This window comes from Micromonospora sp. NPDC051006 (assembly GCF_044456245.1).
GTDB lineage: Bacteria > Actinomycetota > Actinomycetes > Mycobacteriales > Micromonosporaceae > Micromonospora.
On the sequence record NZ_JBITFP010000009.1, the window covers coordinates 1 to 56094 of the forward strand.

Below are 56094 nucleotides of genomic sequence, written 5' to 3' on the forward strand. Positions count from 1 at the left end.
ACCCCGACCGGCTGCGCTCCGAAGCCGCCCTTGCCCACCTCTGCGGCGCCGCCCCGATCCCCGCAAGCTCCGGACGCACCGACCGCCACCGCCTCCACCGCGGCGGCGACCGAGCCGCCAACAACGCCCTCTACACCATCGCGCTAACCCGCATGCGCTACGACCCCCGCACCCGCGACTACGTGCAACGACGCACCAAACAAGGCCTCGCCAAGACAGACATCATGCGCTGCCTCATTGGGGGAGTATCGGTCCGCGATCTACCAAGGGGTCGTGGCTCCTCGGTGAGTGTCGGGGGACGGCTTCGTTGCCGCGCCGCTTGACGGCCAGTTTGAGTTCGGCCGCCCCTGACACACCGAGGCCTCCGGACCGGCGTCTAGGGACATGCCCCAGCGAGGGCCGAACAATGAGAATCCGGCACGGCGGGGCCTCGTCATCGGAGCCAACCGCGGGAGGACGAAGGACGCACCGATGTTCATCGGCTGGGACTGGGCCAGCACTACCCACGACATCACCGTGCTCGACCGAAAAGGCGCAATCGTTGATCGGTGGGCGCTGCCGCACACCGAGCAGGCCCTGGCCGCAGCACTCGGCCGGCTCGCTCGCCTCGGCAATCCCGCCGAACTGCCGGTGATCATCGAGCGCCCTGACGGGCTCGTCGTCGATCGGCTGCTCGCAGCAGGACATCCGGTCTTCCCCGTGCATCCCACCGCGTTCCACGCTGCACGTCCCCGCTGGGGCGCTTCCGGCGCCAAGTCCGACCCCGGCGACAGCTACAAACTCGCCGACTACTTACGCACCGACGGCCATCGCCTGCGCCGGCTGCAACCGACCGACCAGGGCCTGAGCGAACTGCAAAGCCTGACTCGGCTACGCGAAGACCACGTCCGCGCCCGCACCGCGGCCACGAACCAGCTCGCTGCACTGCTGGACGCACACTGGCCTGGACCCCGCAAACTCTTCCAATCCCTGGCCTCTCCCATCGCGTTGGCATTCCTCACCGACTACCCCACGCCTGAGGCCGCCCGGCGCCTGGGCGGAACCCGGATGAGCGCCTTCTTGCGCCGCAACTCCTACCGCGGCGGCAAGAAGGCCGACGAACTGCTGCAGCGGCTGCGCAACGCACCAACAACCCCAGCAGCACTGCCCGCAACCACCCTCGCCGCAATGATCCACGCCCAGGTCCAGCTGCTGCGCGCTCTGCAGGCCACCATCGCCCACTTGGAGAAGCTGATCAAGGAACTCATCGCAGTGCACCCACGAGCCCAGCTCCTCGCCGCTCTGCCCGGCGTTGGTCAGATCAACCTGGCACAACTACTCGCCGAGGTCGGACCGATCCTCATGCGCGTCGAGACCGCCGAACAGGCCGCCGCCGAATGCGGCACCACCCCCGTCACCAAAGCATCCGGCAAGGTCCGCGGGGTCTACTTTCGCTGGGCAGCCAACACCCGCGCCCGCACCGCCATCACAGCCTTCGCGCACAACGCCCGCCTGCAATCACCCTGGGCCGCCAAGCTCTACGCCGACGCTCGAGCACGCGGCAAACGCAACCCACACGCCATCCGCATCGTCGCCCGCGCCTGGCTGCGCGTCATCTGGGCCTGCTGGCACACCAACACGCCTTACAACCCCGCGCAGCACCGCGCCGCCCAGCCCTTCGCCACAACGACTTGACTCAGGGAACTCAAGCGATACATCGTCCGCGAGGTCCACACCGCGCTCATGGCCGACTTCACCGCCCTCAGCACCGCTTGACGTCCATAGGAGCATCCGGCAGCCTTCCCTGCCTGACCCGGCAGCTTCCCTGCCTGACCCGGCCGCTCTCCCTGCCTGACCCGGCCGCGCCGTGGATGATCAACTCCGTTTACGCCGACCTGGCGGTATCCCGGCGCGCCGCACACCGCGATGTCGCCGACATGGCGGTGCCACGCCCGTCAGCCGGCGGCGCGGCGTCACCCTCTCCGCAGCCTTTGCTCTGCTGAAGCAGAGGAAACACCCGGCGTCCGCCATCCGGACACCGGGTGTTGCCGTGGCTGAAGCAGAGCAAAGCGTGTGACGGCCGCCCCCTCCGGGGCGGTGCCGGGTGGCTTGCGTCTTCCAGTGGCAGGCGCCGGACGGGCCGTGCGTCCCAGAGGAGATGCCGGGCGGACCCTGCCAGCCGGGGGACGGCGCCACCCGGCGGAGGTGCCGGGCGGATCCGTGCCGCCCGGCGGGAACGCCGGGCGGCTGTGATGCCGGAACGGTCAGGGGGTCGCGGAGGCTCCGGCGGCGATCTCGGGGAGGTCGGCGGGGCCGGGGTCGGCGGCGGGCACCGGAGACGGGTTGTTGGCGGCGGCGCGGACCGCTGCCGCCACCGCCGGGGCGACCCGGGAGTCGAAGACGCTGGGCACGATCACCGTGGGGTTGATCTTCTCCTCGCCGACCACGTCGGCGATGGCCCGGGCGGCGGCGATCGCCATCTCCTCGGTGAACTCCTCGGCGTGCGCGTCCAGCATGCCGCGGAACACACCCGGGAAGGCCAGCACGTTGTTGATCTGGTTGGGCTGGTCCGACCGGCCGGTGGCGACGACCGCGGCGTACTTGCGCGCCTCGCGCGGGTCGACCTCCGGGTCCGGGTTGGCCAGCGCGAACACGATCGCGTCCTTGGCCATCCTGGCGATGTCGTCACCGGTGAGCAGGTTCGGCGCGCTCACCCCGATGAAGACGTCCGCGCCGTCGATCGCCCCGGGCAGGTCGCCGGAGTAGTTCTCCCTGTTGGTGTTGTCGGCGAGCCACTGCCAGGCCGGGTTCAGGTCGGTGAGCCCGCGGTGCAGGGCGCCCTGCCGGTCGTACGCGATGATGTCGCCGACGCCCTGGCGCAGCAGCAGCTTCATGATCGCGGTGCCGGCCGCGCCCGCGCCCGAGACGACCACCCGGACGTCCGCGAGCTGCTTGCCCACCACCCGCAGCGCGTTGGTCAGCGCGGCCAGCACGCAGATCGCGGTGCCGTGCTGGTCGTCGTGGAAGACCGGGATGTCCAGGGCCTCGCGCAGCCGGGCCTCGATCTCGAAGCACCGCGGCGCGGCGATGTCCTCCAGGTTGATCCCGCCGTACGCCGGTGCGATCGCCTTGACGATGGCGACGATCTCGTCGGTGTCCTGGGTGTCGAGCACCACCGGCCAGGCGTCCACCCCGCCGAAGCGCTTGAACAGCGCGGCCTTGCCCTCCATTACCGGCAGCGACGCGGCCGGCCCGAGGTTGCCCAGGCCCAGCACGGCCGAGCCGTCGCTGACCACGGCCACGGTGTTGCGCTTGATGGTCAGCCGCCGGGCGTCCGCGGGGTTCTCCGCGATCGCCATGCAGACCCGGGCCACGCCGGGGGTGTACGCCCGGGACAGCTCGTCTCGGGTGCGCAGCGCGACCTTCGGGGTGACCTCGATCTTGCCGCCCAGGTGCAGCAGGAAGGTCCGGTCGGAGACCTTGCGCACGTCCACGCCGTCGAGCGCGGTCAGCGCCTCGACGACCTGGTCGGCGTGCCCGGCGTCGGCGGTGTCGCAGGTGAGGTCGACGAGCACGTGCGTCGGGTCGGAGTCGACCACGTCCAGCGCGGTCACGATCGCGCCGGCCTCCCCGACGGAGGTGGTCAACCGCCCGATCGACGAGGCGTCCGCCGGTACGGCGATCCGGATCGTGATGGAGAATCCGGCACTCGGCAAGCGGGTGATGGCCACAGTGTTCCCTCCGTCAGCGCTGAGCGGCTCGACTCGCATTTCTACCCGCATGCCCAGCTCGGCCGGCATCCGACCCCGCTACCGGTGGGTACGGCCACGGGCATATAGCAGGTGCGTCGGGCGTTGCTACATGTCAGGATTGCTCAGTACCCGGCAGAACGGACAGGAGAACAGCTTGCGAGACCAGGACACCGTCGTCGCTCCCTTCGAGGACGAGGAGCTCGACGCCACCACCGGCGAGTTCGAGCTGTCGGAGCGGCAGGCGCTGCGTCGGGTCCCCGGCCTCTCCACCGAGCTCACCGACGTCACCGAGGTGGAATACCGCCAGCTCCGGCTGGAGCGGGTGGTGCTCGTCGGCGTCTGGACCGACGGCAGCCAGCGCGACGCCGAGAACTCGCTCGTCGAGCTGGCCGCGCTGGCCGAGACCGCCGGCTCCCAGGTGCTCGAGGGGCTCATCCAGCGGCGCAACCGACCCGACCCGGCCACCTACATCGGTCGCGGCAAGGTCGACGACCTGGGCTCGGTGGTGCTCGCCACCGGTGCCGACACGGTCATCTGTGACGGTGAGCTCTCCCCGTCCCAGCTGCGCAACCTGGAGCAGCGCACCAAGGTCAAGGTCGTCGACCGGACCGCGCTGATTCTCGACATCTTCGCCCAGCACGCCAAGAGCAAGGAAGGTAAGGCGCAGGTCGAGCTGGCCCAGCTCGAATACCTGCTGCCCCGGCTGCGCGGTTGGGGTGAGACGCTGTCCCGCCAGACCGGTGGTAGCGCCCGCGGCGGCGGCGCTGGCGGTGGCGTGGGTCTGCGTGGTCCCGGTGAGACCAAGCTGGAGACCGACCGGCGCCGGATCCGCACCCGCATCTCCCGGCTGCGCCGCGAGATCAAGGGCATGCGGACGGTACGCCAGACGAAGCGCTCCCGTCGCTCCCGTAACGCGATCCCCGCGGTGGCCATCGCCGGCTACACCAACGCCGGCAAGTCCAGCCTGCTCAACCGGCTGACCGGCGCGGGCGTGCTGGTCGAGAACGCGCTCTTCGCCACCCTCGACCCGACCACCCGCCGGGCCACCGCGGCCGACGGGCGGCTCTACACCCTCTCCGACACGGTCGGGTTCGTCCGGCATCTGCCGCACCAGATCGTCGAGGCGTTCCGCTCGACGCTGGAGGAGGTCGCCGAGGCCGACCTGGTGGTGCACGTGGTCGACGGCACCCACCCGGATCCGGAGGAGCAGGTCCGGGCGGTGCACGAGGTGCTCGCCGAGGTGGGCGCCGACCGGCTGCCCGAGCTGCTGGTGGTCAACAAGACCGACGCGGCCGACGAGGAGACCCTGCTGCGGTTGAAGCGGCTCTGGCCGGACGCGATCTTCGCCTCGGCCCGTTCCGGGCGCGGCATGGACGACCTGCGGGCCGCCGTCGAGGCGCGGTTGCCGCAGCCGGCGGTGGAGGTCCGGGCGGTACTGCCCTACGACCGCGGCGACCTGGTGGCCCGGGTGCACCGGCACGGCGAGGTGCTCAGCACCTCGCACCTGCCCGAGGGCACCCGGCTGCACGTGCGGGTCAACGAGGCGCTCGCCGCCGAGCTGGCTCCGTACGAGGAGGGCCGCGCGGTCCCGGCCGGGGCGTGAGCCGTACCGGCGTCACCCGCTGGAAACCTGGGACATGCGACACTGGCGCAATGCGCCGCGCTGTTTCCTCGGTCACGGTCGCCCTCGGAATGCTCGGGGCGACCGTGGCGTTCACCGGAGCCGCACTGGCGGCACCCGCCCCGGCCGCCCCCGCCCCCGAGCCCGTACCGGGCAAGAAGCGGTGCACGATCGCCGACGAGCGACTGCGTGAGCTCTCCGGTCTGGTGGCGACGAAGAGCGGCTACATCGTCATCAACGACGGCACCGAGATCGAGGCCCGCAAGCGGGTCTTCTACCTCGACACCAAGTGCAAGATCTCGAAGGACCCGGTCAGCTACTCCGGCGGGGGCCCGTTCGACACCGAGGACCTGGCGCTCTCTCCGGACGCCAAGACGCTCTGGATCGCCGACACCGGTGACAACGTCACGTCGAAGACCCGCCGCGAGCGGGTGGCGGTCTGGACCATGCCGGTCGCCGGCACCAAGCGGCCGGTGCTGCACCGCCTCTCCTACCCGGAGGGCAAGCCGCACGACGCCGAGGCGCTGCTGATCGGCGATGACAACAAGCCGCTGGTCATCACGAAGGTGACCTCCGGCAAGGCCGAGATCTACCGTCCGTCGGCCGCGCTCAAGAACGGCGACACCGACCCGGTGCCGATGGCGAAGGTCGGCGAGATCACGCTGCCCAAGACGCAGACGGAGAACCCGCTCAACACCTTCGGCCGGGTGGCGATCACCGGGGCCACCCGGTCGCCCGACGGCAGCAAGGTCGTGCTGCGGACCTACGCCGACGCCTTCGAGTACGACGTCGCCGGCGGTGACATCGTCGGGGCACTCACCACCGGCAAGCCCCGGGTGACACCGCTGACCGACCCGTTCGGCGAGGCGATCAGCTACTCGACCGACGGGAAGACCTTCCTCACCGTCTCCGACGGCGGGCAGTTCACCGAGGAAGACCCGGTCGACATCCTCAGCTACACCCCCTCCACCACCGGCGCGGTGCCGGTCTCCGACGAGGCGGCCGCCAAGTCGGCTGCCGGCCCGTCCTGGTTCAGCAGCCTCAGCCTGACCGATCTCACCTATCTGATCGCCGCCGTCGGCGCGGTCGGCGCGCTGCTGGTCGGCGCCGGCATCGTCGGCATCCTGCGGGCCCGGCGCAAGCCAGCCCCCGACGAGGGACCCGCTGGTTCGGAGCGCGACGACGACCTGCCCGGTGGCCGGGCGGACGACGACCGGGGCGTCCGTGGCGGGGTCTACGGCGGCGCCCCCGCGGGCGGCGGGGTCTACGGCGGCGGGCCGGGCCGCGGCCCTGCGGAGCCGGCCGGCGGTGGCGTCTACGGCGGTGGTCGACCTGGCGGCTCGGGTGGCGGTGGTCGACCGGCCGGCGGCTCAGGCGGCGTCTACGGCGGTGCCCGTCCGGCCGGCGGTGGTGGCGGTGGCGGCGTCTACGGCGGTGGGGGTTCCGGCGGGGGCCGCCCGCCCGCTGGCGGGCGTCCCGGCAACGGTGTGTACGGCGGCCAGCCGGCCCGAGGCGGCGGCTACGGCGGCGGTCGCGCGGAGCCGCCCCGGCGTGGTGGGCCCGATCCCGACTACCGGGGTCAGCGCGGTGGACGCCGGCGCGACGACGGGGATCCCTACGACCAGTACCCCGGTGGCGGGGGTCGCGCCTACCGCGGCGACCGTTACTGAGCCTCGCCCGCCCACTGGACGGCATGGCCCGGGTGACCGCCTGCTCGGCGGTCACCCGGGGCGGCGTCAGATCCGGCGCAGTACCGCGACGACCCGGCCCATGATGGTGGCGTCGTCGCCGGGGATCGGGTCGAAGGCCGGGTTCTGCGGCATCAGCCAAACGTGCCCGTCGCGACGGCGGTAGGTCTTGACGGTCGCCTCACCGTCGAGCATGGCGGCCACGATGTCGCCGGCCTCCGCGGTCGGCTGCTGGCGGACGACCACCCAGTCGCCGTCGCAGATCGCCGCGTCGAGCATCGAGTCGCCCTTGACCTGGAGCATGAAGACCTCGCCCTCGCCGACCAGCTCCCGGGGCAGCGGGAAGATGTCCTCCACCGCCTGCTCGGCGAGGATCGGCCCACCGGCGGCGATCCGGCCCAGCATCGGCACGTAGGCCGGGGCCGGACGCTGGGCGCGGGTCAGCTCGTCGTCGACGACGTCGCTGGGGGCGCGGACGTCGACCGCCCGGGGACGGTTGGGGTCACGCCGCAGGAAGCCCTTCTTCTCCAGCTCCTTGAGCTGGTAGGCGACGCTGGACGGCGAGACCAGGCCGACCGCCTCGCCGATCTCCCGGACGCTCGGCGGGTAGCCGTGGCGCTCCACCCAGGTGCGAATGAACTCCAGGATCCGCCGCTGCCGGGCGGTCAGGTCGACCGACGCGGGGTCGGGGAAGGCGCTGACCACCGGAGTGACCGGGCGCACGGCGGGCTGGCCCGTCCGGCTGCGCGCGGCGCTCCTGCGCCGAGTGGCCGGTGGACCCGCCTCGGCGATCTGCTGCGGGTTCTTCGGCCGGCTGGCCCGGTCCTCGGTCACGTCCGTCCTCCCTGGTCGGCGCTGGGTGCCTTGGCGGCTCGTGGTGCGTGCGGCGGTGCGGTTGTGCATGATGGTGCGCTGCGGGATGGTGCGGTGGCCGGTGCGGTGAGATCCGCCGCGACCGGTTGTTCTTGACCGTATAGGTGAGATCGGTCATTTTCAAACATCTGTACGACGTCTCACCGGCGTGTCGCGGCGAAAACCATTCCCCTCGTACGCCTGTTCTGGTAGATGGTACGTCGGTTGGTACGTGTGTTCGAAGCTTCGCCGCTCCGATCGGCCGCTCCGCCGGACGGTCGGGTGGGCTCGACCGGCCGGACGGTAACTCCGAGTGGGTCCGCCCGTTGGGCTTCCCGGCGGGTCGGTCACCGAGGCGCGGCCGGGTTGGGCGGGGCGGATCGGCCGAGGTGCCGGGTGACGCGCCGGACACGCCGGCCAACTTGACCCGGGTCCGTCGGCGACATACGGTCGACCCCTAGATGTAGTAGTCACATGGGCGTAAGTTGCCTATAGGTTGGGTCCGACTACCGACCGCACTCCCGTACAGTCGCACGGCGGGCGGCCATCCGAACGATGGCGCCGCCGTGGCCGATGGTGTCCGGGAGTGCCTGGTGCGGCAGCGGTCGATCAAGGAGGTCAGCGATGCGGTGTCCGTACTGCCGGCACGCCGACTCCCGGGTGGTCGACTCGCGGGAGGCCGACGACGGCCAGCTCATCCGGCGGCGACGGTCCTGCCCGGAGTGCGGCAAGCGGTTCACCACGGTGGAGGAGGCCGTCCTTGCGGTGGTCAAGCGCAGCGGGGTGACCGAGCCGTTCAGCCGGACGAAGATCATCGGCGGGGTGCGCAAGGCGTGCCAGGGCCGGCCGGTGGACGACGACTCGCTCGCGCTGCTCGCACAGCGCGTCGAGGAGACCGTGCGGGCCAAGGGCGCCGCCGAGATCCCCAGCCACGAGGTGGGGCTGGCGATCCTGGGCCCGCTGCGTGACCTGGACGAGATTGCCTACCTGCGGTTCGCCAGTGTCTACCGGTCCTTCGACTCGCTCGCCGACTTCGAGCGCGAGATCGAGACGCTGCGGGCCGCGGCCCGCGCTCGGGGAAGCAACGGGGCCGACGCGGTCGAGGCCGCCGGCCGTACCAGCTGAATTTTTGCGAGTTACTGACAGTCGGATCGCGCGGCCGTCGGCCGTGTGGACGAGGGGGCGGATGAGATGCCGGGGGATGGTGTGACAGCGAGCAGGTCACGGAGCAAGGCTGGCGCGGGCCTCAAGATCGAGCGGGTCTGGACGACGGAGGGGGTCCACCCGTACGACGAGGTCAGCTGGGAGCGCCGGGACGTCGTCATGACGAACTGGCGGGACGGCTCGATCAACTTCGAGCAGCGCGGGGTGGAGTTCCCCGAGTCGTGGAGCGTCAACGCGGCGAACATCGTGACCACCAAGTACTTCCGGGGTGCGGTGGGGACCCCGGAGCGGGAGTGGTCGCTCAAGCAGCTGATCGACCGGGTGGTCACCACCTACCGGACCGCCGGTGAGGAGTACGGCTACTTCGCCAACCCGGCGGACGCCGAGGTCTTCGCCCACGAGCTGACCTGGATGCTGCTCAACCAGGTGTTCAGCTTCAACTCGCCGGTCTGGTTCAACGTGGGCACGCCGTCGCCGCAGCAGGTCAGCGCGTGCTTCATCCTCGCGGTCGACGACTCGATGGACTCGATCCTCGACTGGTACAAGGAGGAGGGGCTGATCTTCAAGGGCGGCTCCGGCTCCGGGGTCAACCTGTCCCGGATCCGTTCCTCCAAGGAGCTGCTCTCCTCCGGCGGCACCGCCTCCGGCCCGGTGAGCTTCATGCGTGGCGCCGACGCCTCGGCCGGCACCATCAAGTCCGGTGGCGCCACCCGGCGGGCGGCCAAGATGGTCATCCTCGACGTGGACCACCCGGACATCGAGGAGTTCGTGGTCACCAAGGCGCGCGAAGAGGACAAGATCCGCGCCCTGCGTGACGCCGGGTTCGACATGGACCTCGGCGGCTCCGACATCGTCAGCGTGCAGTACCAGAACGCCAACAACTCGGTGCGGGTCTCCGACGAGTTCATGACGGCGGTGGAGAACGGCGGCGGCTTCGACCTGCGCGGCCGGCTGGACGGCTCGGTGATCAACACCATCGACGCCAAGAAGCTGTTCCGCACCATCTCCCAGGCCGCCTGGGAGTGCGCCGACCCCGGCCTGCAGTACGACGACACGATCAACGACTGGCACACCTGCCCGGAGACCGGGCGGATCACCGCGTCGAACCCGTGCTCGGAGTACCTGCACCTGGACAACTCCTCGTGCAACCTGGCCTCGCTGAACCTGATGAAGTTCCTCCGCGCCGACGGCAGCTTCGAGGTGGAGAAGTTCGTCAAGTCGGTCGAGTTCGTCATCACCGCGATGGACATCTCGATCTGCTTCGCCGACTTCCCGACCGAGAAGATCGGTGAGACCAGCCGGGCCTACCGGCAGCTCGGCATCGGCTACGCCAACCTCGGCGCCCTGCTGATGGCCTCCGGCATGCCGTACGACTCGGAGCAGGGCCGCTCGGTCGCCGCGGCGATCACCTCGCTGATGACCGGCACCGCCTACCGCCGCTCCGCCGAGCTGGCCGGCGTCGTCGGCCCGTACGACGGCTACGCCCGCAACGCGGAGCCGCACAAGCGGGTCATGCGCAAGCACGCCGCCGCCAACGACGAGATCAAGCCGGCCGGCACGGTGGCCACCGCCATCGTCCGCGAGGCGACCAAGCAGTGGACCCAGGGCAACAAGATCGGCGACAAGAACGGCTGGCGCAACTCGCAGGCCAGCGTCCTCGCGCCGACCGGCACCATCGGCTTCATGATGGACTGCGACACGACCGGCGTGGAGCCGGACCTGGCGCTGGTCAAGTTCAAGAAGCTGGTCGGTGGCGGCTCGATGCAGATCGTCAACCAGACCGTTCCGCGCGCGCTGCGCAGCCTCGGCTACCCCGAGGAGCAGGTCGAGGCGATCGTCGAGCACATCGCCGACCACGGCCACGTGGTGGACGCCCCCGGCCTCAAGCCGGAGCACTACCCGGTCTTCGACTGCGCGATGGGTGAGCGCTCCATCGCCCCGATGGGCCACGTGCGGATGATGGCGGCGATCCAGCCGTTCGTCTCCGGCGCCATCTCCAAGACGGTCAACATGCCCGAGGCGGCCACCGTCGAGGACGTCGAGAAGATCTACTTCGAGGGCTGGAAGCTCGGCCTCAAGGCGCTGGCGATCTACCGGGACAACTGCAAGGTCGGCCAGCCGCTCTCGGTGGCCAAGTCCAACAAGGCCACCGAGCCGGCCGCCGCCCCGGCCGCCCCGGCCGCGGTGGAGAAGGTCGTCGAGTACCGGCCGGTGCGCAAGCGGCTGCCGAAGAAGCGCCCGTCGGAGACGGTCTCCTTCTCCGTCGGCGGCGCCGAGGGCTACCTCACCGCGTCGTCCTACCCGGACGACGGCCTCGGCGAGGTCTTCCTCAAGATGTCCAAGCAGGGCTCCACCCTCGCCGGGGTGATGGACGCCTTCTCGGTGGCCATCTCGATCGGCCTCCAGTACGGCGTTCCGCTGGAGACGTACGTCAGCAAGTTCACCAACATGCGCTTCGAGCCGGCCGGTATGACCGATGACCCGGACGTGCGGATGGCCGCCTCGGTGATGGACTACATCTTCCGTCGGCTGGCGCTGGACTTCCTGCCCTACGAGCGCCGTGCGGAGCTGGGCATCTTCACCGCCAGCGAGCGGGCCGCCCAGCTGCGGGCCGAGGCCGAGGCGGAGAGCGCCGCGGTGACCGGTGCCGAGCTCACCGCGATGGCCTCGTCCGCTCCGGTCGAGACCAAGCCGGAGGAGCCGAAGACCGGCCCGGTCGCCCAGCCGGCCAAGGAGACCGTCGACATCGTCGCCGCCAAGCCGGCGCCGTCGGTCGGTTCCAGCACCGAACTGCTGGAGGCCGTGATCGGCAAGGCCGCCGACGCGCCGCTCTGCTTCACCTGCGGTACGAAGATGCGCCCGGCCGGCAGCTGCTACGTCTGTGAGGGCTGCGGCTCCACCAGCGGCTGCAGCTGACGTACGCACCGCATCACCCGCGAGCGCGGCAGGGACCACCTGCCGCGCTCGCGGCGTTTCCGGCCACTGGCCGCCAACCAGCGTCCCAGCCGGAGCGTGCTGCGACGCGGTCGAACGACAGCGACCGCCCGGCTTACTGGTTGGCGCGCTCGGCGGCGCGTACGGCGTTGCGGAACAGCATCGCGACGGTGGTCGGCCCGACCCCGCCGACCCGGGGGGTGATGGCGCCGGCGACCTCGGCGCAGGCCTCGTCCACGTCGGGCAGGAGGCGTCGCCCGTCGTAGCGGACGCCCGCGCCGATGACGACGGAACCGGGCTTGACGTGCTCGGGTCGGACGATGCCGGGTACGCCGGCGGCGGCGACGAGGATGTCGGCGCGGCGGGTGTAGCGCGGCCAGTCGGGGACGCCGGTGTGTACGACGGTGACCGCCGCGTTCGCGGTCGGGCGCTTCTGCGACAGCAGCATCGCCAGCGGCCGCCCGAGGGTGGCGCCGCGGCCGAGGATGACGACCTCACGGCCGGCGACGGGGATGTCGTGGTACGCCAGCAGCGCTTCGATGCCGGCGGGGGTGCACGGCAGCGGGCCGGGCACGCCGACGGCGAGCCGGCCCATGTTGAGCGGGTGCATGCCGTCGACGTCCTTGTCCGGGTCGATGGTCTGCAACGCCGCGTCGTAGTCCAGGTGCGCCGGCACGGGGTACTGCACGAGCAGCCCGTGCACGGCCGGGTCCGCGTTGAAGCGGGCGATGGCCCGGTGCAGGTCGGCCTGGGTGGCGGTGGCGGGCAGGTGCTCGTGCGGGGAGGCGAACCCGAGGGCGGCGGCCTGGCGCTGCTTGATGCCGATGTAGCGCGCGCTGGCGTCGTCGTCACCGACGAGGATGGTGGCCAGACTCGGGATGATTCCGCGGCCGGCCAGGCGGGCGGCAGCGGCGGAGGTCTCGGCCAGGACGGCCTCGGCGACGGGAGCGCCGGGCAGCAGCCGGGCCGGACCCAACGTGGTGATCTCGGTGGATGCGCTGGTCATCTGGGTAGGTGCTCCTCGGCGCGGGCGCCCAGGCGGTCGACGCCCGCGAGAGGCTCCCCGATGGTTCCACCATCCCTGTGCCGCCAGTCGCCGGTAGCTCGATGATGCCGTATCACCAGGGCGGACGGGCACGCCGGGGTCAGGGCTGGGCGAAGAGCGGGCCGTAGTTCGACCGGAACATCTTCTCGCCGAGGCGGCGCAGCACCGCGTCGCGCAGCACCGGCGGCAGCCCGGTGGCCTTGTCCCGACGATGGGTCTGGCTGAGCACCCAGTCGGTACGCGCACGGCGGCGCTCCTCGTACCCGCGCAGCGCCCCGGCGAGGCTCTCGGCGGCGGCCAGCGACTCGGCCAGCACCAGCGCGTCCTCCAGGGCCATGGCCGCGCCCTGGGCCATGTTCGGCGAGGTGGCGTGCGCGGCGTCACCGACCAGCAGCACCGAGCCCCGCGACCAGGAGCCGAGTACGACCTCCTGGTTCGGCCCGGCGTGCAGGGTGCTCGGGTCGGCGTCGAGAGCGTCGAGCATGGTGGCGACCGGTTCGGTGAAGCTCGCGCGTAGCTCGTCGCGCCAGCCCGGCCGGTCGGCGACCGGACCGTCGTTGTAGTAGCAGTACGTCTGCTCGGCGCTGATCGGGATCGTCAGGAACTGCTTGCCGCGCCCCAGCTGCACCGACCAGACCGGCTCGGCGTCGATCCGCGGGGCGAGCCACCGGTAGGCGTACTGGCCGAGGGGGCGTGCCGCCGCCCGGCCGTCGAAGGCGAGCCGGCGGATGGTCGAGTTGACCCCGTCCGCGCCGATCACCAGGTCGTAGCGTTCGGTGCTGCTGTCGTCGAACTCGACCGCGACCCGGTCGCCCTCCTGGACGAGCGCGACCGGCTGGCGGCCCCACCGGATCGGGACGTCCCCGACGCCCGCGAGCAGCGCCTCGTGCAGCCGCGCCCGGGGCAGCGAGACGCAGGGCCCGACGCCCTGCCAGAGGGCGGCGACGTCGATGTCGAAGAGGCGGCGACCACGCTGGTTGGCGCTGCGCTGCCGGGTGATCTCCACGGCGACGTCCGTGACCGCCTCTCGCAGGCCCAGCTCGCCCAGCATCCGGGTCGCGTTGCCGGTCAGGTAGATGCCGGTGCCGGAGTCGGCGGGCCCGGTGGAGCGCTCGACGACGTCCACCGTCGCGCCCCACTTCTCCAGGGCGGCGACAGTGGCCAGCCCGGCGACGCCACCGCCGACGATCAGTACCCGGATCCCCTCGCCCCGCACGATCAGCTCCTCCTCCGGTGCCCTGCCGCCGGCTGAGCTGCTGCTCGACGTCCCGGCCGGCGGTGAACTCTACGAGGTGCCGGAGGCAGCCGACGTGATCGGGGAGACGGGCCCGGCAATGACGGATGAACTGCGCAGGGCCCGGTGGGAGCTGCGTCACGGACCTGGGACAGCGGCCGGGGTGGGTTGCGAGGATCGGGGGATGACGACCGCCGATGCGTACGTCGAGTTCGGCACCCGGGAGACGCGGGGCGTATCGCCGTCGTACGAGCGTCTGTCGCTCGCGGTGTCCCGCGACCGCGAGCTGCTGGACCTGCTCGACGAGTTGCCGCCGGCCAAGCGGCAGCCGAACCTGCTCTTCGGCGTCGTACGGCTGCTCGGCGGCCCGCTCGACGACCCGGCCGCCTTCCATGACCACGTGGTGGCGAACTGGCCGGCGATCGCGGCGCAGATGCGGGTGCGGGCGACCCAGACGAACGAGGCCGGGCGGTGCGCCGTGCTGCTGCCCGTGCTCGCCGCCTTGCCGCAGCCGCTCGCGCTGTTGGAGGTCGGCGCGTCCGCCGGGCTCTGCCTCTACCCCGACCGGTACGCCTACCGCTACGGCGAGCGCCAGGTCGGCGCGGGCGAGCCGGTGCTCGACTGCGCCGCGGTCGGGGTGCCGGTGCCGGCCGCGCGGCCCGAGGTGGTGTGGCGGGCCGGTCTGGACCTGAACCCGCTCGACGTGACCGACCCGGCCGACATCGCCTGGCTGGACGCCCTGATCTGGCCGGAGCAGACCCACCGCCGGGCCCGGCTACGCGCCGCGGCCGCCGTCGCCGCGGCCGATCCACCACGGCTGGTCCGTGGTGACCTGGTGGACGACCTGCCGGCGCTGGCCGCTCAGGCGCCGGCCGACGCGACGCTGGTGGTGTTCCACACCTCGGTGCTCTACCAGGTGCACCGGCCGCGGCGCGAGGCGTTCGTCGAGCTGGTACGCGCACTGCCCGGCCACTGGCTCGCGAACGAGGCGCCGGAGGTGTTGCCCCACGCCTCGCTGCCGGCGTCGCCCGGCGAGGCGACGCACAACGTGCTCGCGCTGGACGGGACGCCGCTCGCCTGGACCCGGGGGCACGGGCAGGCGATGGTCTGGATGGGGTGACGTCGACGGGCGGCGCGGGTCGCCTGACCGGATCAGGTCGCGGCCTGCTCAGCCCACCGCGCGCTCGTGGCGGAGCAGCACCACGCCGTTGCCGAAGACCCGGCTCTCGGCCAGCCGCAGCTGCGTCCGCTCGTCCCGGATGGGAAAGAGCGGGCGGCCCCGGCCGAGCAGCACCGGGTGCACGTAGGTCCGGTATTCGTCGATCAGGTCGTGCCGGGCGAAGGTGGCCAGCAGCTCGGCGCCGCTGAGCGCCAGGTCACCGCCGGGCTGGGCCTTGAGCCGGTGCACCTCGTCGGGGTCGACCTCCCGGACGATGGTGGCGTTCCACTCGGCCCGATCGAGCGTGCGCGAGTAGACGATCTTCGGCATGTCGCGCCAGATGGCGGCGAACTCCTTCACCGGGGCCGGGCTGGCCGGCTCCTGATCGGCCGTCGGCCAGAACGCGGCCATCAACTCGTAGGTGGTCCGTCCGTTGAGGAAGGCGCCCATCGTGCGGAGTTCGGCGTTGAAGTGCTCGTGCAGCTCGTCGTCGACCTGGTGCCAGCTGATGTCACCGCCCGGCCCCTCGAAGTAGCCATCCAGCGAGACGCTCATCTGGACGATGATCTTCCTCATCCCGGCCCCTTCCGCGGCGTCGATGTCCCGGTCGAGCTTGCCCGGACCCTACGACGAAACCGCTGCCGACGCGCCCGGTTCGGCCATGTCCCGCATGGTGCGCAGCGGGGAGAAGACCACGAAGAGACAGGCGCTCCAGGTGCCGAGCACGCAGATCCAGAGTGCCGTCCGCAGGCCCAGCGCCGTGCCGAGCGCCCCACCGACCAGCGCGCCCAGTGGGATCACCCCGAAGCAGATCCACAGGAAGGCCGCGTTGACCCGGCCCAGGATCGCCGGCGGGGTGATCCGTTGCCGGTAGGTCGTCGACGCCACGTTGAACAGCACCGCGTTCGCGGAGAAAGCGGCCAACCCGACGCCGTAGAGCAGCACTCCCCATCCTGGGCGGGCCAGCGGCATCAGCAGGTAGAACGGGCCGGGCACGGCCATCGCCACCCAGATCACCCGGGCCGACCCGATCCAGGCGGACAGCCGCGCGGCCAGCGCGCCGACGATCAGGCCGCCGACCGCGCTGACCGAGAAGACCAGGCCGACCTGCACCGGTGAGGCGTGCAGTTCGCGCAGCATGAAGGTGACCTCGATCGAGGCGGACGCCATCACGAAGAAGTTCGAGGTGGTGGTGCACGCCAGGATCTTCACCAGGATCGGTTGGCGGCGGATGAAGCCGAGCCCGTCGGTCATCTCCACCCGCAGCGGCACCCGCTCCCGGGGTGCCGGTGGGTTCTCCGGGGCCGCCTCCCGGATCAGCAGCAGGGTCACCGCGCTGAGCAGGAAGGCCAGCCCGTTGCTGAAGAACGTACGGGTCGCGCCGACCAGCCCGATGAGCACCCCGCTGACCGTCGGGCCGACCAACTCGGCGCCGTCCTGGCTCATGATGAGCTTGGCGTTGCCGTCGACCAGTTGCGCCGCCGGCACCAGCCGGGGCAGCAGGCTCTTGTACGCCACGGTGAAGAAGACCGTCAGCACCCCGGAGAGCCCTACCACCGCGTACAGGAAGCCCAGGGTGAGCTGACCGACCAGCGCGGCCACCGGCAGCGCCAGCATCAGCGCGGCCCGGCCCACGTCACAGAGGATCATCAGCCGGCGCTGGTCCACCCGGTCCGCGACGATCCCGGCCGGCAGGGAGAACACCAGGTACGGCAGCCAGGCCAGGAAGGTGAGCAGCGAGACCTGGAAGACGCTGGCGTGCAGGGTGTCGGCGGCCAGCAGCGGGACCGCGACGCCGGCGATCCGGGTGCCCAGCTCGCTGACCGTCTGGCCGCTCCACAGCAGCAGGAAATTCCGGCTCCGCAGCAGCGACGTTGCTCGGGTGGTCGCGGAGGCCGGCGGATCGGCGACGTGCTGGCTCACGTGCTTGCCTGTCTGTGCGAACGGACACGGTGCCGCACCGGTGGCGATCCGGTCGGCTCGCCCAGGAGGGCCTCGCGGACCCTACCGGCGGGCTCCAGGGGCGGGCGCGGCATTTAAGCCGGCGGGAGCGCTCCGGCGTCCAGCCAGGCCGTGGTCGCGCTCGGGTCGGCGCCGCTCGCCCCGGCCACCAGGAAACCGAGCCGGCGCAGGTGCGCGGCGGCGTCCAGGTCGGTGCCACCGAGGGCCTGATAGTGGCTGACCAGCAGTCGTCCGCCCGGGGCGACCAGGTGGGTGAGCGCGTGCCGCACCAAATCCGCCCGGCGGGCCACCGGCACCAGGTCGAGCAGCACGTGCACGAAGGTGAACCGGCTGCCGTCGGCCGGCCGCCAGTCGATCGCGTTGCCCGCCGTGATCCGGTCCGCCCAGTGCGGCAGCCGGGCCCGGGCCGCCGCGACCAGTCCGGGGGCCAGGTCGACGCCGTACGGCTCGACCCGGTGGCCGCGCTCGGCCGCCCACTCCCGCACCGACTCCATCAGCAGCCCGTTGGCGCAGCCCAGATCGAGGAAGCTGCCGTCCCGGTCGATCCCGTCGACCACCATCTCCCGGCCGGCCCGCCACGCCGCCGCGTCCCCGCCGAACCCCGAGCCCTGCTGCGGCGTCGACCCGCGCAAGTACGCCGGCTCCAGCAGCCGCCGGCTGTCGGCGTACCAGCCGGCGTCGTCCTGGCGGGCGTAGGAGCGCTGCCCGTCCCGTACCGCGGTGGCCTCGGCCGCGCGCCCCGCGGCGGCCAGCCGCTCGGCGATCACCTCGGCCGGTCCGGTGATCAGCGCCACCCGGGCGTGCGGCCGACCGCCGGCATAGCGGTCGCCGTCGGCCCAGAGGTACCAGTGGTCGCCGTCTGCGGCGAACGGGTGCATCCGCTGCCGCCGGAACCCGGCGGTCTCCAACGGGATCCGCAGGCCCGCGTCGAGCAGCCAGTGCTCGCCGGGCCGCACCGACCCGCCGGGCAGCCGGGGCCGGCCGTCCGCATCCGGTACGGCGGCGCAGCTCCCGTCCGGCAGGAACGCCACCACCGTCAACCGGCCGACCGCGTCCCGCGCGGGGTCGGTCTCGCACAGGCGGTACGGCATCAGGTGAGCCTCCGCCGGACAGACCGCCGACGCCACCGGTTATCGGCCCGCCGCCACCGGCCGCCGCCGGCCGTAGCGTGCGGCACGGGTACGGTCCGGAGGCCGCCCGGCCGGTCGGGCGGCGGAACGGAGGTCGCGGCGGTGTCCATCGCGCTCATCACCCTCGGCGGCACCATCGCGATGGGCGGGGTGGACCGGGCGCGACCCGGAGTGGTCACCCGGCTCACCGGCGCGGACCTCACCGCCGCCGTGCCGGGCCTCGACGAGCTGGGCGTACCCCTGGAGGTCCGCGACGTCCGCGCGGTGCCCAGCGCCAATCTCACCTACCGTCAGTTGCTCGACGTGGTCGACGACGCGTCGCGGGCGGTGGCCGGCGGGGCGATCGGGGTGGTGGTCACCCAGGGCACCGACACGCTGGAGGAGTCCGCGTTCCTGACCGACGTCGTGTGGCCGCACGCCGCGCCGCTGGTGTTCACCGGCGCGATGCGCAATCCCACGTTGGCGGGCGCCGACGGGCCGGCGAACCTGCTCGCCGCCGCCCGGGTCGCCGCCGCGCCGGCGGCCCGCGACCTGGGCGTGCTGGTCGTGGTCAACGACGAGGTACACGCCGCCCGCTGGGTCCGCAAGACGCACAGCACCAGCACCGCGACCTTCGCCTCGCCGAACGCCGGACCGATCGGGCAGGTGATCGAGGGGGAGGTGCGGGTGCTGACCCGGCCGCCGCGTCGCGATGCACTGCCACCGGTCGACCCGGACCGGCTCGACGCCACCCGGGTCGCCCTCTACCCGGTCACCCTGGACGACGACGGCCGGCTCCTGGCCGGTGTCGCCGACACCCACCACGGGCTGGTGGTCGCCGGCTTCGGGGTGGGGCACGTGCCGGCGGCGTTGGCCCCGGTGCTGGGTGACCTCGCCGGCCGGATGCCGGTGCTGCTCACCTCCCGGTCCGGGGCGGGCTCGGTGCTGCGCCAGACGTACGGGGCGGTCGGCTCGGAGACCGACCTGCAGCGGCGCGGGCTGCTCAACGGCGGACTGCTCGACCCGTACAAGGCGCGGGTGCTGCTGCGGCTGCTGCTTGCCGCCGGCCTGGAGGATGCGGCACTGGTCGGCGCGCTGGCCCGGTTCCGCTGACCGCCGGCCGGTGTTCCTAGACTGCCCCGGTGACCGGTGAGCGACGTCCGCTGGCGCCCCGGGCGCTGACCGAGCCGCACCCGTCCCGGCTGCCGCCCGAGCACCCGGACCGGGAGCGGGTGCTCGCCGCGCACGCCGCCGCCCTGACCGCCGGGGAGGCCGGCTACCTCGACCCGGCGAGCGGACTCTTCGTGCTCACCGCCGGTTTCCTGGCCCGCCGGGGCACCTGCTGCGGCCGCGGCTGCCGGCACTGCCCGTACGTCGACGACTGACCCGGCGCGGTCTTTCGGCACCACGTCTTCCGTCCGGCGGGGGTTGCCCGTACGGTGTCCGACGGACAACGGCGGGCACCCCCCGCCGGACGATCGCGGAGGTTCCATTGCGCGCCCGGATCTGGCTCGTCGCCTCGGCCGTACTGCTGACCGCCGGGTGCGCGTCGGAGCGCGAACCGGTGGCGGTGCCACCGCCGGCGCCGGTCGCGGTCGACGTGGCCGCCGCCTCCTCCGGCGGCGCCTGCCGGCTGCTGGACTTCGCGGTGATCGAGAAGCATGTCAAGGCCCGGTTCGACGTGGCGGCGGCGAGCGAGCGCGGTGACACGCACAGCTGCGTGGTGCGGGCCGACAAGGCCACCCTGCCGGAGCTGACCCTGACCGTCACCGAGACCTCGATGGACAAGGCGACCTTCGCCGCCGACCTGGTGCCGGACTCGGCCGCCAAGGTCACCGGGCTGGGTCAGCAGGCGTTCCGGCGGACCACCGCCGCGACCGGCGGGCACGGCGCGGTCGCGGAGGTCGGCTGGCTCTCCGGCGACGGTCGGCTGGCCACGTTGAGCTGGGTCAGCCCGCGCGGCACCGCGAAGGCGGCCGTGGACAAGATCGCCGGGGAGCTGGTGGCGCTGGCCAAGAAGCTCGACACCCGGGCGCTGTGACGCAGATCGCCCGGCGGCTCCCCGTCAGCGGGACGAGAGGCCGCCGGGCCACGGCTGACGGTCAGCCGGCGGCGACGAAGACCCGGGACGCGACCTCGCGGGGCAGCCGGATGCGGTCGCCCGACCGGTCGATCGACACCCCGTCGCGCTCCTGGGCCACGGTCACCGTGGCGCCCGGGTCGACGCCCGCGGCGTGCAGCTGGCGCAGCACGTCGGCGTTGGTCTGCACGCTCTCGCAGATCCGCCGGACCACCACCGGCCCGGAGAGACCGGGGAAGGCCAGATTGCGCTCGCCCTCGACCACCGAGATCTCCTCCGGCTCCGGCGAGCCGAGCTCCTCCAGCCCCGGGATCGGGTTGCCGTACGGCGAGCGGGTCGGCCGGTTGAGCAGGTCGTAGACCCGCTTCTCGACGGCGTCGCTCATCACGTGCTCCCAGCGGCAGGCCTCGTCGTGGGCCTCCTCGTAGGGCATGCCGATCACGTTCACCAGCAGCAGCTCGGCGAGCCGGTGCTTGCGCATCACCGAGACCGCGGTGTTGCGGCCCTGCGAGGTGAGCATCAGGTGCCGGTCGCCCTCGACCGTGAGCAGGCCGTCGCGTTCCATCCGGGCGACCGTCTGGCTCACCGTGGGACCGCTCTGCCTCAGGCGCTCGGCGATCCGGGCGCGCAGCGGCGGCACACCCTCCTCCTCGAGCTCGAGAATGGTGCGCAGGTACATCTCCGTCGTGTCGACCAGATCGTGTCTGTTCACTTCCGTCCCCTTTCGGCGGCGGAGTCAACTGCGCGATCAGTCGAAACAACCAGGTCGTGTCTCACAGCAGTGGTCCTCCGGTGATCGATGTTACCGCGTTGTACGAGTAACGACCGCCGCCGAACCGCGGGCTTGCCGTGCGGATGGTGTTGACTGGACGCCATGTCCGGTACCGACGATCTGCTGGTCGAGCCCGACCGGCTTGCCGCCGAGCTCGACTCCGCCGATCCGCCCACCCTGCTCGATGTCCGCTGGCGCCTGGTCGGCCCGCCCGGCCGGGACGACTACGCCGTCGGTCACCTGCCCGGCGCGATCTTCGTCGACCTGGACACCGCGCTCTGCGGGCCGCCCGGCGCCGCCGGCCGGCATCCGCTGCCCGACCCGGCGGCGCTGCAGGCGACGCTGCGGGCCGCCGGCGTGCGGGCCGGTCACCCCGTCGTGGTGTACGACGGCGGCGACGGCATGGCCGCGGCCCGCGCCTGGTGGACGCTGCGCTGGGTCGGGCACCGACAGGTCCGCCTGCTGCACGGCGGCTACCCGGCCTGGGTCGCCGCCGGCCTGCCCGGCACGGTCGAGGTGCCGCAGCCGGAGCCGGGCGACGTGACGGTCCGGCCCGGCGCGCTGCCGGTGCTCGACGCGGCGGCGGCCGCGCGGCTCGCGGCCGGCGACGGGCTGCTGCTGGACGTGCGGGCCGCGCCGCGCTACCGGGGCGAGGCCGAGCCGATCGACCCGGTGGCCGGGCACGTCCCGGGCGCGGCGAACCTGCCCGCGCCGGAGTACGTCGGCCCGGGCGGACGTTTCCCGGCCGCCGAGGCGCTGCGCGCGCGGTTCGCCGCGGCGGGGGTGGCGGACGAACGACCGGTGGCGGCCTACTGCGGCTCCGGGGTGACCGCCGCGCAGGCGGTGCTCGCCCTGCACCTCGCCGGCCGGCCGGACGCCGCGCTCTACGTCGGATCGTGGAGCAACTGGGTGGCCGACCCGACCCGCCCGGTCGCCACCGGGCCGACACCCGGGGCCTGAGCAGCGCGTGCGGTGGGTCACCGCCGGTCCACGTGCGACGATGGGCTCATGTCCGACGACACGGTGGTGGTGTGGGACGAGTCCCTGCTCGCCTACGACATGGGTGACCATCCGCTCGACCCGGTCCGGGTGGAGCTGACCGTCGCGCTCGCCCGCGAGCTAGGCGTCCTGGACCGGCCGGGGGTGCGCCTGGTCAAGCCGGAGCCGGCCGACGAGGCGCTGCTCACCCGGGTGCACGACCCGCGCTATCTGGCGGCTGTGCGGGCCGCGCCGAGCGACCCGCTCTTCGCGGGCTTCGGCCTGGGCACCTCCGACAATCCGGTCTTCGACGGGATGCACGAGGCCAGCGCGCTGATCACTGGGGCGAGTGTGGCCGCCGCCGAGGCGGTCTGGCGGGGCGAGGCCCGCCGGGCGGTCAACGTGGCCGGTGGGCTGCACCACGCGATGCCGGCCCGGGCCGCCGGCTTCTGCGTCTACAACGATCCGGCGGTGGCTATCGCCCGCCTGCTCGACCTCGGCGCCGAGCGGGTCGCGTACGTGGACGTGGACGTGCACCACGGCGACGGCGTGCAGCAGGTCTTCTGGAACGACCCGCGGGTGTTGACGGTCAGCCTGCACGAGACCCCGCTCGCTCTCTTTCCCGGCACCGGCTTCCCGGACGAGACCGGCGGCCCGGGCGCGGAGGGCACGGCGGTCAACATGCCCCTGCCCCCGGGCGTCGACGACGCGGGCTGGCAGCGCGCGTTCCACGCGATCGTTCCGTCGGTGCTGCGCGCGTTCCGGCCGCAGCTGCTGGTCACCCAGTGCGGCGCGGACGGGCACCGGCTCGACCCCCTCGCCGACCTGCGCCTCTCCGTCGACGGGCAGCGGGCGACCTATCTGGCCCTGCGGGCGCTCGCCGACGAGCTCTGCGAGGGCCGTTGGGTCGCCACCGGCGGCGGCGGTTACGCGCTGGTCGAGGTGGTGCCCCGAGCCTGGACCCATCTGCTGGCGGTGGCCAGCGGCGAGCCGATCGACCCGGCCGCGCTCACCCCACCGGCCTGGCGGGAGCTGGCCGCCAGCCGTCGGCCGGGTCGGGAGGTGCCGCTGCGGATGACCGACGACGTCGATCCGGCACACCGGCCGTGGCAGCCGACCGGCGAGCCGAACGCGGTGGACCGGGCGATCGCGGCGACGCGCAAGACGGTCTTCCCGCTGCTCGGGCTCGACCCGTACGACCCGCGCGACTGAGCCGGCCGGAGGAGGGCGGCCGGTGACGACCGTGGAGCAACCGGTGGACGTGCTGCTCAGCGACGGCACCACCGTCCAGCTGCGACAGATCCGCCCGCAGGACGCGCCCGCGATCGTGGCGATGCACTCGCGCTTCTCCGAGCGCACCCGCTACCTGCGCTACTTCTCGCCGTACCCGCGCATCCCGGAGCGCGACCTGCGGCGCTTCGTGACCGTCGACCACCACGACCGGGAGGCGTTCGTGGTGCTGGTCGGCGGGCGGATCGTCGCCGTCGGCCGGTACGAGCGGCTCGGGCCGGCGGCGCCCGAGGCCGAGGTGGCCTTCGTGGTGGAGGACGCCTACCAGGGGCGGGGGATTGGCTCGGTGCTGCTCGAGCATCTGGCCGACGCGGCCCGCCGGGTCGGCATCGTGCACTTCGTCGCCGAGGTGCTCCCGGCCAACGGGGCGATGTTGCGGGTCTTCTCCGACTTCGGCTACCAGGTGCAGCGCCAGTTCGCCGACGGTGTGGTGCACCTGACCTTTCCGATCGCGCCCACCGAGGCGACCCTCGAGGTGCAGCGCGGCCGGGAGCACCGCACCGAGGCGCGTTCGATCGCCCGGTTGCTCGCCCCGCGCGCGGTGGCGGTCTACGGTGCCAGCGCCACCGGGCAGGGGGTGGGCGCGGCCGTGCTCGGGCACCTGCGCGACGGCGGCTTCGCCGGCACGCTCGTTCCCGTGCACCCGTACGCGTCGACGGTCGCCGGGCTGCCCGCGTACCCCTCGGCGGCCGACGCGGGGGTGCCGGTCGACCTGGCGGTGGTGGCGGTCCCGCCGGAGGCGGCGCCGACGGTGGTCGCCGACGCGGCCGCCGCCGGGGTGCACGGGCTGGTGGTCATCTCGGCGGGCTTCGCCGAGGCCGGCGCGGCGGGCGCGGCCGCGCAGCGGGCGCTGGTCCGGGCCGCGCACGCGGCCGGCATGCGGGTGGTCGGCCCGAACTGCCTCGGTGTGGCGAACACCGACCCGGCGGTACGCCTCAACGCCACCCTCGCCCCGAGGCTGCCGCCGGCCGGTCGGGTCGGCATCTTCAGCCAGTCGGGCGCGTTCGGGGTGGCCCTGCTGGCCGAGGCGGACCGGCGCGGGCTCGGCCTGTCCAGCTTCGTGTCGGCGGGGAACCGGGCCGACGTGTCCGGCAACGACCTGCTGCAGTACTGGCAGGACGACCCCGGCACCGACGTGATCATGCTGTACCTGGAGACGTTCGGTAATCCCCGCAAGTTCGCCCGGTTGGTGCGGCGGATCGGGCGGGCGAAGCCGGTGGTGGCGCTCGCCTCGCCGGCCCGCCCGGCCGGGGTGGGCGACTCCACCGGCCCGGACGAGGTGGCGGTGGCCGCGCTCTTCGCCCAGTCCGGGGTGATCCGGGTGGACACCGTGGCCGAGCTGCTGGACGTCGGGGTGCTGCTGGCCAACCAGCCGCTGCCGGCCGGCCCGCGGGTCGCCGTGGTCGGCAACTCCTCGGCGCTCATCGGGCTGGCCGCCACCGCCTGCGCCGCCCAGGGGCTGACCCTTGCCGACGGCTATCCGCGCGACGTCGGCCCGAGCGCCGGTGCGGTCGAGTTCGCCGCGGCGCTCGCCGGGGCCGCCGCCGACGAGCGGGTCGACGCGATCGCGGTGGTGCTCGCCCCGCCGCTGCCCGGGCAGCCGGCCGACGCCGACCTCACCGCCGCGCTACCGGCTGTCCTCGGCGCCGGAAAGCCGGTGATGACCACGGTCCTGGCTGGACGGATGCCGGCCGGGATGCCGGCTTACGCGGGTGTGGAGGAGGCGGTTCGGGCGCTCGCCCGGGTGCACCGTTACGCGGACTGGCTGCGCCGCCCGTCCGGCAGCCTTCCGGAGCTGCCCGGGATCGACCGTGCCGCGGGACAGGCCGCGCTGCGCCGCGACGGCACGGACGTGGCCGGGCTGCTCGCCGCGTACGGGATCGACGTGGTGGAGTCGGTGCCGGCGCGTTCGGCGCAGGAGGCGGCCGACGCGGCGGAGCGGCTCGGTTTCCCGGTGGCGCTCAAGGCGGCGGCCCCCGGGCTGCGGCACCGGCTCGACCTCGGCGCGGTCCGGCTCGACCTGCCCGACGCGCCCGCCGTGCGCCGCACGTACGCCGAGATGTCCGCGCTCTTTGGCGCGGACGTCCTGGTCCAGCCGATGGTCCCGCCCGGCGTGGCCTGCGTGGTCGAGATGGTCGAGGATCCGGCGTTCGGCCCGGTGGTCGGCTTCGGCCTGGGCGGCGTCGCCACCGAACTGCTCGGCGACCGGGCGTGGCGGGCGGTGCCGCTGACCGATCGGGACGCTGCGGAGTTGGTCGACGAGCCACGGGCGTCGCCACTGCTGCGCGGGCACCGGGGTGCGGCGCCGGTGGACCCGGTGGCCCTGACTGACCTGCTGCTGCGGATCGGCCGGCTCGCCGACGAACAGCCGCGGGTGCGTGCGCTCACGCTGAACCCGGTGCTCGTCCGCCCCGACGGCCTCTCCGTGCTGCACGCCACGGTGCGCACCGGCTCCGCGACCGACCGCCCCGACACCGGCCCTCGCCGTTTGTGAGGACCGACGCCGGGGTGTGTGGAGCGGGCGGGTCAGGCGCGGTCGGAGATCTGCTGGACCGCCCAGGAGTTGCCGTCCGGGTCGGTGAAGAAGACGAAGCCGACGTTGTCCAGCGGGTGCGGGGTGGGCTGCGGGTTCGCGCCCAGCACCTGGATCTCGCTGACCTCCACGCCGCGCGCGACCAGCTCCGCCCGGGCCTGCTCCAGGTCGGGCACCACCAGTTGCAGCCCCTTGAGCGACCCCGGCGGCATCTCCGGGACGGCGCCCTTGCCGATCACGACGGAGCAGCCCGAGCCGGGCGGGGTCAGCTGCACGATCCGCGCGCCGTCGCCGACGACCGTGTCGTGGTCCACATTGAAGCCGAGCTGGTCGGCGTAGAACTTCTTCGCCCGGTCCAGGTCGGAGACCGGCACGATCACCACTTCCAGCGTCCAGTTCACGGTGTCTCTCCTCGCATCGTCGTTGTCAGGTGCAGCAGTTCGGCGAGCCGGGTGAGGCCCTCGCCGTAGCCCCGGGCCATCGGGTAGCGCAGCACGGTGTCCCGCCCCTCGGCGGTGGCGTAGCGCAACGTGGTGGTGACGGTGGTGCGCCCGGCCAGCTCGGTGAACTCGTGGCTGACCAGCGTCTCGCCCGGGTAGGACTGGTCGTCGAAGAGCTCGGTGCAGACCAACCGGTGCGCCGGCTCCACCTGCCGGTAGACGCCGGACTGGACCATCCGGTCACCGTCGGGCCCCTGCGACACGTAGCGCCACCGCCCGCCGACCCGCAGGTCGACGTCGCACTCGACCAGCCGCCAGCCGCGGGCGCCGTACCAGCGGGCCAGCAGCTCCGGCCGGGTGAAGGCGGCGAACACCAGGTGCGCCGGCGCGTCGAACACCCGGCTCAGGACGATCTCCCGATCGCCCGGAGTGTGCACGACCAGCGAATCGTCCGGGCCGGTCATCGGCCGCCGCCACGTTCGTCGGCCCGCTCGACGGCCTGGAGCTCGTCGAGCAGGGCGTCGAGGCGCTGGTAGCTCTCCGCCCAGTAGTCGCGGTAGCCGGCCAGCCAGGCGGTGGCCTCCCGCAGCGGCCGGGCCTCCAGCCGGCAGGGTCGGCGCTGGGCGTCCCGCCCGCGGCTGACCAGGCCGGCGCGTTCCAGCACCTTGAGGTGCTTGGAGATGGCCGGCTGGCTCATCGCGAACGGCGCGGCCAGCTCGGTCACGGTCGCCTCGCCGGCCGCGAGCCGGGCGAGGATGGCTCGCCGGGTCGGGTCGGCCAGCGCCGCGAAGGTCGCGTCCAGCAGATCGGTGCCCACCGCTTGATAACCTCCTGGTTCTATAACCGCTTGGTTTGTACCCCGGATCGGTGGCTGCGTCAAGCACCTCGACAGCACGGAAGGCCCCGGCGCACCGCCGGGGCCTTCCGTGGAACCAGGTGCGTCAGCAGGCGTACGCCTCCAGACGCTGCGCCCGCTCCGGGGCGCGCAGCTTGAGCAGAGTCACCTTCTCGATCTGCCGGATCCGCTCCCGGGAGAGGCCGAACTCGCGGCCCACCTCGTCCAGGGTGCGCTGCCGGCCGTCGTCGAGCCCGAACCGGAGCCGGATGACCGCCTGCTCACGCTGGGACAGGGTGGCCAACACGATGTGCACCTCGTTGCGCAGCTCGCCGTTCGCCGCCGCGTCGCCCGGCTCGTCCCGCGGATCGACCGCGGCGACGAAGTCGCCCAGCGCGCTCTCGCCGTCCTCGCCGACCGCCTGGTCCAGGCTGACCGGCTCCCGGTCGTACGAGATCAGCTCGATCACCTGGAACTCGGGGATGTCCAGCGCCCGGGCGACCTCGGCGACGGTGGGCTCCCGACCGAGCGCGACCGAAAGTTCACGGCGGGCCCGGACCATCCGGTTGACCTGCTCGACCATGTGCACCGGGATCCGGATGGTGCGGGCCTGGTCGGCCATCGCCCGGGTGATCGCCTGCCGGATCCACCAGGTGGCGTAGGTGGAGAACTTGTAGCCCTTGGCGTAGTCGAACTTCTCGACCGCCCGGATGAGACCGAGGTTGCCCTCCTGGATCAGGTCGAGGAAGGCCATGCCCCGGCCGGTGTAGCGCTTGGCGATGCTCACCACCAGCCGCAGGTTCGCCTCGAGCAGGTGGTTCTTGGCGGCGCGACCCTCCGTGACGATCAGCGCCAGGTCGGCCCGCAGCTCGTCGGAGACCGGGGTGCAGGTGGCCAGCTTCTCCTCGGCGAACAGCCCGGCCTCGATCCGCTTGGCCAGCTCGACCTCCTGCGCGGCGGTGAGCAGCTTGGTGCGGCCGATTCCGTTGAGGTACGCCCGGACCAGGTCGGTGGAGACACCGCGCTCGTCGGTCGCGTCCAGGTCGATCAGGGTCTCGGTGCCCGGGTCGGTGTCGGTGCCCGCGGCCGGGCGCGTCCGGTGCTCCGTCATCTGCTGGGCCATCGTCTTCTCTCCCCGTGTCCGTGTGGTGCCGTGCCGGCCAAAGTGCTGCCGGTGACAAACAGCTTGGCGGGCGGGGCGTAAAACGGGAGTGAGGCGATCGGGGACCCGACAGGAATCCGGTCGGATCGACGTAGGTTCGCCGTGCCGGTCGGTTCGGCGGCGGCTTGCCGTCGCCAAATCGAACGAAGGGCGCGGGGTACGCCGGCCGGGACCGGTCGGCCGTCGTGCCGGGCGAAGGTTCGGGCAGGCCCGGCGGGCCGGGTGTGTCGGCCGGGCAGGCTTGCCGGCCCCGGTTACCGTGCCAGCGGTTGGCCGACTTGGCCGACCGGGACAGGCGACGGAGGGTGTTGTGGTCTTCAAGCGGCTCATGCAGGCGATGGGTGTCGGTGGCCCGTCGGTGGAAACCGTGCTGGCCAACCCGAACTGCCGCCCGGGCGGCCAGTTGGAGGGGCGGATCCAGGTGGTGGGCGGCGACCATGAGGTCGACGTCGAGTACGTGGCGCTGGGGTTGATGACCCGGGTCGAGGTCGAGAGCGGTGACAACGACTACAACACCGACCAGGAGTTTCACCGGCAGCGCGTCACCGGCGCGTTCCGGCTGGCGGCCGGGCAGCGCCACGAGATCCCGTTCCGCTTCGACGTGCCGTGGGAGACGCCGGTCACCGAGCTCTACGGGCAGCACCTGCACGGCATGACCATGGGGCTCCGTACCGAGCTGGAGGTGGCCCGGGCGGTGGACAAGAGCGACCTGGACGCCGTCGCGGTGCATCCGCTGCCGGCGCAGGAGCGCCTGCTGGAGGCGTTGCTGCGGCTGGGCTTCCGGTTCGCCCGGGCCGATGTGGAGCGTGGCCACATCTACGGCGTACGGCAGACGCTGCCGTTCTACCAGGAGATCGAGTTCCACCCGCCGGCGCAGTACGCGCGGGCGATCAACCAGCTGGAGGTCACCTTCATCGCCGACCCGCAGCAGATGCAGGTGGTGCTGGAGATGGACAAGCGCGGCGGCCTGCTCACCGAGGGCCGGGACGCCTTCGGCCGGTTCACCGTCGACTACGCCACCCTGGACCGCGCCGACTGGACCGCCCAGCTCGACGGCTGGCTGCGCCAGTCCATCCAACGCCGCGGCCTCTTCTCCTAACTCCCAACCCCCACCCCGCCCCGTGCCCTGGCCTCGGTGATCAAGAGATTCGCGTCAAAATCGGCTACCGATCTGACGCGTTCCTCTTGATCAACAGGGTCCAGCGAGGGGAGGGGAGAGGGTGGGGCGGGGTTGGTCAGAGGTCCAGGAGGAGGGTGCGGGGGCCGATGTTGACGCTCTCGACCAGCATGTGGGCGCGGAAACGGCCGGTCTCCACCTTGGCGCCGCGGGCGCGCAGCGCCTCGACGACCTCGGTCACGAGCGGTTCGGCCACCTCCGCCGGGGCAGCCGCGGTCCAGCTCGGACGCCGGCCCTTGCGGGCGTCGCCGTAGAGGGTGAACTGGCTGACCACCAGGATCGGGGCGCCGGTGTCGGCCGCGGACCGTTCCTCGTCGAGGATGCGCAGCTCGTGTACCTTGCGAGCCATCGTCCGGGCCGTCTCGACGGTGTCCGTGTGGGTCACGCCGAGCAGCACCAGCAGCCCGTCGTCGATCGCGCCGACCACCTCGCCGTCGACCGTGACGCTGGCCCGGCCGACCGTCTGCACCACCGCCCGCATCAGCCCGCCCTCCGTACGCACCTCGACCGGCCGCCGGCCCCGGCGATGGTGCCCGCCGCCATCACCCGGCCACCGGCTCGATGATGCCGCGCTCCACCAGGTGCGCCACGATCGGACCAGCCGCCTCGGCCAACTCGTCGACCGGCACGTCGTGCGCCGCCGCGAGCAGGGCGAGCTGATCGCGCAGCGGCAGCTGACCGTCGGCGCCGCCGACCAGCGCCAGCACCAGCGGGTCGACCTCCTCGGTCCAGCGCAGCCCGCGCGGCATGGCCAGCACCTGCCGGTCCACCGCCCAGCCCTCGTCGCCCATGGTCGCCTCCTGCCGCAGCTGGAGACCCTCGGCGGCCCGGTAGCGCTCGGCGAGCAGTCCTTCGGTGTCGCGTACCCGGAGGAAGTCCTGGCGGTCGAACCACGCGGCGATCTGGTCACCCATCGGCGGCTCCACCCGCTGCCGCAGGTCCTCCACCCGGACCACCGGAGCGGCGTTCCCGCTGCGGCGCAGCGAGACGATGCCGAAGCCGATCGCCTCCACCTTGTGCGCGTCGAACCAGTCCAGCCAGTCGGCCATCCGCCGCGGATCGGCCGTCTCGCCCACGTCGGTCAGCCAGAGGTTCACGTACGCCATCGGGTCGGCCACCTCGCGCTGGATCACCCAGGCGTCCAGGCCGGTGCCGGCGAACCAGCCGGCCACCCGCTCGTCCCACTCCTCGCCGGCGACGTGCACCCAGTTCGCCAGGTACTGCATCGTGCCGCCCTCGGTGAGCAGGTCGGGCGCGGCGGCGGCCAGCTCGGCGCCGATCGCGTCGCCGACCCGGCCGGAGTCGCGGTAGACGTGCGTGGTGGTGCCCGGGCCGACCACGAACGGCGGGTTGCTCACCACCAGGTCGAACCGCCGGCCGGCCACCGGCGCGACCATGTCCCCGCGCAGCAGCTCCCAGTCCTGGCCGTTGAGCGCGGCCGTGGTGGCCGCGAAGCGCAGCGCGCGGTCGGAGACGTCGGTGGCGGTGACCCGCTGCGCGTGCGTGCCCAGGTGCAGGGCCTGCACGCCGGAGCCGGTGCCCAGGTCCAGCGCCGTGTCCACCGGCCGGCGGACGGCGGCGCCGATCAGCGTCTGGGTCGCCCCGCCGATGCCGAGCACGTGCTCGGCGTGCAGCGGCCGCCCCGGGCGGGCGCTGGCCGGGACGTCGGCGAGCACCCACCAGTCGTCGCCGTACGGCTCCAGGTCCACCCCGGCGCGCAGCCCGTCGCCGTGCCGCTCGACCAGCCCGCCGGCGAGCGCCTCCGCCACGTCCAGCGGCGCGAGCGCGGCGGCCACCGTCGCCTCCGCCTCGGTCTGGTCGCAGATGAACACCCGGATCAGCGTGCCGAGCGGGTCGCGCTCCTCGGTGGCCCGCAGCGCGGCCCGGTAGTCGTTGCGGGCCACCCCGCCGGTGCCCTGCGGGCCGAGCCGGTTGGCGATCCCGTTCGAGGTGAAGTCGGCCCGGGTCAGCGCGGTACGCAACGCCTCGACCCCGGCGGGGGAGAGCAGCATGTCGTGTTCGTCCACGTCGTCATCCTGCCCCCCGCGCCGCCCCGGCCCGGCACCACCCGGGAGATCGGGCGCGGCGTCGTGGCTTCACCCGCCGAGCTGGCGCGCCCATGTCGGGGTGGCGGTACGCCTGCGCTCCGGCGACCGGGCAGGATGGGCACATGACGCTCGTGCTGCCCATCGACCCGGAAGCAAACCGGCTGCTGGAGCGCAGCCCGCTCGCCCTGCTGGTGGGCATGGTGCTCGACCAGCAGGTGCCGATGGAGAAGGCGTTCTCCTCGCCGTACGTACTGGCTCAACGGCTCGGCCGTGAGCTGGACGCCCGGGACCTCGCCGAACACGACCCGGAGGAGCTGGTCGCCGTCTTCGCCCAGCCGCCGGCGCTGCACCGGTTTCCCAAGGCGATGGCGGCCCGGGTGCAGGAGGTGTGCCGGGTGCTCGTCGAGCGCTACGACGGCGACGCGTCCCGGCTCTGGGCCGACGTCGCCGACGGGCGGGAGCTGCTCGGTCGGATCGCCGAGCTGCCCGGGTTTGGCAAGCAGAAGGCGCAGATCTTCCTCGCCCTGCTCGGCAAGCGGTTCGACGTCCAGCCGCAGGGCTGGCGCGAGGCGGCCGGCGGGTACGGCGACCCGGGCGCGCACCGTTCGGTGGCCGACGTGACCGACGCCGACTCGCTGCGCCGGGTCCGCGAGTACAAGCAGCAGATGAAGGCGGCGGCCAAGGCGAAGGCGACCGGCTGACGCTACGGTCGGACGCCGGCCGTCAGCTCCCGGCGCACGGCCCGCCGAGCAGGGCGGACGCCGGCCGTCGGCCCTCGCCGCACGACCTGCCGGACAGGGTGGGCGCCGGCCGCCGCAGCGGCCGGCGCACCGGTGCAACGGCGTTCAGGCGGCGGTGGGGTGGGCCAGCGAGGCGATCGCCCGGCGGACGTCGGCGAGCGAGACGGTGGCGGAATCGTCCAGGTCGGCGAGGCCCGCCTCGATCCACTGGCGCATCAGGGTGGTGACGCCGATGCCGCGGGCGTCGGCCACCGCCCGCACCCGTTCGTACGTCTCGAGCGGCAGCCGGACCGACCGGCTCACCATCGGCACGTCGGTGTCGGGGGTCGGCAGCTCAACCGGTGGGCTCTCGTCGATCAGCTCCGCGAGCCGGTCGTCGCCGCTGTGGAACTGCTTGGTCGCGTCGTTACGGTGCATCGTCACCGCCTCCTCATCGGCGAGATCTCCGCACGGCCTCGTCGTAGCGCTTGGACTCGACGTCGCTCAGCTCGCGGGCGGAGAGGATGTCCCAGTCGTTGTCGGTGCCGTCGGCCTCGGCGAGCAGCACCGCCAGCCGGCGGCCCCGCCGGGCGGCGGCGTAGACGACCATCACGTCGTCGCCCAGGTGACGGATGACCCGCCGGGCGCTGTGCAGCGCCTCCCAGACTTCCCCGGGCGTGACGTCGTAGACCTTCAGGTTGGCCAACGCCTCGTCGGTGAAGCTGAACCTGCTGCCCACGCGCGGAGCGTACCACGAACGTAATACGAGCGCTGCCGCGGTCGAATCTCGCTGATCGCGGCGGGGGAGTGACAGGATGGGCGTGTCCCCTCGAGGAGGTCCGTGGTGAAGCGTCAGGCCTACCAGCCGATCCTGATCACCGACGCCTCACGCAGCCAGGACGACCAGCTCACCAGCCGCCAGCGGCGCTACATCCTGATGATGGGCGTCCGGGTGGCCTGTGTGGTGGTCGGTGCGATCCTGGTCGGCGCGCAGGCACCCCTGCTCTGGCTCTGGTTGTCGCTCTGCGCCCTCGGCATGGTGCTCATCCCGTGGCTCGCCGTGCTGCTGGCCAACGACCGGCCGCCGAAGGAGGAGCACCGGCTCGCCAACCGGTTCCACCCCCGGCACCAGGACGACACCCCGCCGATGAGCCTGACCGCCGAGGAGCGGCCGCACAAGGTCATCGACGCCGAGCCCTGACCGGGGCGGCGTCAGGGGGCGGGGCGGGCGCCCACCGTCGAGACGGCGAGCGCACCGAGGTCGCCGGCCCGGGCCAGCGCCGCCCGCGGGTCCGCGCCGCCCAACCAGGCGGTCAGCAGGCCCGCCGCGAAGGCGTCCCCGGCGCCGGTGACGTCGACCACCGCCACCCGGCGGGCCGGCGCCACGCTGACCGTCGCGGCCCGGTCCACCCAGACCGCGCCGGCCGCGCCCCGCTTCACCACCACCCGCCGGGCCGTGGCCGACAGCGCCCGCGCCTGGGCCGCCGGATCCAGCCCACCGGCCAGCACGGTCGCCTCGTCCGCGTTGACCAGGAGCAGGTCGACGTCGCGTACCCAGGCCAGGAACGCCGCCGCGCCGACTCGCCGCAGCGGCGCCGCGGACGCCGCGTCGACGCTGGTGCTCAACCCGCGCTCGCGGGCGGCGGCCAGCGCGCGCAGCCCGGCCCCGCGCGACCCGGCGTCCAACAGGGTGTACGCGGACAGGTGCAGATGCCCGGCGTCGGGCACCGCGGCGAGGGCCTCCTCGACGTGCTCGGCGGTCAGCCGCAGGTTCGCCCCGCGCTGGCTGATCATGCTCCGCTCGTCGTCGCCGGCCAGCACGATCACCGTGCCGGTCACCTCGCCCGCGACGCGCTGCACCGCGCAGTCGACGCCCGCGTCCGCCAGCTCGGCCACCCGGTCGCGGCCGGCGGCGTCGTCGCCCACCGCGCCGACCAGCGTCACCGGCGCGCCCTGCGCGGCGATCCAGGCGGCGGTGTTGGCCGCCTGCCCGCCACCGCTGAACCGAATCTCGGCCGAGGTGTCCGAGCCGGTGGCGAGCGGCCCGGCCAGCACCGCGACCACGTCGGTGAGGATGTCGCCGACGATGACGACCCGTCGCGGACGGGTCATGCCGGGTCGTCGGTGCGGCGCGCGGCGGCGGCCACCGCGATCCGGGCGGCCAGGTCGGCGTTGCGCAGGATGATCCGGACGTTCACCGTCAGGCTGGCGCCCTCGGTGGCGGAGTGGAAGTGCGCGAGCAGGTACGGGGTGACCGCCTTGCCGGTGATCCCGTCACGCTCGAGCCGTGCCAGGCCGTCGGCGAGGGTGCGGTCGTGCAGCGCCGGGTCGAGCTGCTCGTCGGCGGGGAGCGGGTTGGCCACGATCAGCGCGCCGGCGTGCACCCCGTGCTGCGCCCGGGCGGCGAGCACGTCCGCCACCTGCTCGGGCGATTCGATCGACCAGTCCAGGTCGAAGCCGCCGTCGGTCAGGTAGAAGCCCGGAAAGCGTCGGGTGCGGTAGCCCACCACGCCCACCCCGAGCGTCTCCAGCCGTTCCAGCGTGGCGCCCACGTCGAGGATCGACTTCACCCCGGCGCAGACGACCGCTATCGGGGTCCGGGCGAGGGTGGTCAGGTCCGCCGACTCGTCGAAGGTCTGGGACGCCTCCCGGTGCACCCCGCCCAGGCCACCGGTGGCGAAGACACCGATTCCCGCCGCGGCGGCCACCGCGCTGGTCGCCGCCACGGTGGTCGCGCCGTCCGCGCCGGCCGCCGCCGCCACCGCCAGGTCGCGGACGGAGAGCTTGACCACACCGTCGACGGTGGCGAGCCGGGTCAGCTGCGCGTCGTCGAGGCCGACCACCAGCGCGCCGCCGACCATGCCGATGGTGGCCGGGACCGCGCCGGCCGCCCGGACCGTCGCCTCGATCTGCCGGGCCACCCGCAGGTTCTCCGGTCGGGGTAGACCGTGCGAGACGATGGTGCTCTCCAGGGCGACGACGGGTCGCGCGTCGCGCAGGGCCTCGGCCACCTCGGCGCCGTAACGGATGTGAAAGTTGGTCACAACGATCACCGTACGACGCCGTCTCCGGAACGGGTGAAGTGGACCGGACCGCGGCGACCTGCCAGACTTGTCGGTTGGAGGTGCAGACGTGAGTACAGAGGTCCTCGAGCGTCCAGAGCTGAAGGACGCCGACACCGGTCCCGAGATGTTCCACTACGTCCGTAAGGACAAGATCGCCGAGAGTGCCGTGATGGGCACCTTCGTCATCGCGTTGTGCGGCGAGAAGTTCCCGGTGACGAAGGCTGCCAAGCCGGGTTCGCCGGTCTGCCCGAAGTGCAAGGAGATCTACGACTCCTGGGGCGAGTGAACCGGGGCGGCCCTTCCGGCCGCCCACGTAGCCTGCTGCGGTGACCACCTCCACCGCCCTGCTCCTCGCCGACCTGGCCGGTGTCGCGGTCTTCGCCGCCTCCGGCGCCTCCGCCGCGGTGGCCAAACGGCTCGATCTCTTCGGCGTCGTCTTCGTCGGGTTCGTGGCCGCCCTGGGCGGTGGGATCTTCCGCGACCTGGCCGTCGACGAGGTGCCCCCGCTCGCCTTCGCCGACTGGCGCTACGCCACCGCGGCGGTGGCCACCGCCGCCGCGGTCTTCTGGCTGCATCCCCAGCTGGCCCGGCTGCGCACCACCGTGCTGGTGCTGGACGCGGCCGGGCTCGCGCTCTTCACCGTCACCGGCACCCTGAAGGCCCTCGACGCCCGGGTCCCGCCGGTAGGGGCCTGCGTCATCGGCATGCTCACCGCGATCGGCGGCGGGCTGGGCCGGGATCTGCTCACCGGCGAGATTCCGGTGGTGCTGCGCCGCGAGATCTACGCGGTGGCCGCGCTCGCCGGCTCGATCATGGTGGCGGTGCTGCACGGTCTGGGGCTCGCCGGCACGCTGCCGCTCACCGCCGCCGCGGTCCTGGTCTTCGGGCTCCGGGTGGTGGCGCTGCGCCGCCGTTGGGCCGCGCCGGTGGCGACGCTGCGTCCGCCGCGCACCCGGGGGCCCGGCCCCGGTCCGCTCTGGTGAGTGGAGGACCGCTCCGGCGAGGCTGCCGGCGTCCTTCGTGACCGGCTTCGGCCCGCTCGGCCGGCCGGCCGGTTCGGTGCCGTGACGGATGGCACCGAGGCGTCGGATGTGACCAGCGTGGCGTCGCCTGGGCCGAGCGGCGCCCGCTGGTTATGCTGAGTCGGCCTTCGCGGCAGGTTCTTGCGCGGAGGCGTTTTCATGGGCGGCGGTACCCGTGGCCCTCGGCCGGGGTCCGCCTTCGTGCGGTCGGAGAGGAGCCCACGCGTGGCAGCCAGGTTGCCGGAGATCGACACCTTTCCGGCCCTACGCGCCTGGCAACGCAAGGCCTTGGTGGAGTACTTGCGCCGCCGCTCAGAGGACTTCACCGCGGTAGCCACGCCCGGCGCGGGCAAGACGACCTTCGCCCTGCGGATCGCCGCCGAGCTGCTCGCCGACGGCACGGTCGAGGCGGTCACCGTGGTGGCCCCGACCGAGCACCTGAAGGGCCAGTGGGCGCAGGCCGCCGCCCGGGTCGGCATCCAGCTCGACGCCGCCTTCCGCAACGCCGACCTGCACTCCTCGGCCGACTTCCACGGTGCCGTGGTCACCTACGCCCAGGTCGGGATGGCCCCGCAGGTGCACCGGCGGCGCACCATGACGCGGCGCACCCTGGTCATCCTTGACGAGATCCACCACGCCGGCGACTCCCGGTCGTGGGGCGACGGGGTGAAGGCGGCCTTCGAGCCCGCGGTACGCCGGTTGATGCTCACCGGCACCCCGTTCCGCTCCGACGACAACCCGATCCCGTTCGTCAGCTATGAGCGCGGCGGCGACGGACTGCTCCGCTCGCGCGCCGACTCGGTCTACGGCTACGCCGACGCGCTGCGCGACGGGGTGGTCAGGCCGGTGCTCTTCCTCGCGTACTCGGGGGAGACCCGGTGGCGGACCAACGCCGGGGAGGAGTTGGCGGCACGTCTCGGCGAGCCGATGACGCAGGATCTGATCGCCCAGGCCTGGCGTACCGCCCTGGATCCGGCCGGCGACTGGATGCCGCAGGTGTTGCGGGCCGCCGACGCCCGGCTCACCGTGCTGCGCCAGGCCGGCATGAGCGACGCCGGTGGGCTGGTCATCGCCAGCGACCAGCAGACCGCCCGCTCCTACGCGAAGCTGATCGAGCAGTTGACCGGCGAGCGGGCCGCGGTGGTGCTCTCCGACGACGCCGGCGCCTCCGCGCGGATCGCGACGTTCGCGACGTCCGAGCAGCGCTGGCTGGTCGCGGTGCGGATGGTCTCCGAGGGGGTCGACATCCCGCGGCTCGCGGTCGGGGTCTACGCCACCAGCGCCAGCACCCCGCTCTACTTCGCCCAGGCGATCGGCCGGTTCGTCCGGGCCCGCCGCGAGGGGGAGACCGCGTCGGTCTTCCTGCCCAGCGTGCCGCACCTGCTCGGGCTGGCCAGCGAGATGGAGGCCGAGCGCGACCATGTGCTGGGCAAGCCGAAGGACCGCAAGGGCTTCGACGACGACCTGCTGGAGCGGGCCCAGCGCGACGACCAGGCCAGCGGCGAGCTGGAGAAGCGGTTCGCGGCGCTCTCCGCCACCGCCGAGCTGGACCAGGTGATCTTCGACGGTGCGTCGTTCGGCACCGCGGCCCAGGCCGGCACCCCCGAGGAGGAGGAGTACCTGGGCCTGCCCGGTCTGCTCACCGCCGATCAGGTCAGCATGCTGCTGACCAAGCGGCAGGCCGAGCAGCTGGCCAACCAGCGCCGCAAGGCGGCCGTGCGGGCCGCTGAGCCGGCCCCTGCGGCGTCGACGGCGCCGCCGGCACCGATGAGTGCCGCCCAGCGTCGGGTGGCGCTGCGGCGGCAGCTCAACGCGTTGGTGGCCGCCCGGCACCACCGCACCGGCCAGCCGCACGGCAAGATCCACGCCGAGCTGCGCCGGCTCTGCGGCGGCCCGCCCAGCGCCCAGGCCACCATCGAGCAGCTCGAAGAGCGCATCGCCACCGTCCAGACCCTCTGACCCGCCGCGCCGGCTTTCCGCGCCCAGCCGGCCTCTCCGCCGAGCGGGTCGATCATGAGGTTTGCGGCCGTTTCGGCGATCGACTCCGCCGTCAACCTGATGATCACGATGGACCGGCGGGCGAGGTGGACGCAAAAAGCCGGCCGGAGGCACCCCTCGGGTGCCTCCGGCCGGCTATGTCGGGTTAGTTATGGATTCTCAGTTCGCCACCAGATCGGCGCCACGCCAGCTGAACTCCGGGTCCGTCGCGAACCGCACGGTGATCTTCACGAGATCCTCGGCGTACTTGTTCGCGTGGTGCCCACAGAACACCAGCTCGCTCCCACCCGCCAGAGTGATCCGGAGCTTGCCGGCAGCATTGCAGCGGTCGCACCGTTCATCGGCGGCCGGGGGGCTCACCGTCTCGGGCGGCGGCGTGAGGGTCGGGGTCATCGCCTTCCTCCTCTGGTCGTCACCGATGAACAAACTCTTCGGTCGTTGCTCACCTATCGTGCAACATCCTTGTCGCGCCTGGCCTTCCCTGTGTGCCCGCGGGGGACCGAGGTCACACATGGCAGGGACAGTGTGCCGTGCACCAAGGGTGCCACGTCAACGATCACAATCGTGCAACCGGCGGATCACCATCCGGTGTTGCACGCGTGGTGCTCAGAACGACACACCGAGTTGACGTTTCCGGCTCAGTCCAGGTAATCCCGGAGAACCTGGGACCGGGACGGGTGGCGCAGCTTGGACATGGTCTTCGACTCGATCTGCCGGATCCGCTCCCGGGTCACCCCGTAGACCTGACCGATCTCGTCCAACGTGCGCGGCTGGCCGTCGGTGAGGCCGAAGCGCAGGCGCACCACGCCCGCCTCGCGCTCGGAGAGCGTCTGGAGCACCTGCTGGAGCTGATCCTGCAGCAGGGAGAACGAGACCGCGTCGACCGCGACCACGGCCTCCGAGTCCTCGATGAAGTCACCGAGCTGGCTGTCGCCCTCGTCACCGATGGTCTGGTCGAGCGAGATGGGCTCCCGGGCGTACTGCTGGATCTCCAGCACCTTCTCCGGTGTGATGTCCATCTCCTTGGCCAGCTCCTCCGGGGTGGGCTCGCGGCCCAGGTCCTGGAGCAGCTCCCGCTGGATGCGGCCGAGCTTGTTGATCACCTCGACCATGTGCACCGGGATGCGGATGGTGCGGGCCTGGTCGGCCATCGCGCGGGTGATCGCCTGCCGGATCCACCAGGTGGCGTAGGTGGAGAACTTGTAGCCCTTGGTGTAGTCGAACTTCTCGACCGCGCGGATCAGACCGAGGTTGCCCTCCTGGATCAGGTCGAGGAAGGCCATGCCGCGGCCGGTGTAGCGCTTGGCCAGCGAGACCACCAGCCGCAGGTTCGCCTCGAGCAGGTGGTTCTTGGCCCGCTCGCCGTCGCGGGAGATCCACATCAGGTCGCGCTGCATCTCGCGGGTGAGCTTCTCCTCGCCCTCGTCGGCGGCGCGCAGCCGCTCGGCGGCGTAGAGCCCGGCCTCGATCCGCTTGGCCAGCTCGACCTCCTGCTCCGCGTTGAGCAGCGGAACCTTGCCGATCTGCTTGAGGTAGGCCCGGACCGAGTCGGCGGAGGCGGTCAGCTCGGCGTCACGCCGGGCCTGCTTGAGCGCCTCGGACTCCTCGTCGTCCCACTCGAAGTCGTTGTCGGTGGCCGAACTCGCCGCGTCGGCCTCGGCGGCCTTGGTCAGCTCAGCCGGCTCCTCGACCACCACGTCCTCGATCTCGGCGGCCAGCTCCTCCGGGTCGATCTCGCCCTCGGCGCCCTCCGCCCCGGGGGCGGCCTTGCCCGACTTGCCGGCGGTCGCGGCCACGGTCGCCTTGGTGGCGCGGGTCGCCTTCGCCGCCTTGGCCGGCGCCGCCGCCTCGGCGGTGGTGCCGGCGGCCTTGCGCGCGGTCGCCTTGCGCGGGGCGGGCGCGGGGGCCTCGTCGGCGGCGGGCGCCTGCTTCGGGGCGGGCGCGGCGGCCTTCTTGGTGGTCTTGGCGGTGGTGGCCCGGGACGCCGGGGTGGCCGAGCGGGCGGCGGCGACCCGGCGGCGGGTGCTCGCCGAGCCATCCACGACCACGGTCACCCCCGCCTCGGAGAGCGCCCGCAGGATCTTCTTGGCCTGGGCCGGAGTCACCTCGGCGGACTCGACGGTGCGCGCGAGCTGGGCCGACGTGAGCTGGCCGCCGGCGCTCTGCGCGTGGGCGATCAGGGTGTCGGTGAGCGAGCGAACGTCGGCGCCGGTCTGGCGGGGTTCTGTCACGAATGACCTTCCGGAGGCGAAGAGCGAGCACGGCCGGGTCGTCCGGCGCAGCGGGGCCACCGTGCCGAGCGATGTGGTTGAGGAGCCCCCGTGTCCCCGGTCGGCCTGTCGTTCGGCCGCCCGTGGCGCGTGGGCAGGGGTGAATTGTAACGCCGTCTGCGGCGATCATCCTGCGCCGCACGGCGTACTGGGTGCGGGGACCGCCAATTCGACGCAGATGTGGACTTTGTAAGGATGATACTCGCGCGTGAGCGGGAACGCCCCGGTCGTGCGGGAAGGGGACGAAGGATGGACCGTACGACGCCGCCGCCACCCCGCGAGTTGCTGGAGATCGCGATCGAGGTGGCCCGGGACGCCGCCGCGACGGCGCACCGGATGCGGGCCGAGGGCGTCTCGGTGGCCGCCACCAAGAGCACGGTGACCGACGTGGTGACCGCGGCCGACCGGGCGGTCGAGCGGCAGGTGCTGGACGCGCTGCGCCGGGTCCGGCCGACCGACGCGGTGCTTGGCGAGGAGTACGGCGCGGGCGACACCGGGCCGGTCGGCGCCGGCGGCGTGCGCTGGATCGTCGACCCGATCGACGGCACCGTCAACTACCTCTACGGGCTGCCGTACTGCGCAGTGTCGCTCGCCGCCGAGGTGGACGGCGAGGTGGTCGCCGGGGTGGTGCGCAACGTGGCGACCGGCGAGGAGTGGACCGCCACGGCCGGCGGCGGGGCGTGGCGCGACGGCGAGCGGCTGCGTTGCTCCACCGAGACCGACCTGGGCCAGGCGCTGGTCGCCACCGGTTTCGGATACGACCCGAAGCGACGCGCGCACCAGGCCCGGGTGGTCGCCGAGCTGATCCCGCACGTCCGGGACATCCGCCGGCTGGGTGCCGCCGCGCTGGACCTCTGCCTGGCCGCGGAGGGCCGGCTGGACGCCTACTACGAGAAGGGGTTGGCCGCCTGGGACCAGGCCGCCGGGGCGTTGGTGGCCACCGAGGCCGGGCTCCGGGTGGGCGGACTCGACAATCGCCCGGCCGGGCCGGACCTGGTGATCGCCGCCCCGCCGGCGCTCTTCACGCCGCTGCACGACCGGCTCGCCGACCTCGACGCCTCGGGCGGTCCCTGACGACCGCCGGCCGACGTCCACCCTCGCCTGCCGGACCGCCGGCCGAGGCCAGGGCCGCCGACCCGGCCGGACGGTACGCCGCCGGGTCGGCGGCGGGTCACTGGTCCTTGGACACGGGGCAGGTACCGGGCGGCGCCTCGGGCGAGCCGAGGTCGCCGAGGGACTGGTTCACCTCGGTCGTGGTGGCGAGCTGCTGGAAGCTGTTGCCGAGCACCACGTCCACCGTGTCGTCGGTCCGCTTCGGGTCGTACTCCCGGTCGGCGTTGTTGAGGAAGAACGCCCGGAGCAGGTGGGCCGACCCGACGCCCTTCGGGCCGAACCGCAGCACGGCCACGTCGTCGACGCCCTTCGGCGCGTCGCTCACCTTCTTGACCTGGAACTTGCGGTTGCGGAAGTCGTCCGCGACGTTGCCGGCGAGCCCTCGGTTGTCGGTGGCGTTCAGCACATTGATCTTGACGTCCTTGTACTCCCGGAGGGTGACGTCGGCGAGCGGCCAGCCCTCCGGGCAGCCCTTGGCGGTGCCGGCGTTGCCCTGGGTGTCGCGGACCACCGCGACGACCACGAAGACCAGGGCGACAGCCGCCAGCAGGCCGACGACAACGAGCGCCCGCACTCGCGCAAAACTCATCTGGGTGCTCCCCGGACTCCAGGTGGGTGGCGGCGACCGCAGGCAGACGCGCCGCACCCCGGCCGCCGGGTACGCCGCTGAGGTTAACTGTTGTCCGGCCGTCGCGTGGAAACAGCCGGACATGCCGGCGCGCCACCCGGGAACCAGGTACTACTACCCCTATCTTCGTGTCGCCTGAGTCACATTGGGAACAACTTCCCGTGCGGGGGCGTACATCTCTGCGCCGAGGGCGGTATACATGCCTCGCCCAAAGGGGGGGTAAGGTACCGCGCTCGCCGGGGGGTTTACCCCGGAGGCTTCGATCGGGACGGATCTCGGGTCGGGTGACCGACACAACGGGTGGCCGGCCAGCGGAACCGAAACAGCGTCGTCCGGCGTTACAACCGGAAGCGACAACATCGATATGGGAGAGTGAAACCGATGGCCACCGACTACGACGCCCCGCGTCGCGACGAGGTCGACCTCGGCGAGGACAGCCTGGAAGAGCTCAAGGCCCGACGCGTCGACTCACAGTCGGGCGCCGTGGACGTCGATGAGGCCGAAGTGGCCGAGAGCTTCGAGCTGCCCGGAGCCGATCTGGCCGACGAGGAGCTCACGGTCAAGGTGCTGCCGATGCAGCAGGACGAGTTCCGCTGTGCCCGCTGCTTCCTGGTGCACCACCGCAGCCAGTTGGCGGTCGAGCGCAACGGCGAGCTGATCTGCCGCGAGTGCGTCTGACCTTTGTCCAAACCGGCGGCGGCCTCCAGAGCGAGGCCGCCGCTGCCGGCGTCACCGTGCGCCGATCGTGGGGAGCTGCTTGACTCGTAACGGGTAGCCAACGACGGCGTCAGCCACCCGGGAGGTCGAACCGATGAGCGAGCGAGGTGGCGCGCCCGAGCGCGACCCGGCGGAGCTGGGCGCCACCGTGGCGGCCCTGACCGCGGACGACATCGCGCCGGTCCGGCGCCGGCAGCTGCTGGGCCGGCTGGTCGGCCAGGCCCGCGCCCGCGGGCTGGGTGATCTGTTCAAGCCGCGGGCCGCGGTCCGCTGGATGGTCGACACGGTCACCGAGGTCGCGCCGCACGTGCCCGTCCGTGACCTGGCCACGCTGCGCCGGCACTTCGAGGGGCTCGACGACGAGGCGCTGGCCGACCGTCTGGTCCGTAACGCCGCCCGGTCGACCGCCGGGGTGGGCGCGGCCGGCGGCGGGGTCGCCGCGGTGGAGTGGGCGGTCACGCCGACCCTGCTCTCCGCGCCGGTGCTGCTGGCCGCGGAGACGGTCGCCGTGGTGGCGATCGAGCTCAAGCTGATCGGCGAGCTGCACGAGATCTACCGCGTTCCGATGCCCACCGGCCGGGGCCCGCGCGCGGTCGCCCTGGTGCACGCCTGGGCCACTCAGCGCGGAGTGAATCCGATGATGCCGGGCGCCGGCGTCGGCGCGGTCCTCGGCACCGCCGCCCGGCGGGAGCTGCGGGACACCGTGCTGCGCCGCTTCGGGCGCAACCTCACCACGCTGGGGCCCTTCCTCACCGGCGCGGCCGTGGCCAGCTACCTCAACCGACGGGCCACCCGGTCGCTCGGCGACCAGGTCCGCACCGACCTGCGCCGCAAGCGCCCGGCACTGCCCGGCCCGTCGTCAGCCCTGCCCGGGTCGTCCGACCGGCCCTGAACGCCGACCCCGGAGAACGGGCGGGGTACCCGCCGGCGGGCGGCGAGGACCACCTCGGGCTCGGGTGGACGCCGCCGTCAGCGGGCGTCACGGGCGGCGAGGACCGCCTCGGCCAGCTCGACCGGGTGGCGGGTGCTGACCACCCAGAACGGGGTCGGGTCGGCCGGATCGTCCAGCACCACCTGGACCGCGCCGCCGACCCATGGCCGCTGGACCACGAAGGCCAGCGGGTCGGCGCCGACGCCGAGCACCTCCCGGCGGCCGGCGGCGTCGAGCGGAATCACGTCGGCCACGTGCCGCACCGGCAGGTGGGCGTCGTCCACCCACAGCTCGCCGCCCCGGACCGCGACCCGGATCCGGCCCAGCCACCACAGCCCGGCCACGGTGACCGGCAGCAGCACCGCGAACGGCAACCAGGCGCGCACGCCGGGCGCCCCCATCCAGATCTCGGTGGCGAGCAGCCCCGCGGACGCCAACCCGGCCAGCCAGAGCCACCAGGGCAGGCTGAGCCGCTCGGAGTGCTCGGCGGGGGCCGGCACGGACGGTGCCGGGGGTGGCGACGACGGCGACAGGCTCACAGTCCGAGGGTACGGCGGACGGCGGCCCGGGTACCCGGCAGGATGGCAGGGTCACCGCAGATCCGGACGGAAGAGGGGAACCGTGACCGACCTCGTGCCCGTGCCCGTACGGCAGCTCGATCCCGAGCTGCCGCTGCCCGCGTACGCCCATCCCGGCGACGCCGGGGCCGACCTGTTGGCCGCCGTGGACGTCGAGCTGCCCCCCGGCGGGCGCGCTCTGGTGCCGACTGGGTTGGCGATCGCGCTCCCGGAGGGGTACGTGGGCCTGGTCCACCCCCGGTCCGGCCTCGCGGCCAGGCTCGGTGTGACGGTGCTCAACGCGCCCGGTACGGTCGACGCCGGCTACCGGGGGGAGATCCTGGTGAACCTGATCAACCACGATCGGTCCACACCGGCGAAGATCTCCCGTGGCGACCGGATCGCCCAGCTCGTTGTGCAGCGGGTGGCACGGGCGGACTTCCAGCCGGTGGCCGAGCTGCCCCCGTCCCGACGGGGGACCGGCGGGCACGGCTCCACCGGTGGGCACGCCGGGCTGGTGCCGCCGCCGGCGGAACCGCCGCGGGCGGACCGGCGCAGCGAAGAGGTGACAGGGTGAACGCGAACAGCGGAGGGTGGACGCAGTGATCTTCTCCCGAAAGCGGGCCGGCGACGGGCGGCAGAGCCGTGACGAGCGGGCCGCCGAGGTGGTCCTCGACCTCGAGAGCGAGGAGGCCGCCGCCCCGGTGCTCGTCCGTGGTCCGTACGACATCTCGGAGGCCCCGGCCGGCGTGGACCGGCTGGACCTCGGCAGCCTGCACATCCCGGCCGTGCCGGAGGTCGAGGTGCGGGTGCAGGCCGACCAGCAGGGCGTCGTCCAGCAGGTGGTGCTGGTGCACGGGCAGAACGCGCTGCAGCTCGGCGTCTTCGCCGCCCCCCGGTCCGAGGGGATCTGGGACGAGGTGCGCGAGGAGATCCGCCAGTCGCTGCTCAACGACGGCACCGCCGCCCAGGAGGTCGAGGGCGAGTACGGCACCGAGCTGCGGGCCCAGGTGCGGACCGAGGACGGCGTGACCGATCTGCGCTTCGTCGGCATCGACGGCCCGCGCTGGATGGTCCGTGGGGTCTACCAGGGCACGGTGGCGACCGACCCGGCCGCGGCGGGCCCCCTGGCCGAGTGCCTGGACGGGCTGGTGGTGGACCGGGGCAACGAGGCCAAGCCGGTCCGCGAGCCGCTGCCGCTGCGGCTGCCGCGCGACGTCGCCGAGCAGGCCGAGCAGGCCGGGGCCACGCCGGACGGCGCGCAGCCGCGGCAGGTCTGACCGGCGGTCACCGGGCCGTCGGCGTCGACCGGATCGGCGTACGCTGGCGGGACGGTCCCGGCGACGCCGGGACCGGGCCAGCGCCGGCGCGATGCCGGCCAGCGTGGAGAGGGTGACGCGGAGGTCATGACGACCGACGAGAGCCGGGTGTCGCTGCGGCGCTTCCTGCAACGGCTCACCGCGAGCGAGGCCGAGATCGAGGCGCAGGAGCTGCAGCGCGAGAGCACCGAGTCCGGCTGCATGCCGGCCCGGCAGTGCTCCCGGGGTCAGGTGGTCTCGGTCACCGGGCGGCTGCGCACGGTGGTCTACACGCCGCGGACCAACCTGCCCACGCTGGAGGCCGACCTCTACGACGGCAGCGACGTGGTGACGCTGGTCTGGCTGGGCCGGCGGCACATCGCCGGTATCGAGCCCGGCCGGCACCTCACCGCCCGCGGCCGGTGCGCGATGCGCGACGACCGCAAGGTCATCTACAACCCCTACTACGAGCTGGATTCGCCCAAGTGACGGCGCGGGCAGGGCGGACGGACGGCCGATGACCACAGGACAGGACCGGGCCACCCAGCCGGAGACCGGGCCCGACGACGAGCGGCTGCCCACCGTCGCCGAGCAGATGGCCGACCAGCTCGGCGGCTGGCGGGGGCTCGTGGAGTCGAGCATCCCGGTGGTGGTCTTCGTGATCGCCAACATCATCGGCGACCTGCGCCCCGCGGTGATCGCCTCGGTGGCCGTGGCGCTGCTGATCGCCGGGCTGCGGCTGGCCCAGCGCCGCCCGGTCCGGCACGCCGTCAACGGGCTCTTCGGCGTCGCCATCGGCGCCGCGATCGCCTGGCGGACGGGCGACGAGCGCGACTTCTACCTCCCCGGCATCCTCTACGGCATCGGCTACGGGCTGGCCCTGCTGCTCTCCGCCGCCATCCGCCAGCCGCTGGTGGGCTGGATCTGGTCGGTGCTGGTCGCCAAGGGGCGCTCCGAGTGGCGCGACGACCCGCAGCTCGTGCGGACGTTCACCAGGCTGACCGTGCTCTGGGGCGTGGTCTGGCTGGCCAAGGTCGGCGTACAGGCCGGTCTCTACCTCGCCCACCAGGACACCGCGCTCGGTGTGGCCCGGCTGACGCTCGGCTACCCGCCGTACGCGTTGCTGCTGCTGATCACCGTCTGGACGGTGCGCCGGGTGACCCGGGAGCCGCAGCCGGCCCCGCTGCCGGGCAACTGACCCGCCCCGTGCGGGGCTGAGCGCCGCACCGCCGGCGCGGTGCGACGGTCACCGCGACTCGCGGGTGCGCTCCACGCTGTCCGCGCCGAGCACCACCGTGCGGACAGCGTCCTCGACCTCGGCGGTGCAGACGAAGACCAGCTCGTCGCCGGCCTCGATCGGGTCGTCCGGGCTGGGCACCAGGACCCGCTTGCCGCGCAGGATCGCCACCAGCGCGGAGTCGCGGGGCAGCGGCACCGCGCGCAGCGGCTGGCCGACGTAGGGCGCGGTCGGCGGCAGGGTGATCTCGACAAGGTTCGCCTCGCCCTGCCGGAAGGTCATCAGCCGGACCAGGTCGCCGACGGTGACCGCCTCCTCGACCAGGGCGGCCATCACCCGCGGCTTGCTCACCGCGACGTCGACGCCCCACTGCTCGGTGAAGAGCCACTCGTTCTCCGCCCGGTTCACCCGGGCGACCACCCGGGGCACCGCGAACTCGGTCTTGGCCAGCAGCGACACCACGAGGTTGACCTTGTCGTCGCCGGTGGCGGCGACCACCACGTCGCAGCCGGCGAGGTTGGCCTCCTCCAGGCTGGCCAGCTCGCAGGCGTCGGCGAGCACCCACTCGGCGGCGGGCACCCGGTCCGGCCGGAGCATCTTCGGCTGCCGCTCGATCAGCATCACCTGGTGGCCGTTCTCGATCAGCTCCTGGGCGATCGACCGGCCCACGTTGCCGGCGCCGGCGATGGCGATCCGCATGGCTCAGTGCCCCCCTTCCGGCGGCGTCGCCGCCACCGACGTGACCGTCGCCACGATGTCGTCGGTGACCAGCATGAAGACCTGGTCACCCTCCTGCACCAGGCTGGACGCGGTGGGCAGCGTGCCGATGCCGAAGCGGGTCAGGTAGGCCACCCGCGCCCCGGCCGTCTCCTCCAGCGCGCGTACCGACCGGCCGACCCAGTCCTTGTGCAACGGCACCTCGACGATCGACACCGTGCTGGTGGGGTCGCGGAAGATCTCGACGTTCCCCTCGGGCACCAGGTGCCGCAGCATCCGGTCGGCGGTCCACCGGACGGTGGCCACGGTCGGGATGCCGAGCCGCTCGTAGACCTGCGCCCGGCGCTGGTCGTAGATGCGGGCCGCCACCCGGGAGACGCCGAACGTCTCGCGAGCCAGCCGGGCCGAGATGATGTTGGAGTTGTCGCCGCTGGAGACCGCGGCGAACGCGTCGGCCCGCTCGATGCCGGCCTGCTGCAGCACGTCACCGTCGAAACCGGCGCCCGTCACGGTGATCCCGGCGAAGTCCGGGCCGAGCCGGCGGAAGGCGTCGGCGTCGTGGTCGATCACCGCGACCGAGTGCCCGCGGGCCTCCAGGCTGTGCGCGAGGGTCGACCCGACCCGCCCACAACCCATGATCACGACATGCACGCTTCCTCCCAAGCTGCGTACCCGTCCGCGCCGGACCCGTCGAGTGCGAGCCTGCCACGTCCCGGCCGGGAACGGGGACCGACCGTACCGCGCCGGCACGGCGGCCGATGATCGCCCACCCCACCGGCTACGCCGCGGTGGTCGTACCCTTGGCGTTCGTGGCCAGTCCCACCTCGCTGCTGAAGCGACTCCTCCTCGGTCGACCGTTCCGGTCCGACCGGCTGCAGCACACCCTTCTGCCGAAGCGGATCGCGCTGCCCGTCTTCGCCTCCGACGCGCTCTCCAGCGTCGCGTACGCGCCCGACGAGATCCTGCTGACCCTCTCCATCGCCGGTGCCTCGGCGTACGTGTTCTCCCCCTGGATCGCGCTCGCCGTGGTCGTGGTGATGCTCACCGTGGTCGCCAGCTACCGGCAGAACGTGCACGCCTACCCCTCCGGCGGCGGCGACTACGAGGTGGCCACGGTCAACCTGGGCCCGAAGTTCGGCCTCGGGGTCGCCAGCGCCCTGCTGGTCGACTACGTGCTCACGGTGGCGGTGTCGGTCTCCTCCGGGGTGGCCAACCTCGGCTCGGTGGTGCCCTTCGTGGCGACCCACAAGGTCATGATCGCGGTGATCGCGGTGGTCCTGCTGACCTCGGTCAACCTGCGCGGGCTGCGCGAGTCGGGCACCGCGTTCGCCATCCCCACCTACGGCTTCGTGATCGTGATCGTCGGGATGCTCCTCACCGGCCTGGTCCGGGTCTTCGTGCTCGGCGACGAGCTCCGCGCACCCAGCGCCGACCTGGTCATCCAGGCCGAGCACAGCGTGACCGGGTTCGCCCTGGTCTTCCTGCTGCTGCGGACGTTCAGTTCGGGCGCCGCCGCGCTCACCGGGGTCGAGGCGATCTCCAACGGGGTGCCCGCGTTCAAGGCGCCGAAGAGCCGCAACGCGGCCACCACGCTGCTGTTGCTCGGTGTGATCGCGGTGAGCATGCTGGTCGGGATCATCTGGCTGGCCCGGCTGACCCACCTGCAGTTCGTCGAGGACCCGGGCACCCAGATCGTCTCCGGCCCCGCCGGCTACGTGCAGAAGACGGTCACCACCCAGCTCGGCGAGACGGTCTTCGGCTCCGGGTCGATCCTGCTCTACGTGGTCGCCGGGATGACCGCGTTGATCCTCTTCCTCGCCGCGAACACCGCGTTCAACGGCTTCCCGGTGCTCGGCTCGATCCTCGCCCAGGACCGCTACCTGCCCCGGCAGTTGCACACCCGCGGCGACCGGCTGGCGCTCTCCAACGGGATCGTCTTCCTCGCCGTCTTCGCGATCGTGCTCATCGTCGGCTTCCAGGCCGAGGTGACCAAGCTGATCCAGCTCTACATCGTCGGGGTGTTCGTCTCGTTCACCCTCTCCCAGGCCGGGATGATCCGGCACTGGAACCGACACCTGCGTACCGAGCGGGACCCGGAGGCGCGCCGCCGCATCTACCGGTCCCGGGCGATCAACACCTTCGGCATGGTGATGACCGGCGCCGTGCTGGTGATCGTCCTGATCACCAAGTTCCTGCTCGGCGCCTGGATCGCGATCGCCGCGATGGCGCTGATCTACGTGGTGATGCTGGGCATCCGCCAGCACTACGACCGGGTCGCGGCCGAGCTGACCCCGCCGGACGAGGGCCGCGCGGTGCTGCCCGCCCGCAACCACGCCATCGTGCTGGTCAGCAAGCTGCACCAGCCGACCCTGCGGGCCATCGCCTACGCGCGGGCCACCCGGCCGGACACGATCACCGCGGTGACCGTGAACGTGGACGAGAAGGACACCCGGGACCTGCAGGAGGAGTGGGAGCGGCGGGAGCTGCCGGTGCCGCTGACCGTGGTCGACTCGCCGTACCGGGAGATCACCCGGCCGATCCTGGATTTCGTCGCCAACACCCGCCGGGAGTCGCCGCGCGACGTCGTCACCGTCTTCATCCCCGAGTACGTGGTCGGGCGTTGGTGGGAGAACCTCTTGCACAACCAGAGCGCGTTGCGGCTCAAGACCCGGCTGCTCTTCGAGCCGGGGGTGATGGTGACCAGCGTGCCGTGGCAGCTCGCCTCGACCGCGAGGAAGGACCTGGACCGGCTGGACGCCACGCTCTCCCTCGGCCCGGCCCGCGGGCCCCGGGTGGTGCCGCGCAGCGCCCTGCCGCCGGACGTCCCGCCGGTGGTCTCCGCGCCGCCCGGCGAGTCGGGGAGCGGTCGTGACTGAGCCGGTCGCGGGCCCGGGCGGCCCGGAGGCGGGTGGCGCGGGCGACGAGCGCGGGCTGGCCGAGGCGGAGCGGGTCGAGCTGACCGTCGGCCCGGTCGCCCCGGGCGGGCACTGCGTGGCCCGGGTGGACGGGCAGGTGGTCTTCGTCCGGCACGCGCTGCCCGGCGAGCGGGTCGTCGCCGAGGTCACCGAGGTACACCGGGGCTTCGTCCGGGCCGACGCGGTGACCGTGCTGTCGGCCTCCCCGGACCGGGTCGAGGCGCCCTGCCCGTACGCCCGGCCGGGCCGCTGCGGCGGCTGCGACCTGCAGCACGTCGCGCCGGCGGCGCAGCTGGAGTGGAAGGCCGCGGTGGTACGCGAGCAGCTGACCCGGCTGGGCGGGCTGACCGACGCCGAGCTGGACCGGCTCGGCGTCCGGGTCGAGGCGTTGCCGGGCGGGCCGCTGGGCTGGCGCTCCCGGGTCCGCTACGCGGTGGACGCGGCCGACCGGGCCGGCCTGCTCAAGCACCGCTCGCACGAGGTGGTGCCGATCGACCGCTGCCTGATCGCCCACCCGGCGATCCAGCAGCTGCCGGTGCTCAGCCCGAGCGGTGCCCGCTGGCCGGAGGCCGAGGCGGTGGAGACGGTCGCCTCGACCGGCGGCGACGTCTCCGTCGCGGCGGTCGTCGACGGCGTCGCCACCGAGGTCGAGGGGCCGGCCACCGTCCGCGAGGTCGCCGCCGGGCGGGACTGGAAGCTGCCGGCGAGCGCATTCTGGCAGGTCCACCCCGCGGCGGCGGACACCCTGGTAGCTGCGGTGTTGGAGCTGGTGGACCCGCGCCCCGGCGAGTCGGCCTGGGACCTCTACGGCGGGGCCGGGCTCTTCGCCGCGGCGCTGGCCGCCCGGGTCGGCGACACCGGCCGGATCACCCTGGTCGAGGCGGCCGCGCAGGGCGTCGCGGCGGCTCGGGAGAACCTGCGGGACCTGCCTCGGGTCGAGGTGGTCGCGGCCCGGGTGGAGACCGCGCTGGCCCGCCGGCGGATCACCGGACCGGTCGACGTGGTGGTGCTCGACCCGCCGCGTACCGGCGCGGGGGCCCGGGTGGTCCGCGAGCTGGCCGCCGCGCGGCCGCGGGCGATCGGGTACGTGGCCTGCGACCCGGCCGCCTTCGCCCGGGACGTGCGCACCTTCGCCGACCTGGGCTGGCGGCTCGCCGCGCTGCGCGGGTTCGACCTGTTCCCGATGACCCAGCACGTCGAGCTGGTCGGGCTGCTGCTGCCGGCGGACTGAGCGCCGCTGCCGACCCAGCGAGCTGTCGGGCTCCGAGGCTGGGCCACTAGCCTGGCGCGGTGAAGATCGTCGGGTTGATGTCGGGCACCTCGTACGACGGGGTGGACGTGGTTGCTGCCGAGTTCACCGCCGAGGGGGACACCCTGTGGCTGCGGCCGCTGGGGCACCGCGGCCTCGACTACGACGCGGAGCTGCGGGGCCGGATCGGCGTGCTGCTGCCCCCGGCGGCCACCACCGTCGAGGCGGTCTGCCAGCTGGACAACCGGCTGGGCGAGGTCTTCGCCGAGGCGGCGGCGGTCGGGGTGGAGCTGGCCGGCGGCGCGGCCGACGTGGTGGTCTCGCCCGGGCAGACCGTCTTCCACTGGGTGGCGCAGGGCGTGGCCCGGGGCACCCTGCAACTCGGCGCGGTGGCCCGGGTGGCCGCCCGGGTCGGCGTACCCGTGCTCAGCGACCTGCGCTCGGCGGACATCGCCGCCGGCGGGCAGGGTGCACCGCTGGTGCCGGCCTTCGACGCGCTGCTGCTGGCCCCGGACACCGGTGCGCCGGACGGCGCGGCCGGGCCGCGGGCGCGGGCCGCGCTGAACCTCGGCGGGATCGCCAACCTCACGGTGGTCGCCCCGGGCGCGCCGGTGCTCGGGTACGACATCGGGCCGGCCAACGCGCTGCTCGACGCGGCGGCCCGCCGCTTCCTGGACCGGCCCTGCGACCTCGACGGCGCCCGGGCGGCGGCCGGCCGGGTGCACCCCCGCCTGCTCGACGCGCTGCTCGCCGAGCCGTACTACGCCGCCGCGCCGCCGAAGTCGACCGGCAAGGAGCTGTTCCACGCCGGCTACCTGGACGAGCGGCTGGCCGCGCTCGGCGAGCCGGTCCCGGCCGACGACGTGCTGGCCACGCTGACCGAGCTGACCGCCCGGGTGGTCGCCGCCGAGTGCGACCGGCACCGGGTGGCCGAGGTGATCGCCGCCGGCGGCGGGGTGCGCAATCCCACCCTGTGCGGCCGGCTGGCCGCGCTGGGCGCCGGCCGCTGGCGGCTGCGCACCACCGACGAGCTGGGCGTGCCGGCGCAGGCCAAGGAGGCGTACGCCTTCGCGCTGCTCGGCTGGCTCTCCTGGCACGGCCTGCCCGGCGCGATCCGCTCGGTCACCGGGGCCGCCCGGGCGGCCGTGCTCGGCTCCTGGACCCCCGCCGGGCCGGGCCCGAACGCCGGCCCGGTGACGCCACCGTGTCGGCTGCGAATCCGCTCCTGACCGGCTGCTCAGCGCCCTGCCGCGCCCCCGTAGGTTGTCGGCCCGGGCTGCGGAGTGCCGAACGGCCGTTAGACTCTGCCCTCATGAGTGTTGAAGAGGACACGGCCAACCACGGCAGGCTGCTGGCCACGGTACGGGGCCCGCAGGACGTCAAGCGGATGTCCACCGAACAGTTGGACATCCTCGCCGCCGAGATCCGTGACTTTCTGATCGCGAAGGTGTCCCGCACCGGCGGGCACGTCGGCCCCAACCTGGGTGTGGTCGAGCTGACACTCGCCATGCACCGGGTCTTCGACTCGCCGCGGGACCGTTTCCTGTTCGACACCGGCCACCAGGCGTACGTGCACAAGATCGTCACCGGCCGGCAGGCCGGGTTCGACCGGCTCCGCCAGCGCGGTGGCCTCTCCGGCTACCCGAGCCAGGCGGAGAGCGAGCACGACCTGGTCGAGAACTCGCACGCCTCCACCGCCCTCTCGTACGCCGACGGGCTGGCCAAGGCGTACGCGCTGCGCGGTGAGTCGCGCAGCGTGGTCGCCGTGGTCGGCGACGGCGCGCTGACCGGCGGCATGTGCTGGGAGGCGCTGAACAACATCGCCACCGCCGGCAACCCCCTCGTGATCGTGGTCAACGACAACGGCCGGTCCTACGCGCCGACCATCGGCGGGCTCGCCGACCACCTCTCCTCGCTGCGGCTCAACCCGGGCTACGAGAAGGTGCTCGACACGGTCAAGGACGCCCTCGGCTCCACCCCGCTGGTCGGCAGGCCGATGTACGAGGTGCTGCACGCCGTCAAGAAGGGCATCAAGGACGCGGTCGCCCCGCAGGCGATGTTCGAGGACCTCGGCATCAAGTACGTGGGTCCGGTCGACGGGCACGACATCGCCGCGGTCGAGTCCTCGCTGCGGGCCGCGAAGAACTTCGGCGGCCCGGTGATCGTGCACGCGGTCACCCGGAAGGGCTACGGCTACCGGCCGGCCGAGGAGGACGAGGCCGACTGCCTGCACGGCCCCGGCAGCGCCTTCGACATCGAGACCGGCAAGCTGGTCGCCGCCCCCTCGGTGAAGTGGACGCACGTCTTCGCCGACGAGCTGGTCGCGATCGCCGACGAGCGGCCCGACGTGGTGGGCATCACCGCAGCGATGGCCGAGCCGACCGGCATCGCCGCGCTCGCCCGCAAGTACCCGGAGCGCACCTACGACGTCGGCATCGCCGAGCAGCACGCGGCCACCTCCGCGGCCGGCCTGGCGCTCGGCGGGCTGCACCCGGTGGTGGCGGTCTACGCCACCTTCCTCAACCGCGCCTTCGACCAGGTGCTGCTGGACGTGGCGATGCACAAGCTGCCGGTGACCTTCGTTCTGGACCGGGCTGGCATCACCGGCCCGGACGGGCCGAGCCACTACGGCATCTGGGACATGTCCGTCTTCGGGGTGGTGCCGGGCCTGCGGATCGCCGCGCCCCGCGACGCCGCCACGCTGCGCGAGGAGTTGCGCGAGGCGATCGGGGTCGACGACGGCCCGACCGTGGTCCGCTTCCCGACCGGCACCGTCGCCGCCGACCTGCCGGCCGTACGGCGGGTCGGCTCGGTCGACGTGCTGGCCGAGTCGGCGCGTACCGACGTGCTGCTGGTCGCGGTCGGCGCCTTCGGCCACCTCGGCATGGAGGTCGCCGCCCGGGTCGCCGAGCAGGGCTACGGGGTCACCGTGGTCGACCCGCGCTGGGTCCGCCCGGTCCCGGCCGAGCTGGTCGAGCTGGCCGCCGGGCACCGGCTCGTGGTCTCCGTGGAGGACGGCGTACGGGTCGGCGGGGTCGGCGACGCGCTCGGCCAGGCCATGCGCGACGCCGACGTCCGGGTGCCGCTGCGCGACCTGGGCGTACCGGCGGAGTGGCACCCGCACGGCACCCGGGCGCAGATCCTCACTGACCTGCGTCTCACCGCGCAGGACGTGGCCCGGGACGTCACCGGCTGGATCTCCGGGCTGGACGGCACGCCGGTCGAGCCGGTCGGGTTCGCCGCCGACGACGCGGCCGCGCAGAACTGACGTGAACGACGGCGGGCGGCCCGGACGGGTCGCCCGCCGTCGCGTCGGGTGAGGTGACCGGTCAGCGACCGCCGACCGACCGGTACTGCGTCTTGCCCGTCCCGGCCAGGCTGAACGTCTCGGCGCGCTCCGGCTCCGGCACGACCGCCAGCCCCGGCCGTTCCACCAGCAGCGGCGTGCCCGGCGGCACCGACAGCGAGCTGTCCCGGTTGGCCCGCCAGCTGAGCACCACCAACGGCTGGCCGGGCACCGGCAGCCGGTACGTCTGCAGCGGGGCGGACCGGTCCGCCGGGGAGACCACCGGGGCGCCGCCGCCGGCCGGCCGGTAGACCACCGCGGTCATCGGGCCGGTGGCGCTCTCCCAGGTGAGCTGTTCCAGCTCGGCCGGGTCGCCGCCACCGAGGGCCACCTCACCGAGCGACCGGACGGCCACCTTCGCCATCGGCCAGGACTCCGGCGCCGACTGCGGGGCGGTCCGGTCGCCCACCCGGCGCGGGAGGCTGCCGAACGGCCCCCGCTCGCCGGCCAGCAGGCAGGTGTCCAACCCGGTCAGCGCCCGCTTGCCGGAGCCGGTCT

General features: G+C 73.2%; 55 protein-coding genes and 1 riboswitch (1 of these 56 only partly in view). Of the genes, 30 read left to right on the forward strand and 25 right to left on the reverse strand.

Going from position 1 to position 56094, the window contains the following annotated elements:
* Window positions 1–323, forward strand: a 323-nt coding sequence (locus ACIBBA_RS16290) for a transposase (RefSeq protein ID WP_396697930.1), incomplete at its 5' end; no start/stop codon positions are given.
* A 148-nt stretch (window positions 324–471) separates the two neighbouring features.
* Window positions 472–1674 carry an IS110 family transposase gene (locus ACIBBA_RS16295; protein WP_396697932.1) on the forward strand — a complete coding sequence of 401 codons (1203 nt, stop codon included), beginning with the start codon at window positions 472–474 and terminating at the stop codon, window positions 1672–1674.
* Between the two features lie 569 nt (window positions 1675–2243).
* Here ACIBBA_RS16295 and ACIBBA_RS16300 read toward each other — a convergent pair.
* A complete protein-coding gene (locus tag ACIBBA_RS16300) occupies window positions 2244–3710 on the reverse strand; it encodes an NAD-dependent malic enzyme (RefSeq protein ID WP_396697934.1) in 1467 nt (488 codons plus the stop codon).
* 130 nt (window positions 3711–3840) lie between these two features.
* On the opposite strand from ACIBBA_RS16300, the gene hflX reads away from it, so the two are divergent.
* Both hflX and ACIBBA_RS16310 read left to right on the forward strand, forming a co-directional pair.
* Complete coding sequence (hflX, locus tag ACIBBA_RS16305; protein WP_396697936.1) at window positions 3841–5334, forward strand: GTPase HflX; 1494 nt, start codon at window positions 3841–3843, stop codon at window positions 5332–5334.
* 50 nt (window positions 5335–5384) lie between these two features.
* A complete protein-coding gene (locus ACIBBA_RS16310) occupies window positions 5385–7022 on the forward strand; it encodes a hypothetical protein (protein ID WP_396697938.1) in 1638 nt (545 codons plus the stop codon).
* 66 nt (window positions 7023–7088) lie between these two features.
* Here the strand turns inward: ACIBBA_RS16310 and lexA are convergent, their stop codons facing one another.
* Window positions 7089–7874 (reverse strand): transcriptional repressor LexA, encoded by a 786-nt coding sequence (gene lexA, locus ACIBBA_RS16315; protein ID WP_396697940.1) that lies wholly within the window; start codon window positions 7872–7874, stop codon window positions 7089–7091.
* 642 nt (window positions 7875–8516) lie between these two features.
* On the opposite strand from lexA, the gene nrdR reads away from it, so the two are divergent.
* Both nrdR and ACIBBA_RS16325 read left to right on the forward strand, forming a co-directional pair.
* Entirely contained in the window at window positions 8517–9017 is a 501-nt protein-coding gene (gene nrdR, locus ACIBBA_RS16320) for a transcriptional regulator NrdR (protein WP_396697942.1), read from the forward strand.
* A 66-nt stretch (window positions 9018–9083) separates the two neighbouring features.
* Complete coding sequence (locus tag ACIBBA_RS16325; protein ID WP_396697944.1) at window positions 9084–11972, forward strand: vitamin B12-dependent ribonucleotide reductase; 2889 nt, start codon at window positions 9084–9086, stop codon at window positions 11970–11972.
* Between the two features lie 133 nt (window positions 11973–12105).
* Here the strand turns inward: ACIBBA_RS16325 and ACIBBA_RS16330 are convergent, their stop codons facing one another.
* Together ACIBBA_RS16330 and ACIBBA_RS16335 are read right to left on the reverse strand one after the other, a co-directional pair.
* Window positions 12106–12996 carry a bifunctional 5,10-methylenetetrahydrofolate dehydrogenase/5,10-methenyltetrahydrofolate cyclohydrolase gene (locus ACIBBA_RS16330; RefSeq protein WP_396697946.1) on the reverse strand — a complete coding sequence of 297 codons (891 nt, stop codon included), beginning with the start codon at window positions 12994–12996 and terminating at the stop codon, window positions 12106–12108.
* 19 nt (window positions 12997–13015) lie between these two features.
* Window positions 13016–13097: riboswitch (ZMP/ZTP riboswitch) on the reverse strand.
* 38 nt (window positions 13098–13135) lie between these two features.
* Entirely contained in the window at window positions 13136–14251 is a 1116-nt protein-coding gene (locus ACIBBA_RS16335; RefSeq protein ID WP_396697948.1) for an FAD-dependent monooxygenase, read from the reverse strand.
* A gap of 202 nt (window positions 14252–14453) precedes the next feature.
* Here ACIBBA_RS16335 and ACIBBA_RS16340 point away from each other — a divergent pair, with 202 nt between their 5' ends.
* Window positions 14454–15389 carry a DUF2332 domain-containing protein gene (locus ACIBBA_RS16340; protein ID WP_396697950.1) on the forward strand — a complete coding sequence of 312 codons (936 nt, stop codon included), beginning with the start codon at window positions 14454–14456 and terminating at the stop codon, window positions 15387–15389.
* Window positions 15390–15437: 48 nt separating this feature from the next.
* Here ACIBBA_RS16340 and ACIBBA_RS16345 read toward each other — a convergent pair whose 3' ends face one another.
* The 3 genes from ACIBBA_RS16345 to ACIBBA_RS16355 form a co-directional block, all read right to left on the reverse strand.
* A complete protein-coding gene (locus ACIBBA_RS16345; RefSeq protein ID WP_396697952.1) occupies window positions 15438–16004 on the reverse strand; it encodes a dihydrofolate reductase family protein in 567 nt (188 codons plus the stop codon).
* A gap of 48 nt (window positions 16005–16052) precedes the next feature.
* Entirely contained in the window at window positions 16053–17351 is a 1299-nt protein-coding gene (locus ACIBBA_RS16350; RefSeq protein ID WP_396697954.1) for an MFS transporter, read from the reverse strand.
* A gap of 113 nt (window positions 17352–17464) precedes the next feature.
* Window positions 17465–18481: a class I SAM-dependent methyltransferase gene (locus ACIBBA_RS16355; RefSeq protein ID WP_396697956.1), complete on the reverse strand. Its 1017-nt coding sequence runs from the start codon at window positions 18479–18481 to the stop codon at window positions 17465–17467.
* Window positions 18482–18622: 141 nt separating this feature from the next.
* Between ACIBBA_RS16355 and ACIBBA_RS16360 the strand changes: the two genes are divergently transcribed.
* From ACIBBA_RS16360 to ACIBBA_RS16370, 3 genes are all read left to right on the forward strand, one after another.
* Window positions 18623–19612 carry an asparaginase gene (locus tag ACIBBA_RS16360; protein ID WP_396697958.1) on the forward strand — a complete coding sequence of 330 codons (990 nt, stop codon included), beginning with the start codon at window positions 18623–18625 and terminating at the stop codon, window positions 19610–19612.
* Window positions 19613–19641: 29 nt separating this feature from the next.
* Complete coding sequence (locus tag ACIBBA_RS16365) at window positions 19642–19884, forward strand: DUF5522 domain-containing protein (RefSeq protein ID WP_396697960.1); 243 nt, start codon at window positions 19642–19644, stop codon at window positions 19882–19884.
* 107 nt (window positions 19885–19991) lie between these two features.
* Complete coding sequence (locus ACIBBA_RS16370) at window positions 19992–20540, forward strand: hypothetical protein (protein WP_396697962.1); 549 nt, start codon at window positions 19992–19994, stop codon at window positions 20538–20540.
* 61 nt (window positions 20541–20601) lie between these two features.
* Here ACIBBA_RS16370 and ACIBBA_RS16375 read toward each other — a convergent pair whose 3' ends face one another.
* On the reverse strand, window positions 20602–21291 hold the full coding sequence (locus ACIBBA_RS16375) for a metal-dependent transcriptional regulator (protein ID WP_396697964.1): 690 nt from the start codon (window positions 21289–21291) through the stop codon (window positions 20602–20604).
* A 162-nt stretch (window positions 21292–21453) separates the two neighbouring features.
* On the opposite strand from ACIBBA_RS16375, the gene ACIBBA_RS16380 reads away from it, so the two are divergent.
* The 3 genes from ACIBBA_RS16380 to ACIBBA_RS16390 are packed head-to-tail and all read left to right on the forward strand — an operon-like array spanning window position 21454 to window position 26113.
* A complete protein-coding gene (locus ACIBBA_RS16380) occupies window positions 21454–22311 on the forward strand; it encodes a sulfurtransferase (protein WP_396697966.1) in 858 nt (285 codons plus the stop codon).
* 48 nt (window positions 22312–22359) lie between these two features.
* The gene (locus tag ACIBBA_RS16385) at window positions 22360–23541 is read left to right on the forward strand and encodes an acetoin utilization protein AcuC (protein ID WP_396697968.1); all 1182 of its coding nucleotides are present in this window, start codon (window positions 22360–22362) and stop codon (window positions 23539–23541) included.
* A 22-nt stretch (window positions 23542–23563) separates the two neighbouring features.
* The gene (locus ACIBBA_RS16390) at window positions 23564–26113 is read left to right on the forward strand and encodes a GNAT family N-acetyltransferase (protein WP_396697970.1); all 2550 of its coding nucleotides are present in this window, start codon (window positions 23564–23566) and stop codon (window positions 26111–26113) included.
* Window positions 26114–26145: 32 nt separating this feature from the next.
* Here ACIBBA_RS16390 and ACIBBA_RS16395 read toward each other — a convergent pair whose 3' ends face one another.
* From ACIBBA_RS16395 to sigB, 4 genes are all read right to left on the reverse strand, one after another.
* Window positions 26146–26553 carry a VOC family protein gene (locus tag ACIBBA_RS16395; RefSeq protein ID WP_357053253.1) on the reverse strand — a complete coding sequence of 136 codons (408 nt, stop codon included), beginning with the start codon at window positions 26551–26553 and terminating at the stop codon, window positions 26146–26148.
* The gene (locus tag ACIBBA_RS16400; RefSeq protein WP_396697972.1) at window positions 26550–27056 is read right to left on the reverse strand and encodes an SRPBCC family protein; all 507 of its coding nucleotides are present in this window, start codon (window positions 27054–27056) and stop codon (window positions 26550–26552) included. The genes ACIBBA_RS16395 and ACIBBA_RS16400 overlap by 4 nt, the downstream gene beginning before the upstream one ends.
* Window positions 27053–27433, reverse strand: a complete 381-nt coding sequence (locus ACIBBA_RS16405; protein WP_396698245.1) for an ArsR/SmtB family transcription factor — start codon at window positions 27431–27433, stop codon at window positions 27053–27055. The genes ACIBBA_RS16400 and ACIBBA_RS16405 overlap by 4 nt, the downstream gene beginning before the upstream one ends.
* A gap of 100 nt (window positions 27434–27533) precedes the next feature.
* Window positions 27534–28550 carry an RNA polymerase sigma factor SigB gene (gene sigB / locus ACIBBA_RS16410; protein ID WP_396697974.1) on the reverse strand — a complete coding sequence of 339 codons (1017 nt, stop codon included), beginning with the start codon at window positions 28548–28550 and terminating at the stop codon, window positions 27534–27536.
* Between the two features lie 349 nt (window positions 28551–28899).
* Between sigB and ACIBBA_RS16415 the strand changes: the two genes are divergently transcribed.
* Window positions 28900–29688, forward strand: coding sequence for a sporulation protein (locus tag ACIBBA_RS16415; protein WP_396697976.1), 789 nt, complete (start codon window positions 28900–28902; stop codon window positions 29686–29688).
* A gap of 136 nt (window positions 29689–29824) precedes the next feature.
* On the opposite strand, the gene dtd is transcribed toward ACIBBA_RS16415, so the two are convergent.
* Together dtd and ACIBBA_RS16425 are read right to left on the reverse strand one after the other, a co-directional pair.
* A complete protein-coding gene (dtd, locus tag ACIBBA_RS16420) occupies window positions 29825–30247 on the reverse strand; it encodes a D-aminoacyl-tRNA deacylase (RefSeq protein WP_396698248.1) in 423 nt (140 codons plus the stop codon).
* A 61-nt stretch (window positions 30248–30308) separates the two neighbouring features.
* Complete coding sequence (locus tag ACIBBA_RS16425) at window positions 30309–31793, reverse strand: methyltransferase (RefSeq protein ID WP_396697978.1); 1485 nt, start codon at window positions 31791–31793, stop codon at window positions 30309–30311.
* Between the two features lie 143 nt (window positions 31794–31936).
* Between ACIBBA_RS16425 and ACIBBA_RS16430 the strand changes: the two genes are divergently transcribed.
* Window positions 31937–32515, forward strand: a complete 579-nt coding sequence (locus tag ACIBBA_RS16430; RefSeq protein WP_396697980.1) for an HhH-GPD-type base excision DNA repair protein — start codon at window positions 31937–31939, stop codon at window positions 32513–32515.
* Between the two features lie 144 nt (window positions 32516–32659).
* Here the strand turns inward: ACIBBA_RS16430 and ACIBBA_RS16435 are convergent, their stop codons facing one another.
* Together ACIBBA_RS16435 and ACIBBA_RS16440 are read right to left on the reverse strand one after the other, a co-directional pair.
* Window positions 32660–32971, reverse strand: a complete 312-nt coding sequence (locus ACIBBA_RS16435) for a hypothetical protein (protein ID WP_350875436.1) — start codon at window positions 32969–32971, stop codon at window positions 32660–32662.
* 13 nt (window positions 32972–32984) lie between these two features.
* Window positions 32985–33272 carry a hypothetical protein gene (locus tag ACIBBA_RS16440; protein WP_281576022.1) on the reverse strand — a complete coding sequence of 96 codons (288 nt, stop codon included), beginning with the start codon at window positions 33270–33272 and terminating at the stop codon, window positions 32985–32987.
* A 105-nt stretch (window positions 33273–33377) separates the two neighbouring features.
* On the opposite strand from ACIBBA_RS16440, the gene ACIBBA_RS16445 reads away from it, so the two are divergent.
* On the forward strand, window positions 33378–33734 hold the full coding sequence (locus ACIBBA_RS16445) for a DUF3099 domain-containing protein (protein WP_396698250.1): 357 nt from the start codon (window positions 33378–33380) through the stop codon (window positions 33732–33734).
* Between the two features lie 11 nt (window positions 33735–33745).
* Here ACIBBA_RS16445 and ACIBBA_RS16450 read toward each other — a convergent pair whose 3' ends face one another.
* On the reverse strand, window positions 33746–34645 hold the full coding sequence (locus ACIBBA_RS16450; RefSeq protein WP_396697982.1) for a carbohydrate kinase family protein: 900 nt from the start codon (window positions 34643–34645) through the stop codon (window positions 33746–33748).
* Complete coding sequence (locus ACIBBA_RS16455) at window positions 34642–35577, reverse strand: pseudouridine-5'-phosphate glycosidase (RefSeq protein ID WP_396697984.1); 936 nt, start codon at window positions 35575–35577, stop codon at window positions 34642–34644. Before ACIBBA_RS16455 ends, ACIBBA_RS16450 begins: the two co-directional genes overlap by 4 nt.
* 88 nt (window positions 35578–35665) lie before the next feature.
* On the opposite strand from ACIBBA_RS16455, the gene ACIBBA_RS16460 reads away from it, so the two are divergent.
* The 3 genes from ACIBBA_RS16460 to ACIBBA_RS16470 all read left to right on the forward strand — a co-directional run bounded on the left by ACIBBA_RS16460 (window position 35666) and on the right by ACIBBA_RS16470 (window position 38579).
* On the forward strand, window positions 35666–35884 hold the full coding sequence (locus tag ACIBBA_RS16460; RefSeq protein WP_350875132.1) for a DUF3039 domain-containing protein: 219 nt from the start codon (window positions 35666–35668) through the stop codon (window positions 35882–35884).
* A 40-nt stretch (window positions 35885–35924) separates the two neighbouring features.
* On the forward strand, window positions 35925–36581 hold the full coding sequence (locus tag ACIBBA_RS16465) for a trimeric intracellular cation channel family protein (protein WP_350875134.1): 657 nt from the start codon (window positions 35925–35927) through the stop codon (window positions 36579–36581).
* Between the two features lie 264 nt (window positions 36582–36845).
* The gene (locus tag ACIBBA_RS16470; protein WP_396697986.1) at window positions 36846–38579 is read left to right on the forward strand and encodes a DEAD/DEAH box helicase; all 1734 of its coding nucleotides are present in this window, start codon (window positions 36846–36848) and stop codon (window positions 38577–38579) included.
* Window positions 38580–38777: 198 nt separating this feature from the next.
* On the opposite strand, the gene ACIBBA_RS16475 is transcribed toward ACIBBA_RS16470, so the two are convergent.
* Window positions 38778–39011: a hypothetical protein gene (locus ACIBBA_RS16475; RefSeq protein WP_350875138.1), complete on the reverse strand. Its 234-nt coding sequence runs from the start codon at window positions 39009–39011 to the stop codon at window positions 38778–38780.
* A gap of 245 nt (window positions 39012–39256) precedes the next feature.
* Complete coding sequence (locus ACIBBA_RS16480) at window positions 39257–40849, reverse strand: RNA polymerase sigma factor (RefSeq protein WP_396697989.1); 1593 nt, start codon at window positions 40847–40849, stop codon at window positions 39257–39259.
* A gap of 288 nt (window positions 40850–41137) precedes the next feature.
* Here ACIBBA_RS16480 and ACIBBA_RS16485 point away from each other — a divergent pair, with 288 nt between their 5' ends.
* The gene (locus ACIBBA_RS16485) at window positions 41138–41962 is read left to right on the forward strand and encodes an inositol monophosphatase family protein (RefSeq protein WP_396697991.1); all 825 of its coding nucleotides are present in this window, start codon (window positions 41138–41140) and stop codon (window positions 41960–41962) included.
* Between the two features lie 97 nt (window positions 41963–42059).
* On the opposite strand, the gene ACIBBA_RS16490 is transcribed toward ACIBBA_RS16485, so the two are convergent.
* The gene (locus ACIBBA_RS16490; protein ID WP_350875439.1) at window positions 42060–42575 is read right to left on the reverse strand and encodes a LytR C-terminal domain-containing protein; all 516 of its coding nucleotides are present in this window, start codon (window positions 42573–42575) and stop codon (window positions 42060–42062) included.
* A gap of 435 nt (window positions 42576–43010) precedes the next feature.
* Between ACIBBA_RS16490 and ACIBBA_RS16495 the strand changes: the two genes are divergently transcribed.
* Window positions 43011–43307, forward strand: coding sequence for a DUF4193 domain-containing protein (locus ACIBBA_RS16495; RefSeq protein WP_007075406.1), 297 nt, complete (start codon window positions 43011–43013; stop codon window positions 43305–43307).
* 133 nt (window positions 43308–43440) lie between these two features.
* Window positions 43441–44238: a hypothetical protein gene (locus ACIBBA_RS16500; RefSeq protein WP_396697993.1), complete on the forward strand. Its 798-nt coding sequence runs from the start codon at window positions 43441–43443 to the stop codon at window positions 44236–44238.
* A 77-nt stretch (window positions 44239–44315) separates the two neighbouring features.
* Here ACIBBA_RS16500 and ACIBBA_RS16505 read toward each other — a convergent pair whose 3' ends face one another.
* On the reverse strand, window positions 44316–44810 hold the full coding sequence (locus ACIBBA_RS16505) for a DUF3093 domain-containing protein (RefSeq protein ID WP_396698252.1): 495 nt from the start codon (window positions 44808–44810) through the stop codon (window positions 44316–44318).
* 88 nt (window positions 44811–44898) lie between these two features.
* On the opposite strand from ACIBBA_RS16505, the gene dut reads away from it, so the two are divergent.
* The 4 genes from dut (at window position 44899) to ACIBBA_RS16525 (ending at window position 47330) form a co-directional block, all read left to right on the forward strand.
* Window positions 44899–45411, forward strand: coding sequence for a dUTP diphosphatase (gene dut / locus ACIBBA_RS16510; RefSeq protein WP_396697995.1), 513 nt, complete (start codon window positions 44899–44901; stop codon window positions 45409–45411).
* Window positions 45412–45436: 25 nt separating this feature from the next.
* Window positions 45437–46114 carry a DUF3710 domain-containing protein gene (locus ACIBBA_RS16515; RefSeq protein WP_396697997.1) on the forward strand — a complete coding sequence of 226 codons (678 nt, stop codon included), beginning with the start codon at window positions 45437–45439 and terminating at the stop codon, window positions 46112–46114.
* A 126-nt stretch (window positions 46115–46240) separates the two neighbouring features.
* A complete protein-coding gene (locus tag ACIBBA_RS16520) occupies window positions 46241–46621 on the forward strand; it encodes an OB-fold nucleic acid binding domain-containing protein (RefSeq protein WP_396697999.1) in 381 nt (126 codons plus the stop codon).
* A 28-nt stretch (window positions 46622–46649) separates the two neighbouring features.
* Window positions 46650–47330 (forward strand): DUF3159 domain-containing protein, encoded by a 681-nt coding sequence (locus tag ACIBBA_RS16525; protein ID WP_396698001.1) that lies wholly within the window; start codon window positions 46650–46652, stop codon window positions 47328–47330.
* Window positions 47331–47378: 48 nt separating this feature from the next.
* On the opposite strand, the gene ACIBBA_RS16530 is transcribed toward ACIBBA_RS16525, so the two are convergent.
* Window positions 47379–48068, reverse strand: coding sequence for a potassium channel family protein (locus ACIBBA_RS16530; protein WP_396698003.1), 690 nt, complete (start codon window positions 48066–48068; stop codon window positions 47379–47381).
* 3 nt (window positions 48069–48071) lie between these two features.
* Window positions 48072–48737, reverse strand: coding sequence for a potassium channel family protein (locus tag ACIBBA_RS16535; RefSeq protein WP_396698005.1), 666 nt, complete (start codon window positions 48735–48737; stop codon window positions 48072–48074).
* A 158-nt stretch (window positions 48738–48895) separates the two neighbouring features.
* On the opposite strand from ACIBBA_RS16535, the gene ACIBBA_RS16540 reads away from it, so the two are divergent.
* The 4 genes from ACIBBA_RS16540 to dxs all read left to right on the forward strand — a co-directional run bounded on the left by ACIBBA_RS16540 (window position 48896) and on the right by dxs (window position 55518).
* Window positions 48896–50962 (forward strand): APC family permease, encoded by a 2067-nt coding sequence (locus ACIBBA_RS16540; protein WP_396698007.1) that lies wholly within the window; start codon window positions 48896–48898, stop codon window positions 50960–50962.
* Complete coding sequence (locus tag ACIBBA_RS16545) at window positions 50955–52232, forward strand: class I SAM-dependent RNA methyltransferase (RefSeq protein WP_396698009.1); 1278 nt, start codon at window positions 50955–50957, stop codon at window positions 52230–52232. The genes ACIBBA_RS16540 and ACIBBA_RS16545 overlap by 8 nt, the downstream gene beginning before the upstream one ends.
* A gap of 59 nt (window positions 52233–52291) precedes the next feature.
* Window positions 52292–53479 carry an anhydro-N-acetylmuramic acid kinase gene (locus ACIBBA_RS16550; protein WP_396698011.1) on the forward strand — a complete coding sequence of 396 codons (1188 nt, stop codon included), beginning with the start codon at window positions 52292–52294 and terminating at the stop codon, window positions 53477–53479.
* A gap of 83 nt (window positions 53480–53562) precedes the next feature.
* Window positions 53563–55518: a 1-deoxy-D-xylulose-5-phosphate synthase gene (dxs, locus tag ACIBBA_RS16555; protein ID WP_396698013.1), complete on the forward strand. Its 1956-nt coding sequence runs from the start codon at window positions 53563–53565 to the stop codon at window positions 55516–55518.
* 61 nt (window positions 55519–55579) lie between these two features.
* On the opposite strand, the gene ACIBBA_RS16560 is transcribed toward dxs, so the two are convergent.
* Window positions 55580–56094 carry the 3' portion of a hypothetical protein gene (locus ACIBBA_RS16560; protein ID WP_396698015.1) on the reverse strand. The gene runs 679 nt beyond the window's last position, so 515 of the gene's 1194 nt are visible here — the last part of the coding sequence; the start codon falls outside the window, past its right edge — the gene reads right to left on this strand; the stop codon is at window positions 55580–55582.

What these genes read in the sequence shown, in the direction of transcription:
- ACIBBA_RS16295 (WP_396697932.1), top strand. Translation starts at nt 472, where the DNA reads ATGTTCATCGGCTGGGACTGGGCCAGCACTACCCACGACATCACCGTG.
- hflX (WP_396697936.1), top strand. Translation starts at nt 3,841, where the DNA reads ATGTCAGGATTGCTCAGTACCCGGCAGAACGGACAGGAGAACAGCTTG.
- ACIBBA_RS16310 (WP_396697938.1), top strand. Translation starts at nt 5,385, where the DNA reads ATGCGCCGCGCTGTTTCCTCGGTCACGGTCGCCCTCGGAATGCTCGGG.
- nrdR (WP_396697942.1), top strand. Translation starts at nt 8,517, where the DNA reads ATGCGGTGTCCGTACTGCCGGCACGCCGACTCCCGGGTGGTCGACTCG.
- ACIBBA_RS16325 (WP_396697944.1), top strand. Translation starts at nt 9,084, where the DNA reads ATGCCGGGGGATGGTGTGACAGCGAGCAGGTCACGGAGCAAGGCTGGC.
- ACIBBA_RS16330 (WP_396697946.1), bottom strand. Translation starts at nt 12,996, where the DNA reads ATGACCAGCGCATCCACCGAGATCACCACGTTGGGTCCGGCCCGGCTG.
- ACIBBA_RS16340 (WP_396697950.1), top strand. Translation starts at nt 14,454, where the DNA reads ATGACGACCGCCGATGCGTACGTCGAGTTCGGCACCCGGGAGACGCGG.
- ACIBBA_RS16345 (WP_396697952.1), bottom strand. Translation starts at nt 16,004, where the DNA reads ATGAGGAAGATCATCGTCCAGATGAGCGTCTCGCTGGATGGCTACTTC.
- ACIBBA_RS16355 (WP_396697956.1), bottom strand. Translation starts at nt 18,481, where the DNA reads ATGCCGTACCGCCTGTGCGAGACCGACCCCGCGCGGGACGCGGTCGGC.
- ACIBBA_RS16380 (WP_396697966.1), top strand. Translation starts at nt 21,454, where the DNA reads ATGTCCGGTACCGACGATCTGCTGGTCGAGCCCGACCGGCTTGCCGCC.
- ACIBBA_RS16385 (WP_396697968.1), top strand. Translation starts at nt 22,360, where the DNA reads ATGTCCGACGACACGGTGGTGGTGTGGGACGAGTCCCTGCTCGCCTAC.
- ACIBBA_RS16400 (WP_396697972.1), bottom strand. Translation starts at nt 27,056, where the DNA reads ATGACCGGCCCGGACGATTCGCTGGTCGTGCACACTCCGGGCGATCGG.
- sigB (WP_396697974.1), bottom strand. Translation starts at nt 28,550, where the DNA reads ATGGCCCAGCAGATGACGGAGCACCGGACGCGCCCGGCCGCGGGCACC.
- dtd (WP_396698248.1), bottom strand. Translation starts at nt 30,247, where the DNA reads ATGCGGGCGGTGGTGCAGACGGTCGGCCGGGCCAGCGTCACGGTCGAC.
- ACIBBA_RS16430 (WP_396697980.1), top strand. Translation starts at nt 31,937, where the DNA reads ATGACGCTCGTGCTGCCCATCGACCCGGAAGCAAACCGGCTGCTGGAG.
- ACIBBA_RS16435 (WP_350875436.1), bottom strand. Translation starts at nt 32,971, where the DNA reads ATGCACCGTAACGACGCGACCAAGCAGTTCCACAGCGGCGACGACCGG.
- ACIBBA_RS16450 (WP_396697982.1), bottom strand. Translation starts at nt 34,645, where the DNA reads ATGACCCGTCCGCGACGGGTCGTCATCGTCGGCGACATCCTCACCGAC.
- ACIBBA_RS16475 (WP_350875138.1), bottom strand. Translation starts at nt 39,011, where the DNA reads ATGACCCCGACCCTCACGCCGCCGCCCGAGACGGTGAGCCCCCCGGCC.
- ACIBBA_RS16485 (WP_396697991.1), top strand. Translation starts at nt 41,138, where the DNA reads ATGGACCGTACGACGCCGCCGCCACCCCGCGAGTTGCTGGAGATCGCG.
- ACIBBA_RS16495 (WP_007075406.1), top strand. Translation starts at nt 43,011, where the DNA reads ATGGCCACCGACTACGACGCCCCGCGTCGCGACGAGGTCGACCTCGGC.
- ACIBBA_RS16500 (WP_396697993.1), top strand. Translation starts at nt 43,441, where the DNA reads ATGAGCGAGCGAGGTGGCGCGCCCGAGCGCGACCCGGCGGAGCTGGGC.
- ACIBBA_RS16520 (WP_396697999.1), top strand. Translation starts at nt 46,241, where the DNA reads ATGACGACCGACGAGAGCCGGGTGTCGCTGCGGCGCTTCCTGCAACGG.
- ACIBBA_RS16525 (WP_396698001.1), top strand. Translation starts at nt 46,650, where the DNA reads ATGACCACAGGACAGGACCGGGCCACCCAGCCGGAGACCGGGCCCGAC.
- ACIBBA_RS16530 (WP_396698003.1), bottom strand. Translation starts at nt 48,068, where the DNA reads ATGCGGATCGCCATCGCCGGCGCCGGCAACGTGGGCCGGTCGATCGCC.
- dxs (WP_396698013.1), top strand. Translation starts at nt 53,563, where the DNA reads ATGAGTGTTGAAGAGGACACGGCCAACCACGGCAGGCTGCTGGCCACG.